The sequence below is a fragment of the Ruegeria sp. BHSC043 genome (genome assembly GCF_059612985.1).
Window position 1 is genome coordinate 167,780 of sequence record NZ_JBXWRS010000004.1, and the last position, 56,489, is coordinate 224,268.

Here is a 56,489-nt window from a genome sequence, read left to right on the forward strand (position 1 = left end):
TGGGCGCGGGTCCGGTCCGGACCTTCTTCAAGATTCAGATGCCGCTGATCCTGCCCGGTGTGATCTCGGGCGGGCTGTTCGCCTTCATCACCTCGTTCGATGAGGTGGTCGTGGTGCTGTTCGTCGGATCGGCCAGCCAGAAGACCCTGCCCTGGCAGATGTTCACCGGCCTGCGCGAGCAGATCAGCCCCACCATCCTGGCCGTGGCCACGATCCTCGTCGTCATCTCGATCGCGCTGCTGACCACGGTCGAGCTGCTGCGGCGGCGGTCAGAACGTCTGCGCGGGCTGACACCGGCTTGACCGGCGGCATTTGCTGATCTAACGATTTTTCTGTTCACCCTCTGCTGCGATGGCGTCGCAGCACCCAAAGGGGTGATCGGCTCTCGGACCCCGAGACCGCCTGTCCTGTACGCCGGGACATGTGGCCGGGCTTTGCACGTCCGGCAAAGAAACGAGAGAGCACATGACAGACCTTTCAAATCGCCCCGAATTCTTCACCTGCCACAACGGCGACAAGGCGCCCCTGCCCTTCAGCCGGGCCGAGTACGACCGCCGGCTGACCAAACTGCGCGCCATCATGGCGCAGCGGGACATCCCGGTCGTTTTGCTGACCTCGATGCAGAACATCGCCTATTACTCGGGCTTTCTGTACTGTGCCTTCGGCCGGCCCTATGGCTGTGTGGTGACGCAGGACAGCTGCACCACCGTGTCGGCGAATATCGACGCGGGCCAGCCCTGGCGCCGGTCGGTCGAGGACAACGTGATCTACACCGACTGGAAGCGCGACAACTACTGGCGCGCCGTAGCCAGCCTGATCGGGAATGCCCGCCGGATCGGCATCGAAAGCGACCACATGACGCTGGCCGCACGCGATACGGCCCTGGCCATGCTGAACCAGCCCGAGCTTGTGGACATCGCCCCCGACACGATGGCCGCGCGGATGGTCAAATCGGCCGAAGAGATCGAGTTGATCAAGGGCGGTGCACGCACGGCGGATGTGGGCGGCGCGGCCATCCATGCCGCGATCCGTGAAGGTGCCACCGAGATCGAGATTGCCATGGCCGGCCGCGACGCGATGGAGATCGAGATCGCCCGCGCCTATCCCGACGCCGAGTACCGCGACACCTGGGTCTGGTTCCAGTCAGGGCTGAACACCGACGGCGCGCACAACCCGGTCACAAAACGGGCGTTGCAGAAAGGCGATATTCTGTCACTCAACACCTTCCCGATGATCTCGGGTTATTACACAGCGCTGGAACGCACCCTGTTCCTGGGCGAGCCCGACGCAGACAGCCTGCGCCTTTGGCAGGCCAATGTCGCCGCCCACGAACTGGGGCTGAGCCTGATCAAACCCGGCGCCACCTGTTCCAGCATCACCGCCGAGATCAATCGGTTCTTCGCCGATCAGGGCCTGCTGCAATACCGCTCGTTCGGATATGGGCATTCCTTCGGCATCCTCAGCCACTATTACGGCCGCGAGGCCGGTCTTGAACTGCGCGAGGACATCGACACGGTGCTCGAGCCGGGCATGGTCGTGTCCATCGAGCCGATGCTGTGGATTCCCGAAGGTCAGCCCGGCGCGGGCGGCTATCGCGAGCATGACATCCTGGTGGTGCACGAGGATGGGGCCGAGAACATCACCGGCTTTCCTTACGGACCGGAACACAACATCATCGCAGCGTGACAGCCAAGATCGCCGGCGCGTGAGAAGCGCGCGCCGGCCAAGCCAGTCCGAGAGGGGCCTTTGTTCAGACCGGTTGCGGCGCGCAAGCGTACCCTGCCTGCCGCCCGCGTGCCACGGCGCTGATCCATGCCCGGATCAGTCGTCGCTGCGCACCCTCTGACGCTGATGCCCCAAACCGTCGATCCTCAGTTCCATCACGTCTCCATCCCTCAGGTAGACCGGCTGAGGCTTCATTCCCATCCCGACCCCCGGCGGCGTACCCGTCGAGATCACGTCGCCCGGATGCAGAGTGAACAGTTGGCTCAAATGCTCGATGATCTCGGCCACTGTAAAGATCATGGTCGCCGTGTTTCCGGTTTGCATGCGCTTGCCGTTGACTTCAAGCGCCATTCCCAAGGTCTGCGGGTCGGCGATTTCGTCACGCGTCACCAGCCAGGGGCCAGTCGGTCCGAATGTGTCGCAGGATTTTCCTTTGGTCCACTGCCCGGTCAACTGCATCTGGAAATGGCGCTCGGACACGTCATTGACGATGCAATATCCGGCGACGTGGTCCAGCGCGTTTGCACGGTCGACATATTTGGCCGTCTTGCCGATCACCACGCCCAGCTCGATTTCCCAATCGGTATGCGTCGACCCGCGCGGGATCACCACGTCGTCATAGGGACCGACGATGGCCGAATTTGCCTTGAGGAACAGAATGGGATGTTCGGGAATGGCTGCGCCGGTTTCGGCGGCATGGTCCGAGTAGTTCAGACCAATGCACAGGAATTTTCCGATATTCCCGACGCACGGGCCGATCCGCGGGTTGCCCTCGACCAAAGGAAGGGCCTCGGGGTCCAGGCGGCGCAACCGGGCCAGGCTGGCATCATCCAGAGTGTCCCCCGAGATGTCCGCAACATGCGCCGAAAGATCCCTCAATCTGCCTTCGCCGTCCAACAGCGCTGGTTTTTCTGCCCCGGCATCTCCGTAGCGTACAAGTTTCATGTGCCCGACCCTCCACCGTCGTTTTTTTTCTCCCCTCCGCCATATTGCCGAATGGGATGCGACGAAACCAAAATCACACCTCGAACATGGTGGTCAACCACTCGTCCGGATTGGATCTTCCAGAGCGGATTGAGCTATTCTCCGGCAAGACCCGGGTAGTGACGCATGCTGCAATTTGCAGCGTGCCGATTGTCAACGCGACGGGCAAGACCGCGCTAGGGTCAGGATGCATTGATTTTCAGTGCGCTGCGTGATTCACGGCCCGAAAAACGGAGCGGTGACATGAGCGACCTTTTCTGGCTGACCGACGAGCAGATGGCCAAACTTGCCCCTTTCTTCCCGAAGTCGCACGGCAAGCCGCGCGCCGATGACAGACGCGTGCTGAGCGGAATTATCTTCATAAATCGCAATGGGTTGCGCTGGCGCGACGCCCCCAAAAGAGTATGGGCCTCATAAGACGCTTTACAGCCGGTGGAAGCCTTGGAGCGAGAAAGGCATCTTCGCCAGGATGATGATTGGGTTGGCCGCCGAACACGGCGAGGAAAAGACCGTAATGATCGACGCGACCTATCTGAAGGCACATCGCACCGCGTCCAGCCTGGGCGCGAAAAAAGGGGGCGTGGTCGCCTGATTGGTCGCACTAAGGGCGGCATGAACACGAAACTGCATGCCATCTGCGACAGTCAGGGGCGCCCGATCAACTTCTTCGTCTCTGCGGGGCAGGTCAGCGATTACATCGGGGCGAGGGCGCTGCTCAGCAGCCTGCCGGATGTTGACTGGCTGCTCGGGAACCGGGGATACGACGCCGATTGGTTCCGAGAAGCGTTGCAAGACAAAGGGATACGCGCATGCATCCCCGGACGAAAACAACGCAAGATCCCCGTCAAATATGACAAGCGCCGCTACAAGCGGCGCAATCGGATCGAGATCATGTTCGGCAGGCTCAAGGACTGGAGGCGCGTGGCAACCCGATACGACAGATGCCCAAAAGTCTTCCTCTCGGCCGTCGCACTCGCGGCAATCGTCATCTTTTGGTTATGAATCCTGACCCTACGAAGACTGGATGGACTATTAATTTTGCGCACAAATCGTTTCAAACTTCGAGGGTTGGGCGCTGTGCATTTCCGAGGATGACCACGAAGGCATTCCCGAGTTCATTGTCGAGCGACTTGGTTTGCCTGCCGCTGTTCTGAGCGAAGTAATAGAGGAACCACACATCAGAAGTCGTCGCAAAAAAGTCGGACGCCCGTCGTTGGACAAAGCAAAGGCAGAGTTCGCAAAAATGAATTACGACAGGGGTAACATGTCGTGGGAACAACTGGCGCGCCACTTGGAACGCCGAACCGGTGAAAAACCATCACACAGAACCATGAGAACCTGGGCCGCGGAGGCTGTCTCGGTTTCGTCCCTTAGGGAATAAGGGGGCGAAACATAGGGGAAACCAGAACCAATTTCCCCTCGGTTTTCTACGTATCTCAATGCATTTAGCAATGCCCCATCGAACAGCGATGAGGCATCAAATGAAGTACCTAACCTTCCACGACCTTCAAGAAAAACTCGGTGGCCGAGGCCGCACCACCATCTACCGTGACGTGGAATTGGGCCGCTTGCCCAAGCCCGTGAAGATCGGTTCGCGCCTGTAATGGGCCGAGGCCGAGATCGACGCCGCCATTGCGGCACATGGGCAATAAGACCCACCCCACCCAGACCTGGCGTCTGGGCGTGGGGCGGGAATGTTCTTTGCGGGAACGTCGGCACCATACGCCCAGCGCCTTGTTTGCTCAACTATGAAAAGGAGCAAGGGCCATGAGCAATAATCAATGGTATTCAAGTCAGAGCCAAGTTTTCTGGACGTGCAAGGCGCTTCTGGACGGGCGCACAATCTCACACAGAACCGAAATCCGCGAAGTGCGCGGTTGGCGACTGGGTGCAATCGTCCATCGCCTGAAATCCGAATACGGCTGGCCGATTCAGGTCGAATACCGTGGGCCGGAGAACGTCGCCTACTACTCGATGCGACCGGGCTTTGACCGGACGGCCCTGCGCTTCCCCAGATCCGCGCGCAGTCTCAGCAATGGGGAGGCGACGTAATGGACCGCTTGCGCATTATTCATCATTCATCTTCGTCGGCGTTTTGGTCTGTCAGAAGCCCAGGCGCGCTTGGTCGCGGCTCTTGCCTATGGGGAGGCGCGGTGATGGCAGATGACTTCAAGCTGACCCGCAATGGCAAGACGTGGCAAATCATGGCCCGCGAGAGCGCAGGAGTCGCCATAGAGGGCGGTTGGCTGACGCTGGGCGGTTGCCCCGATCAGATTGTCGCTGTGCGCGTCTGGCTGGCGCTGGTAGCCCAAAGTGAGCACAAGTGATGGCGAAACCCTACAAGCGATACAAAAGGGGCGCTGGGCGGCATGTCCAGCTTCCTGAATGGCTGCAAGCGTCCGAGGCATGGGCAACCCTGCCACCTGGGCCAAGGGCGCTCTATATCGAAATCAAACGCCGCTATAACGGATCGAACAACGGCGATATCTATCTAAGCCATCGTGACGCCGCAGCGGCGTTGAACGTCCATCGCAATACGGTTGGCCCGTGGTTCCGGGAACTTCAGGAACGCGGCTTCATCACCATGACCCAAGCCCCGCACCTTGGCCCGTCTGGCATCGGCAAGGCATCCGTCTGGGCGCTGGGCGAACTGCCAACCCGTGATGGCAAACCCGCCGAAAAGCGGTTCATGTCTTGGCGGCAAAAACAGAAGCCCCGCACAAAAAACAGGACACCGCGTCACAATGATTGTGACGGTGGCGCGGTGATTGACCTTGGTTGAGCCAAACCCGTCCTGAATACTGTGACGCCAAACCGGAAATCAGCCCGAACGGCGTCACAGAAACCCGGACACATATACATCTAGCCATATGGCCGAACCCCGAATTTCCCGAAGGATCAAGACACTTGACTGCCATGACCCTGGTTGCCGCTCAATAGGATCGTGCTGTCTGTTTTTCAGAGGCAGAAGACGGCCCAATGGCGCCTCAAGTGCATGGGGGTTGGTTCTGTCCGCCGCAAGCGTTAGCACCAATTTGCGCACCAGCAGCGGCTCCTACCAGAGTTGCAGCTGTTCTCCCACTGCCGGACCCGATTTGGTTCCCCACCGCCGCGCCAACAAGTGCTCCGGAGGCCGCGTTCACGCCTTGATTATTTGTGCAAGCGGCAAGACTTGCTCCACAAAAAATCAACACCACAGTTGCCCTAACAATTCCGTTCATAGGATTCTCCGTTTGCTACATGTGTCCCAACCATTCGTGCGCTCGGACAAATGGTTCTATCCGACATTCCCCAAGTGGCGTGCCGTCTGACGTAAAGATCGCCTGGATCCGACCGCTGGACAAGCGTTTTTCGCCCTGAACGGCGCCTGCGGTCGCGCAGGCTGCTGGAACAGGGCGGATCAGACCGCGAATGCGCCGTGATCTGGCTCGGCGGTTGTGTTTTTCGGCGCAGCGGCCAGACCTGTCCTGCCGTATCCTGCCAACCGCCCGAACACCGATTGCCGGAACAACCCGTCGAGACGATGGACTGTGTTCTTGCCGCGTCGCGTTTCGCGCAGCGCCGCTGCCGCCAGATCGGACAACCCGAGCGCGTCATCCATCTCCCGCATCACCAGGAGGCCACCGTCGGAACTGAGCTGCGCACCTCGAAATTCCAGCCGCACGCGAGTGTCGAAATCCACCCGATCTGCCCGCTGCGGGCTCGCACCCTCTGGGTGATCCATGAAACGTGCCCCTCAAAGCCGACAACACCATGTTTTATATGCGAAATATCACCATCAGGACCGCGAAATCAGCGCGTTACTTGGGGAATATGGGCGAACGCTAGCATGGCTTGCTTCAGAGGGGGGGTATTGAATCTTTAAGTTGCACCAAACATACAACCGGCCAATCAGGCTTTGGTGCGTATCCTCAATTCAACATTTTCCAACACCAACAATTACCAACCTTACGATTCACTAATTTGTGTAACCCATAGCGCACATCAAAGGGTGGACTGGCAGGTGGATAGACTAGATAACTACCCCATTAAACCCTTTGAAAACATATGCTTAACTGGAGCTTATGGTGCCCCCACACGGACTCGAACCGCGGACCTACTGATTACAAATCTTATCACCCTTTTTTCGATAGCATTATAGCCAATTCGATTGGACAGCATATTCTCTTAAATAACAAAAGTTTTTGCGTGCAGAGGTTTCTATAAGACCCTTCCCAACTCTCCGCACTTTGCTTACCTTGTGCTTACCCAAGCCGTCCGAGACCAATATGCCCAACGTCAGATTAACAAAATCAACTGTCGATCGCCTTTCAGCAACAAACCGGGACACGATATATTGGGACGACGGTCTGCCGGGTTTTGGACTTCGCGTGAAAACGACCGGCGTCAAAAGCTTCTTAGTTCAATATCGCAACAAACAAACCGGTCGGTCGAAACGCAAGACACTTGGACGATATGGGCCGACCTTGTCTTTGGGCGCCGCCCGCGAAATAGCACGCGCGCTTCTTGCTGACGTGGTACGTGGCGCAGATCCTGTCGCCGATGCTCAAAGCCTAAGGCATTCACCAACGGTGAACTCACTTGCCACGCAATACATGACCGAACATGCGGAACCGAAGAAACGTCCCGGTAGCGTTCGGAATGATCGGTCAATGCTGGACAGATACATTCTCCCCAAGCTTGGGGATCTTAAAGTCATTGAAGTGACGCATCAGCATGTTCAGAAGCTTCACAATCAAATGCGTGATACGCCCTATCAAGCCAATCGCACTCTGGCGCTCATGTCGAAAATGTTTGAACTGTCTGTGCGCTGGGGTCAGCGTTCTGACAATCCGGCGCGCGGCATAGAAAAGTTCCCCGAGGAAAAGCGGGACCGCTGGTTGTCAGACGGTGAGCTGCAAAGACTTTTGGTGGCTCTGTCAGAGCATCCAAATCAGGTTGCAGCGAACGCTATTCGCCTGCAGCTCCTGACAGGCGCACGGATCGGCGAAGTGCTGAAGGCAAAATGGGAAGACTTCGATTTGGACCGCGGGGTCTGGACAAAGCCGTCGCACCACACAAAGCAAAAGCGACGAGAGCACCTGCCGCTTTCGTCAGCAACCTGTGATTTGCTTGCGGCAATGAAAGCAGGGGCATCTACTGAAAGTCGTTGGTTGTTTCCGGGACGCTCTCCGGACCAACCGTACAAAGATCTGAAGAAATTTTGGAGCTCGGTCACCACATCAGCAGGTCTTCAAGACTACCGTATCCACGACAATCGGCATACGCATGCGTCGCATCTCGTTTCCAGCGGTCTGAGTCTGCCTATAGTCGGTCGGTTACTTGGACACACGAACCCGTCTACCACGCAACGCTACGCGCACCTCGCAGATGACCCGTTGCGGCAGGCAGCGGATGTGATGGGTAAGAAGATCAGCGGTGGCAGTTCCTGAAACCTGAGAATTTCCTGTGCTGAAGACACGCGAGCGGCAATTAGACTGCAGCTGTCGGCACAGTGTCGATGTTTGGGACGGAAGGCAATGGACGGAGATCTAAGATGCCCAAATCTCTACTTCCCGTTGTCACAACGCGTCGTCCGCCTTGGAACAAAGGCAGACTAGTCGGACAGAAGCGGCCATTGCAGTCAAAGCAAGTCTGGGCCATTCGCGCTCGGCTCGAACTTGCAAACAAGCTGAGAGACCTGGCATTGTTCAATCTTGCCATCGATAGCAAGTTGCGCGGGTGCGATCTCGTCCGCCTGAGGGTTAACGATCTCGCCGTCGGCAATTCTGTTCGCGATCGGGTATCCGTTGTTCAAAGCAAAACTGCAAAACCGATGCAATTTGAAGTGACGGAGAATACACGTGAAGTCGTGTCGCAATGGGTCTCTTCTCAATACATGTATGGACAACGGTATCTGTTTCCAAGTCGTATGCATGCTTTGCCGCATCTTTCGACCCGGCAATACGCTAGGCTTGTCCGGGAATGGGTGTCAGCGATTGGTCTCGATCCGTCCAGCTACGGCACGCATTCACTTAGGCGCACCAAGGCGGCTTTGATATACAGAAAGACCGGAAACCTACGTGTCGTTCAACTTCTGCTCGGTCACAGCAAAGTGGTCAGTACGGTGCGTTACCTTGGCGTCGAGCTTGAAGACGCGCTTAGTATTGCCGAACGTATCGATCTTTAATGCTTTGGCGGGCGGGACCGTCCGCTCGCCGCTCCCAAGCAGACTTTCGGAATCCCCCGTTGGTCTTCCGCTTCGAGCCCAAAGTATAGAATGCTGCAGTGTGAACCGACGGCTGCGAAGCCGAGCAAAGCAGCCGTTCAAAGCGACAGGCGAGTTTGCCCCGTCATCAATGGACGCGATTTCGACGCTTTTTCAGCGACTTTAATCGGATCGTGTGCCGCTTGTGTTCATGTTTCAATCGCGCGTTTTCGTGATGTGTTGAATCTATTCGCAAGATCGCCCACTAAGCGTTTGCTTGAGAATTCTTGTGCACCCAACGCGGCTTGACTGAACTGGACTGACTTGTTTGGACCCGAACATTGTGCATTGAGCAAAACTGCCGATGAATTATCGACCTTAACTACACCGCCTCTCTTCTGGGCCGCGCGTCATCCTTGGTCTTGCGCGGATAATCCGGAGCGGGTGCGCAACGGGCGCTTCTGACTCGGGTCGCGTAGGGGCAGGTCTACCAGTCAGCGAGAATGCAGCCTGCAATCTTTGGCACGGGCAGCGAGTAATTTGGCTCTTTCGCCGGATGCATCGGCGATCGCGGACATTCTGAGAGGCCATGCGATGATGCGGGAGCAGGCACGACTGCATCAATAAAAGAGCAGGGAAAAAATCACTGATTTTGCCGATATTCGGTCGGTGTAACGCCGGTCCATCTCTTGAACGCTCTGGAAAAACTTGTTGCACCGGAGAAACCAAGCAACTCGGCGATCTCCTCGTTCGGTGCGGATCTATCGCTGTCAATGATTTCTAGGGCCCTCTCTCTACGCCCCTTGTCGCGGATCTCTTGGAACGAGGTGCCCAATTCAGACATCGTGCGCTGTAGGCTCTTTGGATGGACGCCGAGGTTACGCGCGAGTTCCTCGAGGCCGAAGGTTCGCTCACCAATCTTTTGGAAGCAGACCTTTTCGACCCATTTCAGGATCGCATCGCGCGGGGAAGTATCGCGGAACTCTCCACGCGAGGTGGGCGGGATTTTCCAGTTCAGGGCTAGTGGCCGTTGCAGCCACTCAGAGGGAAACCCGATCTGAACACTGTTGCACTTTCGTTTCAAGAAAGAAGACTTCGGAAGCAGATCCAGCGGAATACCTGCGTTTTCCTGCGCCGTAACTGTTATGCGAGACGGATTGAAATCGTCTTCGGTCACTAACCGCAGGAGGGTCAACCACAGGCTCGCAGTGGCGGCATCTGCCTGAACGACGGGTGCTGCCGGTAAGAAAGTCCTCTCAGCTCGGATCACGGTGACATTTGCATTGATTTGGAGGGAGTATCGAACGTTGTTGATCTGCCGGTCGAGTTCGAGAATAGCCAGCGGTAGGAACTCTGCGAGGGTGTGGGATATCGCATAGCTCTCCCGGACAAAGACGGGGCCCGCCTCGACGAATGTCTCAGCTGCGCGCGCCGAGAAATACGGGTCGTTGAGCACATCGGCCATTTTCTCGACGGCCTTGTAGAGTGCATTGCCGGTGATCATCGCAGCCGGGTCGGTGAGATCGACCTGGTCAAGCCCAGCCGCCTTGAGAACAGGGCCAGCCTTGCCGCCGCGCTTCTCGAACAGATCAAGGAAGGGGCGAAGCTGCAGAGCGCGGTTGAACGCGATTCGCTCAGAGACCATTTGTCTGTCGTCCGTTGTTAGTTCTACACGACGATGTACATGCCGTTCACTACGAATACTCCCAGAACGCACTTTCAAGGACAAGTTTCCACACTACCTGTCGCGTGAGGGCATACAGTTTTGTTTTGATTAGCGTTTAGTATCCTTTTTGCGAAAGACCACGATTCCAGAAGGTGGTCGAAGGTAAAGGTACATCGCCTATGAAACCAGAAAGAACTTTGTCCGCAATCGGCACCTTGGCGGTTTTGGTCGCGACCGCAACGACAGCGTTTGCCAACGATATCGTGATCTTAAATGGGCGCGTGATCGACCCGGAGACGGGCCTCGATGCGATCCGCAACGTTGGCGTGGAGGACGGCCGTATCTCGGCGATCAGCGAGTTCTCGCTTGAAGGTGACACGGTGATCGATGCTAAGGGGCACGTCGTCTCGCCGGGGTTCATCGACCTGCACGCTCACGGGCAGAGTATTGGTGACTATCGGATGCAGGCGATGCAGGGGGTGACAACGGCGCTAGAGCTAGAATCTGGCGTTTTGCCCATCGCCGACTGGTATGACAGTCAGGCTGCCAAGAACCTGCCAATCAATTACGGTGCGGCGGCGGGCTGGACCTATGGCCGGATCGCCACCTTCGACAACACCGATCCTTTGGCGACGGTCGAGTATTTCCAGGAGGCCCAGGCCGAGAACGACTGGAAGATGGAGATCGCCGATGCGGACGAAGCCGCACGCATCCTCGCCCTTGTGGAACAGGGGCTCAAGGAAGGCGGCCTCGGCATCGGCATCAATGCGGGCTATGCGCCGGGATACGGTCAGAAGGAGTATTTCGCGCTGGCGGAGCTCGCCAACGAATACGGCGTGGCCACCTATACCCATGTCCGCTACGCGAGCGTCATCGAGCCGCAAAGCTCCTTCGAGGCGCTCAAGGAACTGATCGCCAACGCCGCGATCACCGGTGCGCACATGCACATCTGCCACATCAACAGCACGTCGATGGCGGACATCGAGGCCACGCTGGCCCTCGTGGAGGAGGCGATGGTGCAGGGTATCAACATCACCGTGGAGGCTTATCCCTACGGCGCGGCGAGCACCGTTGTCGGCGCCGCCATGTTCACCGGGCCGGACTGGCGGGAGCGGATGCAATCGACCTCCGAAAATTTCCAGCTTGGCACCGACCGCATGACCGAGGACGAACTCGCCGATTACCAGGCCAACAAGCCCGGCACCTTCATCACGTGGCACTTCCTCGATGAGAGCAAGCCTGAGGACCTTGCCATGCTTGACATGTCGGTGACGCATCCTGCCACCTTGATCGCTTCGGACGCGACCTTCTGGTCCTATTTCGACGACGACGGAAACATCCAGACTTATACCGGTGATGACTGGCCGCTGCCGGACAACGTCTTCGCCCATCCGCGCTCAGCCGGGACATTCGCCAAGATCCTGCGCTCCTACGTGCGCGAGCGCGGCGTGCTTTCGATGAGCGATGCGATCCGCAAGATGTCGCTGATGCCTGCGCAGACACTGGAGGACTTCGTGCCACAGATGCGTCGCAAAGGCCGGCTACAGGTCGGCATGGACGCCGATATCGTGGTCTTCGACCCGGAGACGGTGGCGGATCGCGCGACCTTTGAGAACGCCAACCAGCCCGCCATAGGTGTGCAGACCGTGCTCGTGAACGGCGGTTTTGTCGTCCGCGACGGCAGCCTCATCCTCGACGCGCCGCACGGACAGCCTATCCGCAGGTCCCAGATGCAGTGAGCCCCACCCGCAAAGAACAAGGGAGAAAGTAATATGTCATTTAATCAGAGTTTTTCTTTTGCTGCTGCGTTTGCCTCCACGTTTCTGTTCGGCAGCATCGTTCAAGCCCAGGACTACGACCTCGTTATTTCGAACGGTCGCGTGATGGACCCAGAGACGCTTTATGACAGTATCGCGAACGTAGGAATTACCGATGGCCGTATAGTCGAGATCTCAAAGGATCCCCTGACTGGTACCGAGGAAATCGACGCCACCGGCCATATCGTGGCTCCTGGCTTCATCGACACCCATTTCCACTGGCAGCAACCGATGGGCTATTCGCTTGGGCTTCGCGACGGATTGACCAGCAGCATGGACATCGAAGAAGGCTGCGCCGGCACAATCATCGCCGAGTGGTACGAGGAACGCGCCGGTGTAACGCAGGCGAATTACGGATGTGCCTCCAGCCATGAGCAGGCCCGCGCCATGGTACTCGACGGGTTCGCCGACCAGGAAGTCCTGCTTCACGGTCCCGCCGCGGCGTTGGAGATTCGGAAGGGTTCGGGTTGGAGCCTGGCCGAGGCTGATTACGACACCGGCAACGAGATCCTGCGGATCATAGACAAGGGCTTGCAGGACGGCGCGCTCGGGATTGGCAGCACGCTCGGCTATATGCGGGATGGCGTGAGCTCGCGCGAAATGTTCGAGGTGCAAAAGGTTGCTGCGCGCTACGGTAGGCATACTGCCGTGCATACCCGGTTCACGCCCGACAACGCCACTTTCGAGAATGTCGGGCTTCAGGAAATCATTGCTAACGCGCTCGCTCTCGATGCGCCGGCAACGATCAATCACTACAACAACCCGGGTTGGCGCCTTGGCCACGAGATCATCCAGCGTCTGCAGGAACAGGGCTACAACGTCTGGGGCGAGATTTATCCCTATGCCGCCGGCTCAACTGCGTTGAATGCGGTGTTCCTGAAGCCAGAGAATTGGGTGGAACGGCTTGGCCACACCTATGAGGAGACGTTGCAAGACCCTGTGACCGGAGATTTCTACACGTTGGAAAGCTACACCAAAGGCGTGGAGGAAACCCCGACCAAGGAAATCGTACTTTTCAAGATGCCGCCCGAAGACTCGGTGAAATGGCTGACACTCAAAGGCACGACCATGGCCAGTGACGCAATGTTCGCCGAGCCTCTGATGGCACCTTGGAATACTCCCTTCGAGGAATTGGGCAACATGCACCCGCGGGGCGCGGGTGCGCGCGCTGCCACGCTCCGCCTCGGGCGCGAGAACGACATTCCGATGATGCAGCTTTTGTCGATCCTGAGCTACAACGCGGCGCATCATTTGGGCCGTACAGGCCTGAAGGCGATGCAGGAACGTGGCCGGATCCAGGAAGACATGATCGCCGATATCGTGGTGTTTGACCCCGAAACCGTTACCGACAACGCCACCTATGATCAGGGCTCGATTCCTTCGACCGGGTTCAAGGCCGTTATTGTCAATGGCCAGGTTACTGTGCGTGACGACGAACTGCTGGAAGTGTTTGCCGGCCAGCCGATCCGCTTCGAGCCCGAAGATAGGCCGAGGTTCGAGCCCGTGTCGGAAGAAGCGTGGAACCGGGAGTTCTCGACCGGCATGCCGGACGTAGCGCCTGGCATTCCTCCGCAGGGAGGGAATTGAGCCATGACGACATGGGCAGCCAAGCTACGGACACGAATGGGTGTTGGACTCGTCGCGGTACTGCTTGCCGCCGCGACTGTGCAGGCGGAACCGACCCGGATCGGTTTCCCCGACTTGCCAGACCCTGCCGCGCAGGAGTTCGACGACCCTTTTCGCGATATGGGTTTCGAGATGCTCGGGGAGTTGCGAACATTCGTCCGTCTCGAGCAGCGGCTTGCGAGCGGGGAGGTTCCGGAAGACGCACGATCACGGCTTGAGGCGCGGCTCGAGGCGGCGCGCGGCACGCTGACGCTTGCCGGCCATGACATCGAAGAGTTGCTGGCCCAGAGATGGGTCGTGGCCGAAGCGCGGAAGCATGCACTCCTTGCAACCAATCCCGAGCTCCATCGGACCGCGGTCACCATTACCGGCTTCCTTATTCCCGCGGGCATCGACGAAGACGGTCTCACCGTCGGATACCTTGTGCCGGAGGTGGGCATGTGTAGCCATACGCCCCCGCCGCCACCCAACCAGCTGATCCGCGTGACGGTAGAAGCTGGGTCTCCCGCCCGGTCGCTCTACACGCCGGTGACGGCGACAGGATTGCTTGCGCCGCAGGAAAGCAACGAAACTGTCTTCGTCCTCGACGGCGAGGTGCTGATGGCGAGCATGTGGACCCTCGATGCGACCGAAGTCACGCTGGCGGTGAACACGCCCCGATCCACGTCCCCTGACACGCTGCAAGTCGAGAGAGCCTCCTACCGCGGCCCAGCCTTGAAGCCCCAGCAATCGACAAGTGATTAAGGTTGCGGTCCGGTGATCTGGCACCCTGGACCGATCAAGACCTGCAGTCACGGCAATGGCGCGCCGGGCGGATCGCACAGCCTCGCGGGAAAGGACGCGCGCCCTCCAAATCCGCTCGTGATCAGCATTTTCTCCGTTGCCGTGATCTTTCTCCTGGCTGCGGCTGGTCCGACGGAGGCGCAAGCGCCGTCGGCCCCGGTCATCACATGGCGCGATCTGGCTCCGGGCCTCGAGAGCCAGAAGATCGTCGAGACGGCAGATGACGCGCACGCGGGCCAAACGTCCTCGAGCGGCCCTCAAGCGGACCTGCCGCTGGGCAATCCATTCGATCCGCTGGCGTCTGACGGCCTCGCGTTCGAAGACTGGGACGATGCGGCGTTCGAGGTCGCGTCGGACCGCCTGGAAGCTCGGGTCTCGATCGACGGCTATGTCCTTCCATTGCGCAGAGAGCACGGGCGCGTCATCGAGTTTCTTCTCGTGCCCTGGGTAGGCGCCTGCATACACACCCCAGCGCCTCCTCCCAACCAGATCATCCATGTCGATTATCCCGACGGTTTCGAAGCCGTCAGCATGTTCACGCCGGTGCGGCTTGCGGGGCGCCTGAGGCATTGGCCGGCAAGTCACACCCTGTTCCTGGTCGACGGTTCGCGCAGCATTCCCACATCCTACGCGATGGAGCAGGCGACAATCGCCGGGACGCCTGGGGAGATCGTTGCCGCGAACCCGGCAGTGGAGGATCTGTCGGGGCTGGCACGCGCGCAGGCCAGGATCACCGACATCTTCACCACGGCGATGACTGACATGGAGCAAGGCCGGTCCGCTGGCGGAGTCGGCCTCGCGCTGCTGATCGCGTTCGCGTACGGCGCGCTCCACACGCTTGGACCGGGACACGGAAAGGCCGTCGTCGTCTCCTACTTTATCGGAACCGGCGGCGGCCTGAGGCGCGGCTTCGTCATGGGGGCCCGGATCGCCATCATGCACGTGCTCTCTGCGGTAGTAGTCGTCTTCCTGCTCGATTTCGCCGTGCGACAGGCAACAGGAGCGGCCCCATCGGACTACAGGTTGATCCGGCTCGGGAGTTACACGCTGATCATGGCAATCGGTGCGGTGATGCTCTGGCATGCCCTCGCGAACATGCGGGCAAACGAGGCGGGCGGCCACGCTCACGACGATCACGATGACGCCCACGCGCATGCCGGATGCACGGCCTGCGCCGCTGCCCAGGCCAAACCGCAAGGCGGCGGCTGGGTCGCGGCTGCGGTGGGCATAGTGCCGTGCACCGGTGCGCTCATCGTCATGCTTTTCGGTCTCGCGAACGATCTGGTGATCCCAGCGATCATGATGGTGATCGCAATTTCGACAGGTATGGCGCTCGCCATGTCAGTCGTTGGCATTGCGGCGATCCTTGGTCGCAACTGGGCCGAGGCGCGTGTTGGGAGCACCCCGCAAGGACGTCTGCGATTTGAAGCCGTTGCACGGCTCGCAGGAGCCGTCTGTGTGCTGGCGATCGGGGGAACATTATTCGCCGTGACCTTCGCTCAACCGCCAGGACAGGATCGAGTGCAGCAAACATCTGTCGTCGGGACAAGCTACGCGAGGGCGCAATAGGTGGCCTGCGAGGCGGTTCACACGTCAAGAACTGGCAGTTGGAGTTGATGAACAATGTCACGGGCGCCAAAGGAACAGAGCAAGCAAGGAGCATTTGAGCCTCCTTGCATCTGTGTCGCCCCGCCCCACTGCCTTTGGTGCCTATGGGAGCGTTATGCGCTGGCGATCATCTGCGTGCTTCTGGCCACTTTGTCTCCAGTGCAAGTTCGCTCTGAAGGTCTCACCGGCGAGGCGTTCTCTCTTCTCCGAGAAGCGTTCCCGGAACGTTGACGGCCACGTCCGTGCGCCAGGACGGACGGGGGCTTTGGGAGTACCGGGACTGGAAGAATGGGCTCGAGGATCGGGTGGGCCTGACATTCGGTATCGACGAGATGGTTCAGTATCTCGGCACTAACTCGGACCTCTCGCCTTCTAACGCGGCAAGCAACGTGTTTCGGCTATATGGCACTTTGGCAGCCAGCCGACGCGCTGCCGAAAACGCTGGTAAGCTGGTCTTCAAGATCGAGAATCGGAGCGCCTTCGGAAGCCATCTCTCGCCCCAGGCGCTCGGGCCATCCCTAGGATATGCGGGGCTTTTTTCGTCGACCTTTAGCGATGCGGGGTGGTTGTTGACCAACCTCTACTGGCGTCAAGTGTTTGCCGATGGTCGGGGCAGCTTCGTCATCGGTCAGGTTGATGTCACCGACTACATTGACATCAACAACCTCGCCAACCCATGGACTGCCTTCACAAACCTCGCCTTTGAGCAACTACCAACTGTTCCAGCGCCCTCTCAGGGATTGGGAGCCGCGCTGCAGTGGAGACTAAGCGACAGTTGGGCGATCCTCGCTGGCTTTGCAGATGCCAACGCAGACCCGGCAGACCCGGTCGGTAGCGCCAGAACTCTTTTCGACACCGGCGAGACCTTCAAACACTTCGGCATAGGTTGGGCGCCTGATTGGGACAATCGATACGACCAGTCAGTTCAGCTGACTTTCTGGCAGATTGATCAGAGAATGCAGGCTGGTGTGCCCGGCGGTTACGGCGTTTCTTTTCTGGCGAGCGGTCGCCAGGACGCGTGGAGGCCGTTCTTCCGTGCAGGCTATGCCAAAGATGGCGGAACGCTTCTCGACCGATCGATCAGCGTTGGAACCGGGTACGACGCCCGCGACGGCAGGGATCTTGCTGGAGTCGGGGTGAACTGGGGACGGGCACCTGGTAACTCACGAAACCAGTTCACAATGGAGGCATTCTACCGGTGGGACGTGACGGATTTCTTCCAGATCACACCAAGTGTGCAGCTTGTTACCAACCCTGCGAACGCCCCCGCGACCGAAAGCATAGTGGTTATTGGATTGCGCATGCGTGCCCACTTCTAATTTGAGAAACGAGACAGGGACGCCATGCCCCAAACGAAAGGAGACAGATATATGGCTGCAACTGATTTCGGCGGCGCTGTCGGCGATCGTCGGCTTTCTCTTCCTGCGCAATCCTGCGGTCGCGGTCGGAACGCTTGTCATGCTGATGAGTGTCTTCTTCATGATAGAGGGAATTTCCAAAACCGTCTTCTCCTTGACCATTCGTCCATTGCCCAACTGGGGCTGGATTCTGGCAAGCGGTGTTCTCGGGATCCTGATCGCCACGTGGCTTCTCTCCAATCCCGGCATGAGCCTGTTGTTGCTCGGTGTCCTAATCGGGGTCCAACTGATCTCGGAAGGAACCGCCATCGCCACGATGGCTTGGATGGTGAGGAAGGAAACGAACTAACGCCGGCTGGCCGACCTGAGAGCGCGGGTCCGTATTGCGCTGGCGAAGATCCGCGGTGGCTTTGGCCGCTGATTTTGGTGCGATGCCCCACGCCACACGCCGGCGCCGTGCCGTGGCCCGTACCGCGACGACGTTGCAGGTGTCGTGGGTACACGAATGGTCGAGGGGAAGCGAAAACATGATATGGATCATCCTGCACTATGTCGCCGTGCTCGCCTGTGCAGTGCGAATCCTGCTGCGTTCGCACCGCGATCCAGCCGCGCGCGTCGCATGGCTTGCCGTGCTTTTCGCGCTTCCGGTTGTGGGGATCGTCGCCTATCTCCTTCTCGGGGAGACGAGCATCGGACGCCGACGCGTCGCACGACGCACGCGCATCCTTGCAGAGCTTCCTTCGCCGCAGGCAACCGAGGCGGCGAACGCAGAGGCCCATGCTCACCCCGTGCCTGACCGCTACGCATATCTCTTCAACGTGGGCCGCTCGATCAGCGGATACGATCCTGTCGGCGGAAACCGTGCCCGACTCATGAAGGACTCCGACGCGGCGATTGACGAGATGATCGCCGATATCGACAACGCAGAAGACCACGTCCATCTGATGTTCTATATCTGGCTGCCCGACGGCAACGGCGGCAAGATGGTCGAAGCGCTTAAGCGCGCGGCCGGTCGTGGTGTAGCCTGTCGCGCCATGGTCGACGATCTCGGCTCGCGCGATCTCATCAAAAGCCCGCATTGGAACGCCATGGCCGACGCAGGAGTGTTGCTTGCCCGCGCCCTCAAGATCGGCAATCCGCTCTTCCGCGTGTTTCAAGGTCGCGTCGACCTGCGTGACCATCGCAAGATCCTCGTGATCGACAACCGCGTCACATATTGCGGCAGCCAGAACTGCGCCGACCCCGCCTTCCTGCCAAAGGCCAAATTTGCACCATGGGTCGACGCTGTGATGCGGTTCGAGGGTCCAGTGGTAGGACAGAACCAGCATCTCTTCGTAAGTGACTGGATGGCCAACCACGACGAGGACATCAGCAATATCCTGCGCGCGCCGCAGGGTGTGTCTGGCTCAGGCTTCACCGCGCAAGTAGTCGCCAGCGGTCCAACGGTGCGTCATTCTGCGATGCCGGAGATCTTCGAAAGTGTCATGTTCGCTGCGCGACACGAGCTTGTAATCACAACGCCTTACTATGTGCCAACGGAGACAATCCAGACTGCGCTATGCGCAGCGGGCAACCGGGGCATCGACGTCACGGTTGTCTTTCCGGCACGGAACGATGACTTTGCCGTCGGCGCCACGAGCCGCTCCTACTACGAGGACCTTCTAATTGCAGGCGTGAAGATCTACGAGTACGTGCCTGGCCTGCTGCACACGAAATCCATGACAGTCGACGGCGAACTCACCCTGATCGGATCGGCGAACATGGATAGGCGCAGTTTTGACCTCAACTATGAGAACAACATCCTTCTGTACGATCGGACTCTGACCGCCGAAATGCGTGTCCGTCAGCAAGACTATGTCGCGAAAAGCAGACAAATTATGCTGGAGCAGGTACAGGCATGGCCCAAGCATAGGCGGCTATGGAACAACGCTTTGGCGACGCTCAGTCCCGTGCTTTGACAGGCAAGCAGGCCCTTTAATCGCCGCTTTTCGGACCAGTTGCAGCAGGTGAAGGAATGAACGTAATCAAGTAAATCAATGCATTGCGGGGTGGGAAAGGTTCGATCCCAGTCGTGTCCTCTACCGAAGTCGCCCATCAGTTGAGGTCTGGAACAGGGATGTTGTCCGGCGTCCGCAGCGTGGAAGCACCCATTCGGCATCAATTCTAATTTGGCGACTGGCCTACCAGTTTCCAGTCAGACTACAGGGATGATCCTCAACGTGTAAAGTGCTCCCGCTTTTAGCCAACTCCGCCCAAAATAGGCCTTCCACCTGTTGTAAAAGGTGCAGGGTGACGAAGTGGATACGTCTGCGCATATTTTGAACAACGGGTCTGTTCCGGTACGGGTGCACCCAAGGAGGCATGTTGATTTCCCTGAACACTGCCGCGCGTTTATACACCGCGCCCATGCAGGAGTGGACAGACTTTCTTGCTGGATCTTGGCCATACCCACCAGAGGCGTACAATTTGTGTGCAATTCAAAGTGAAGGTCCGTAAGGCGCCCGAAAGCCGCTTCTTGCGCAAACGCAGCGAATTAACCCTATGTCCGCTCTTGAGGCCTTGGCCACCATCCAGGCCGAGCACGTGCAGCGAATGTCCGGAATGGTGGACCGCATTTCGTGTTCTGAGATATGTGGTGTGGCGCAGGCGAGCGACTGTCAGAAACCGTCCGTCAACCCGCCATCGGTTAGTTGCGGCGCGCACGTCCAGATCCCGCCATTGCCACGGAATGTTTCAGTCCGCATGAACTGCGGCTTCCGGTCGTGAACGCGTCTTCCGTGAATTCTCGTCAGAATTTCACATGGTCGGCATTCTACTCGTCGATACTGAGCGTAGCTCCAACGACCGCTTTCGTTACTTCGCAACCGCAGCTAAAAGCACCACGGGCGGAAAGTGTGAATTCGCGGCCGTGCAGCGTGTAACAGATGAGATCGCAAAAGGGGACCTTCATTCCCGCGACCTGCGGCCCGTCCTGCCCAGAGATAGTGCGTACAAGGCACACCCAGAAAGGCCTTCTCGGCTTTCAATCCCTAAGCGCGGACAAAGTCTTTTCTTGTGGTTTCTCCACCGGGCCCGTCTGGGATGCGAGCGGTTGAACGGGCGCACTCCATGATGTGACGAACAATAGCACTCCGACCACGGTCACACAGGTCGCACCGGCGATTTGGGCAACGCTTTCAAAGCGTTGGTGGGTGGCTGCATTCGAACCGATCCGCTGCGCAACCTTTGCGCGCCCCCAGATGGCCGCTACGCCGATCAGAGACATGGAGATCGCCATGCCCAGCGAGATCGCGCTCACCATGGTGAGCGCAGGCCACACAAGGTCATTTGCAAATCCAACCAGCATTACGATCAGCGCGCCGGTACAGGGCACAATACCCACCGCTGTCGCAAGCCATCCGTCAGTTCCTCTGGACGATTTTTCGGCAGTTGCGCAGGCAGCGCAGCCGCTGTGGGTATTGTCGTCATTCGGGTGCCTGTGATGCGGCCCGTGTTCATGGGCTGTTGACGCCGTTCTTCGGAGGTCATGAATTGTCCGAAGGCTTTTCCAAAGCATCCAAAGGCCAACTGCAATGATCAGCGCATAGCTGCCCAGCCGGATGAGCCGGTAATCGGATGGTGCCCCGCCGGTGGTTTGCCGGATCGCAAGGTCGAGCAGGAAAACAGCCGCAACGGCCGAGAACACGTGTACGATGGCGATGCGAACCCCCATCCCGACACCGCGGCGCAGGCTACCCCCTTCACCGACGAAATAGGAAATCACGACGGCCTTGCCGTGCCCCGGCCCAAGCGTGTGCAGGACCCCATAAAGAAACGCGACAAGAAGAGCGAACGCTACCGTCGCCAGCGACTTGCCCTGATCCATCGACGTCATAGATGTCGTGAAGAGATTGCTGATCCATGCCTGGGTTCGGGCCACGATATTGCCCTGAACAGGCGCAGCGGCAGACGCCTTGATTTCCCCACGCACCCCCCAAACCTGTGCCTCTTTCAATGAGTAGGATGCTTCGACCATCCTCTGCCCGTCGACAAGGAACAGATTGCTGACAGACGGTTCATGTTCCAGAGTGCCGCGCAGCCGAATTGCGTGAAACGCTTCGTCTATTTCAATGCCTTCGGGTACATCGACACGAACCATCTGGTTGGGCGGCGGTGGCGGCGTGTGAATGCAGGCCCCCACCCACGGCACCAGCAGAAAACTGAATACGCGCCCGTTATCCCCGCGCAGCGGCAGGACGTATCCATCAAGCGAAACTTCGTGCCCGAGATACTGCCCGGTTACGCCGGTCGCCTCTTCGCGCCGTTTCTCCATCACCACAAGGCGCTGGGTCAAAAGCTCGTCCGCGTCATAGCCTTGGTCGCGCAGCCGCACACGGGCCTCCTGTGCCCGCTGGCTGAGTTCGGCATCATCCACGCGGCGCGCGGCATCCAGGATCGTTCGCAGGTCATCCTTCTGCTTGTAGGACATCTCGAGGAACGGATCCTCATAAGGCGCCGTTGACGGCGCCAGATCATGCCAATCTACATGCGGGGGCTCATTGGCCAGCGCGGTCGAAGGGTGCAGCCCCAGCGCAAGCAATAGCAAAAGCACCATATGCCCGAAAAAGGTGATGACTTGTTGCGCGTCCATAGCAGGCCTTTCCATGTCACACCGCGTTCTTGAAGTTGACGCTGTTCATCATGATCAAATCAATGTTTCCCCACGGGTTGGCGGCCAGTCTCAAATCCTCGAGAGGGTTGACGACAACCAGGATCAGGTCTCCGTCGGTTACGAGACTGGTGATGTCGATCATCTCCGCGGACAACCCGTCAAGGACATTTGCGTGTATTATGATGATTGGACCGGGGGGCGTCCCGCGCCCCCGCGACCGAAGCCGCAAGGACGAAAGGAAAGGTAGTCAGCGTTCGGCCACGCATGACCGGTCACTCCATGTCGAACTTGTAGATGGTGCCGTCCTTCATGATCATGCCGAAGTTCGCCTTGGCATCGCCGATCAACTGCAGATCCTCCAGAGGATTGCCGTTGACGAGGATCATGTCCGCATAGGCGCCTTCCTCGATCACGCCGAGCGGGCCCAGTGGGTACGGCGTCAGGTCGCCCGACATCTTCAGCAGTTCGGCGTTGTCACAGGTTGCCATTTTAAGCGTTTCATACGGCGTGAACCAACGTTCCAACTTGGCCAAGACGGCACCCTGACGTTCGGCAAGATCCGCGCTGAACAGCGTATCGGTTCCGAAGGCGATCTTCATGCCCAGTTCCTTGGCGGTCTTGTAGACGAAGTCGGTGCCGTCGGTGACAAACTTGTACTTGGCTTTCTGGAACTCGTTCAGAGCCGGCGCATCCTCGTCATCAAGGAAAGGCTGCATGCTGAGCCAGACGCCCTTGTCTTTCATCATCTGCAGGGTCTCACGGGTCGCCATGTGACCGTGTTCGACGCTGCGCGCGCCATTCTCGACAGAGTGCCGAACCGCTTCATCATTGATCGCATGGGTCGTCACATAGGTGCCCCAGGCTTCGGTGGCTTCGACAGCGGCCTGGAATTCCTCGTCCGTGAACTGGATCGTGTGGATCGGGTCATATGCTGAGGTCACACCGCCACCCGCCATCAGCTTGATGTGCGTCGCGCCCTGCATCAGGTTCTCGCGCACACGTTTCAGCACATCCGGAACGCCGTCGGTGATGTAGAACATGTTGTTCGTCTCGAACGAATGAAGATCGCCGATGGCCTGAGGCACTTCCCGCGTAATCCGGAAATCCTGGTGGCCGGCGGTGATTGACAAGGCTGGCCCGGATGGAAAGACCCGCGGCCCGTCGATCAGCCCCTCGTTCGTTGCGCGCGCGATGTCGAACATCGGTCCGGCCACGTCACGCACTGTTGTGAACCCGCGCGACAGCGCGTTGTTCTGGGCCTTGGCAGCCAGAAGGTTCCAGTAGCCCTCGCCCGTCAGGGCCAGTTGCGCGATCGTCGCTTCGGCAAAGACCCCATGCCAATGCGCGTCGATCAGGCCGGGGATGAGCGTGTAGCCCTCGGCATCGATCTCGAAAGCGCCTTCGGGTGCCTCAAGATCGGAACCAATGGCGGAGATCAACTGACCGGAAACCAGAACGTCAACATCCGCGAGTTCTTCGTCACACCCGTTGAAGACCTGTGCGCCCCTGATCAGGACATTGTCGAATTTCATCTTTACATTGGTGGTTTCAATTTCACCGACGACACCGGCCGGGACGACCTCATGATTGGCCTCATGCGCCAGAACGCTGACCGGAGTTGCGGCGAGCGTCGTGCAGAGCAGATAGGTGAGTGTTCTGTTGGTCATGATGTACATCCTCATTTTCAAGCGATGAATGAATTTGGTTTTGGTCGCGCAAAACTGTTTTTGGGTGCGCAGCCTGGGTTTTCAAAAAATAGCGGATCGCGGTGAGTGGACCCGCTGGGTTTTCTTGTGCTCCCGTGGCACTGAAATGTTCAGTCACATGAGGGCGTCAGCAGACCCAAGAAGTCAACAGTGACATCGCCCCGCATCAGAAGTTCAGCACCTTATATCCAACCTGGACAGACCACTCTGCCGGCCTGTCGCCGCCAAACAGAATGCCAGGCTTGATGAACACTTGACCGTCACCGCCAAATGCCTTGCCCGTCAGCATGCCCGCGGTCACCTGTAGGCTGCCGAACGTCGCGTCCGTTTCCCAATCGTGGATGATGGCCGGGTCGAAGGTCAGGTAGAAACGCGGATTTTTCAGCTTGGGAACATAGTAGAAGTCGATCGTGGTAGTGTTCACATTCTGACCTTGATCATTTCCGCCCTCCAGTCCGAATGTCTGAACCCAGGCCGGGGCGAAAATTGCTCCGTTGTTGAGAAACCACGCGTAGAAGGCCGAGGTTTCACCGGCAAATTGACCATAGCCGGCGGCTTCGGTTTCTGCTGTGTCCAGAAACAGTTCAAAAGTGAAAGCGGCCCCGTTTTTCTCGGTAAGGTAAAAAACGTCAATGTAGGTAACGCTGATGTCGCCCAGCGTGAATTCAACCCCTGGCTTTCCGCCGAAGATGGGGTTTGCGTTGAACGGGCTGTCCGATCCGGGCACGGTGATCCGGAAGGCCCGTTTCCCACCCTCACCAAAAGGCTGCGTATAGAAGGCCTCGAACAGACCGGTGTTCAGGTCGGAATTGATCTGGTTGAACTGATACTGAAGCCCAAACTGCGTCGTGAGCAGCGTTGGATTTGTTCCGTTGTTGATCTCGCTGAGGTCTTCCTGAGCTTTGGCAGGTGGTGCAATGGTGGCTGCAAAGAGAGCTACCATTGCAGGTAATCTGCGCAGCTTCGGTGCAAGCGATGTGCCCGAGGCTCGATACAAGGATTTGATTTCGACGGTGTCCACTCGGCTGTTCCCCATCTCGAGTTGGTTCTGATCTCGTCAGCCTTTCGACACGCGCTGACACTCTCGCATGAGACAAGCCCAGATCTCGAATTGCAACCTGCAAAAATTTTCATACACCATGAGGGATCATGAGGGATGATGTGCTACCCAACGCGTCCTCGACCGTTGTTAGATTTTCTGCCGATCTGGCCGGAGGTTTCTGTTCCATTGATCTATGCTGCCAGTTCGGCCACCATACTCAAGTCCGTTTCGACGACCTTGGCTGTGAGAATGGTCCTATTGATGGGTTTTAATTGGACACGGCTATCCAAAGCCGGCCTTCACCCATAGCCGGGCACCGGCGGTTCGGTCCGCACTGTGTAATTCGCCAATCCGCAGATTTAGCCGTTGCAGCGAATATCAGGTTCGGCGGGCCGCACCGCAGCATGCCGTGCTACGAGTGAACGGCAGGTCTGGGCCGTCCTTGCCATGATCAACGGCAGCAATGCGCGGTTCGCACCCGTTCTTATAGCGAGCGGCATCTGTCGAATTGGGCTCGAAGCCGTCTTCCGAGTTTACTTGATTAACGTCAGCTTTCGGGCCATTTGCAGACACTGATTCCTATGCGGTTTGGATCGTGAGGTCACGCATTTTGCGGAAATGTCACACCTTTTCGCCTCGGTGTGTTTAGAGTCAATAGCTTAGCCTTGGTACTTGTCACGCTTTCCGGGGCTGTGACCACATACTTCCAAACTCTGAACCGTCAGATTCTCAATTGTAGAAGCGGACCGAACTTCCTCGTGCCGCAGTGAGCAATTGAGGTTGGTATGACCAAGTTGACACAAGATCAGCTGGCGGAGCGGTGGCACATGTCGCCGCGGACGCTGGAGCAGTGGCGCTGGCTCGGAAAGGGCCCCAGGTTTTTGAAGATCGGCGCGCGCGTTTTATACGATGAAGACGTGATCGAAGCCTTTGAGGAGGCGCAGGTCTGCCAGAATACATGCGGACCGATTTCCGGGGAGGGTGACTGCCGCGTCCGCGCAATAGACAAGCGCGGCAATCTCCAGCAAATCGAGTGCACGATCCTGCAGGCCCTCGACCAATTGACGGTTCAATTGTCCAATCCGCAGCGTCATTGCGACTTCGCGGCCAGCAATGTCGAGACGCAGGACTTCATCACCGCCGCTTTTTGTCAGGGGCGGCAACCATCTGACTTCAACTTCAGACAACAGCGCGACGGCGCCCAAACTCCGAGCGCATCTTTTTGAACGCGTAAGCTGTGAACTTGTCTATTGAATCGCGATCAAGCGCCTGCTTCTGCCAGACGGTTTTGCCATACCAGCCGCCCGCATATTCTTCGACAATTCTAGACACTTCAAATGTGTGGTGGGCGAGGGCTTGTTGAAATGCCACTCGCTGTGCATCGGTGGAAAAGCGTCGATCCTCGCCAGTGTGATTGGCGAGTTCCCGGCTCAGATAGTAGTCTAGCGAACGGTATGTCAACCGGGCAAAGAAATCCCGCGAGAGTCTCGCAAATGCATCGCCCGAGGCGAAGCTCGCGAGTGCTTGGCGAATTTCTTGCGGTGTCGGTTCAAACAGGGATGGCAACCGGTCGTGCAGCTGAACGGAAAGGCTTTCCAAGAGCGCGACCTTCGCCAATTCTCCTGTATCTGAGGAACTTCGGAGATCGAAGCTGTTGCGATCAATGGCACGATCCAACCCGGCGAGCAGCCCTGTCACAGAGGCAAGCTCCGATCCGTCGACACCAAGATCAGCCAGAGCGTCTTCGAAGCCAGGAGCCCTCGCAAGCAAAGGCAACCTCACCAGCAAATAGCTTACAAACTGAAACCTAGGGTCACGACTCGCGCGCGAGAGATCTTTTTCGGATGCATCAGCCGCCGCCTCGGCGATCTCTTCTACCGACGCATCGGTTGCGATCAAATCAACGACCTCGCGCCACTTCCTGGACCGAGGCAAAGTGCCAAGCCTGATGTGTCCCATCAGTTCCTCCCTTGTCTGCAGAATCATGCAACCCTCGGGCGAATGTAAAGGGAAAAATCGGCATCTACGCTTACCCTACGCTTACCCGAAGCGAGTGCCAGGCATGAGATCGCCTCGTAAGCCTTTGAAAAAAGTGGTGCCCCCACACGGACTCGAACCGCGGACCTACTGATTACAAATCAGTTGCTCTACCAGCTGAGCTATAGGGGCTCCGAATGTCGGTTACCGCCTCGCGTTACAGACTGCAAGCCTGAATCTCCAACTTGTTTGCCGGATCGTATCCGGCAAGACGCGTGGCCGGTCTCGAATTGCCCTGTAGGTTTGACCTCATCCCAAACAGACTGTACCCGATGAACAAAGACCGGAAACCGCAGGACCGCATCAGCAATGCATCTAGCCATTCATTCTGGCGCAGATTTCACCGACGAGGGCCTTCTGCTTCATGCCCTGCGCGCGAATTCCGACCTTCTGACCGATGTCGGCGTCGTGCTGTATGGACCGCGACGCTGTCGTCAGATGTTCATGTCGCCCTTGCAAGACCTGACCAACGGCCAAGTGGAGCCGGAAACCGTCGATCGACTTCGCAGCTTGATACCGGACGACATCGAGTATCAAAGAACTGTTTTGACATCCCCGGACTTCATCGGAGAGACTCCCACGGCCTTGAGGGATGGGCAATTCTATCCCTTGGCCGGTCAACGCGTGGCATTTCTCGAGCAAACCTTTGCGCCGGCCGGGATTGAGCTTTTTGTCGGCGTGAGGAACCCCGGAAGCTTCATCCCCAAGGTCCTGATGGCCTTGCCGCCCGAGGATCGGGCCGAAACCTTGGCGAACACCGATGTCAGTTGCCTGAGTTGGCTGACGATGATCGAGGACATCCGCGACCTCGCGCCGAACGTGGCCATCACCCTTTGGGCCAACGAAGATCTGCCGGTGATTTTCGGAGATATCGTCTGTGCCATCTGTGGCCTGCCACGCGAAACGCCGATCGAGAACGAATTTGCGCTGCTGGCATCGCTGTTGGACGATGAAGGCCGCGACAGGCTGGAAGAACTGATCCGGCCGGAAAACGCGGGTGACCGACCGGCCCTGCTGGCCGATCTTTCCGCCTTGTTCGAAGATCACGCGCTGCCGGATGAGGTTGAGGAAGAACTGGACCTGCCCGGGTGGAATACGGACATCGTCGAGGCCTTTACGGAACTGTATGCACAGGACCTTGCGCGGCTTAAATCCATGCCGGGCATACGTGTTCTGGGCCTCTGAGGCCCGCACCCCCGGCATGGCACGCCGCGGCTACATGCCCAAAGCTTCCTTGTACATTTCCAACACCGCCTCTTCCTCGGCGATATCGTCCTTGTCGCGCTTGCGCAGCGCGATGACTTTACGCATGACCTTGGTGTCGTAACCGCGGGCCTTGGCCTCGGCCATCACTTCCTTTTGCTGATCCGCGATGTCTTTCTTTTCGGCCTCCAGACGCTCGAACCGCTCGATGAACTGGCGCAACTCGCCAGCGGTGACGCGATAGTTCGCTGCGGCCTGGTTTTCGGTCATGTCTTCCATTGGCGTCTCTCCCAAGTGGTGATTGGTGTTTCCGGCGTGACGGTCACCCTGCCGGATACATCGGGGCGGCAGCGGTCGCAAGAGACCAGCCAAGCCGTGACTTGTGCCGCCCCGGGCGATCCGGTATCCGCAACTGCACGGCATGAAACACGAGGCGAGCCATGTTCGACTTTTTCATCTGGGGCGGCGCAAGCCTGTCCGTCGCGGGGCTTACAGGCTTGGTCTGGTGCATCCTTCGCGTGATGAAGGCGCGCAGGTCAAACCTGTCGGATGACGAACTGCGCGCAACGGTCCGAGGCGTTCTCCCCTGGAACTTGGGCGCGCTGTTTCTATCCGTCATCGGGCTGATGCTGGTGATTCTGGGGATTTCCCTGGGCTGAAGGCCCTCTCAGATCGGCAGATTGTCGAATTTCGCCTCAAGGGCGTCCTCAGCCAAGGCGGCATCCAACAGGCGCAGCCGAGTCGGGACGGGCACGCCTTCCGCGCGCATGCGATCAATGACCTTGCTTACCGACGGCTGAAGGGCCAGGCGTGTTTCCAGGTTTGCCCCACGCAATTTTCTTTCCAACCTCGCGATCTCGGCAGAGAAATCATGTGCAGTCATCGGCATCCTCCCGCATGTTGCCAGCATCCCTGATATGGGGAGGGGCTTTGCGAACCGCCATCCAAGCCTCGGCCCTCTGGCAGGTTTTTGCGCATCGCGAGCCCCTCACCAAGAAATGATACCATGGATACTACACCATCATGACGCAACGGCCCTTGACGGACATCAAAAACGGTCTGACCCTAACCGACCCGTGAAAACTGGACAGAACCGGAAACGCAGCCTAAAGCTTCGGCATGGAAATTCGCCAAATCACGCCCCGCTATTCAGTTTCACCGCAGATCACGGTCGAGGACATCCCTGCGATCAAGGCTGCGGGTTTTGCAAAGGTCATCTGCAACAGGCCCAATGCCGAAGTGCCGCCGCACATGCAGTCCGACGTGATCGGACGCGCCATACGCGAGGCCGGACTGGAGTTCGAGGTGCTGGAACTGACTCATCAGACGATGACTCCGGTCAACGTCTCATACCAAAAAACGCTGATCGAAAGCGGCCCCGGTCCGGTTCTGGCCTATTGCGCATCAGGTACGCGGTGCTCGGTTGTCTGGGCACTTGGGCAGACGGACAGCCTGCCGGTGGACGAGATTCTCGAAGCCACCCGCAAGGCCGGGTATGAACTTGAACAGCTCCGCCCGGCCTTGGAACAGATGCGCCCGACCGCCTGATCGCCGGACTTTCCCGTCAAGAAGACGAACGGGTCACGGGCAAGCCCGACAATTCCGAGATCTTCTCGGCCAGCTGATCCGTTCCAATCGCATCCAGGTCGTCGCGGTCCAGATTGGACACAGACGTTTCCGAGACCAGAACGTCATGTCCCGACTCGGATTCGTCCACCTGCAGGGGCTCTGATTTGTCAGGGCCGAACCTGTTCCCCGCATGCTCGACAAATGCCCCGGCATTTTTGGCCGAAACGGACGGGCTCACCGTTTTGCCAGTCAGACGCAGCGCGCGCATGCCGCCGCATTGGCCCAATCGGCCAGTGCCCACACGCGCCCGATCGATGGACAATACATCGATTTGCCCCAGCCTAGCCCCCGTCAGCGGCAGCACATCTCCGGCGCTCAACCCGGAGAGTTCCGCCAAGGGCAATTGCAACCGGGTGATCACGGCGTTCAGTTCCGCCCGCATGATGCCCGCGGCCTCGGCCAGAAGCTTCTTGGCGGGGTTGCTGCGTGAATCGTCAGGGCCCGGACCCTCCGACGGATCGGGCAACAGCATGACGGCCATCCCCTGCCGGGCACCTCGGCCCAGTTCGACGGTCAGCTCATATCGGCCGTATGCCTCCTGGACCAAGGCCAGGGAAACCGCCCTCAGATCCGCCGCGCGTGAGACGTATTCATACCCCGACAGCAGCGCGACATCCTGCGGATCCTCAAGCAATTCCGTCGCGCGGGCGAACATGCCGTCGATCAGCGGCGCGACGATTGCGGCATCGGTATCGGTGAAGGGGCGCGGCTCGGGCGGATCGGGCAAGACCTCGCCAATCGTCTGTTGCTGGATCACAGCCGACACCAAACCCGGATCGAGTGCAACAGCTGCAAGGCGCTCCTCACCGGCAGCGACCAGCAGAAACAGCCAGCTTTCATCCAGCCCTTCGGTCAGGTTTTCGGCCTTACGGCCAGCCTGCTTTGCACCGATCACCGAAATCGCAAGGCGAAAACCCTCGACGGCGGACCGCGCCAGCGCCAAACGCAGAGCCCGCAGAACGGCCCGGGACGCCGCCATCGTACCACGCTGAGTCGCAGACAATTTGCGCGCCAGCACAGAGCTGACCGATTTCGACATCACATCGTTCCATCGTTTTGAAACACTTCGCCCTCAGGTCTACACCCCGGAACGTTACCAATGTCTTTAGACTGACGTCATTGCGCCGCCTGCCGATGTGCCAGCGGCAAGCTGACCCGAAACGCCGCTCCGCCCTGGCCCGGCAGATAGACGATCTCGCCCCCCAGCCGCTGCATGATCTCGCGGCAGATCGCCAGGCCCAGCCCGGCGCCTCCGGCCTTGTCGAATCCCACACGCGCGAACTTCTCAAACACCATGGACTGCGCATCAGCCGGCACGCCGCTGCCATTGTCGACAAAATCGATCACGAGCTGCCCGCCCACATCATGGGCGGAAATGGTCAGCGTCGGCTCGGCGGCGTCGCAGTATTTCTGCGCATTCGAGATCAGGTTGATGAATACCTGCCCCAGCCGGTCCAGGTCAGTGTGCAGTGCAACGCGTTCGGAAGGCAGTGACCGACGCACTTTCAACCGCCGTTCGGCCCCAGCCAAAGCAGTGGACACCGCGCGGTCCAAAACCGTCCGCAGGCTGGCGTCGCCCATGTTCAGATTTACCTGCCCGTTTTCCAGCACGCTGAGATCCAGCAGATCATCCAGCAGGCGGGTCAGGCGCAGCGCCTCGTCATGGATGATGGTGGCGTAGTGGCGGGTTTCATCCGCACTCAGACCGTCGGTATCGCGCATGATCTCGGAAAACGCCCGGATCGAAGTCATGGGCGTGCGCAGTTCGTGGCTGACCTGCCCCAGAAAGGCATCCTTCTGCATTGAAATCTGAGTCAGCTTCTCATTCGCTTCCCGCAGCTTGCGGGCGGTCCGGGTGAGCTCGGCCGATTTCGCCTCGAGCTGGCTGGAGTATTCCAGAAGCTGAGCCGATTCGTCGGCCACCGCCAGAAGGTCCTCGACCGACACCGAAGACCCGCCCACGATCTGCCCGATCATCGCGTGGGCCGTCGCCGCGCCGACCGACCCGCTCAGCTCGCGCTCGAGCCGTTCGAGGAAGCCGGGCGTAGGCTCGGGCAGGCGGCCGCGAACGCCCTGGCGTTCGGCTTCGGCCTGAAAGAACTCCTGCGCGGGGGCTGCGCCAAGTATCCGCTGGGTCATGATCATCAGGTCTTCGCTCTGCGCCACCGATCCGGTCCAACCGCCGGGCGCCACCGAGTGGTCGAACACGTTGACGAACTGCGCGCCCTGAAGGCGTTCCAAAGGGCTGGGAAAGCTGAGCAGTGAAGCCACGCAGAAGGCCAGCGCGTTCAGCGACAGCGACCACAGAACCGTATGGGTCATCGGGTCCAGACCCTCCAACCCGAACAGGGCCTGCGGCCGCAGCCAACCCATGCCGAACGGGCCGTTTTCGATAACGGACGCGGACATGATGCCCCCGCCCATTCCCGGCAGCAGCAGCGTGTAGACCCACAGGCAGAACCCCACGCTCAGCCCGACCAACGCGCCGGTCCGGGTGGCGCCGCGCCAGAACAGCCCGCCGACCAGCGCGGGCAGGATCTGCGAGATCCCGGCAAAGGCCACCAATCCGATCGAGGCCAGCGCCGCCCCGCCGCCGGACAGACGATAGTAGAAAAAGCCCAACGCCATGATCGCGGCGATCGAAATCCGGCGCGCCATCAGAACCACGTTGCGCACATCACCGGAAATCGAGCTTCGCCGCTCGCGCGTGTTCAGCCAGATCGGCATGACCACATGGTTCGACACCATCGTCGACAACGCCATGGCGGTGACGATCACCATTGACGTGGCCGAGGAAAACCCGCCGATGAAGGACAGCATCGCAAGCCAGTCATTGCCCTGCGACAGGGGTACGGTCAGCACGAACAGATCGGGGTTTGACCCGGCCGGCAGCAGATCCAGCCCGACAACGGCGATGGGAACCACGAACAGGCTCATCAACAGCAGGTACAACGGAAAGGCCCAGGCGGCCGTACGCAGATGCGCCTCGTCGTCGTTTTCGACAACCATCACCTGGAACATACGCGGCAGGCAGACGAAGGCCGCAGCCGACAGGAAGGTGATCGTCATCCACCGCCCCGCATCCACATTCCAGCGCCCGATCTCCGACGCGTCGATCCGCTCCATCATCGGAGTCACTCCGCCGGCAATGCCCCAGACGACGAAGATGCCCACCGCCAGCAGCGCAAACAGTTTGACCACCGATTCCAACGCAATGGCCGTGACCACGCCGTGATGTCGTTCGTTCGCATCGAGGTTGCGGGTGCCGAACAAAATTGCAAACACCGCCAGCCCGGCCGCCACCCAGAACACGCTGGCCCCTTCGCGGTATAGGCCCGACGGGTCAGCCTCGGCGAAGATCGAGAAGGACAACGTGATCGACTGCAACTGAAGCGCGATATACGGGGTGCCCCCCAGCACGGCTAGGATCGTGACGCAGATCGCCAGCGTGTTCGACTTGCCGTAGCGCGACGAGATCAGGTCGGCGATCGAGGTCACCCGCTGACTGCGCCCCACCCGCACAAGTTTGCGCAGGCCCCACCACCAGCTGATCATCACCAGGGTCGGACCAAGATAGATCGTAACGAATTCCAAACCCGACCGGGCCGCGCTGCCCACGGCGCCATAGAACGTCCAAGCCGTGCAGTAGATCGACAGCGACAGGGTGTAGATCAAGGGCGAGCGCAGCCAGCGGCCGCGTCCGGCCGCGGCCATCCGGTCGGCTGCGAAGGCGACGCCGAATAGCAGCACCACATAGCCCAGACAGACCAGGATCAGAATGTTCATGGTCGCCATGGGGCACCCTCAGAACTGGCGTCTTCACGCGCAGCCATGCGCCGCGCCGCCAGACCGAACAGGAAACTGACCGCGATCATCCCGGCCCAGCTGATGAAGATGTACAGCATGGCGGACGACAGGGGCATCCCCTGCCCCTCGACATCGGCGCGCGGCCACAACAACGGGATCACGACCAGAGCAGCGCCCAGAAAAGGCAGCATTCGCGCCGCATCCGCCAACCGGCGGCGGCGATAGCTTTGGCGCTCCAAAAAGACCGACGGGCGCGGCCCCTCTGCTGTCGGTCGCTCGGGGCCGGGCGCGCTCATGACCGCGACGCCTGTGCGTACAGGTCTCGTACGGCGGTCAGCACTTCGACATTCGAAAACGGTTTGGTCATGAACCGGCTGACCCCGGCCTTCTCGGCCATCTCGCGGTCGCGCGATTGTCCGCGGGCGGTCAGCATCAGGACCGGCAGCGCCTTCATGTCGGCGTGCTCGCGCAGTTCGCGCAGCACGTCCATGCCGCTTTTGCCGGGCAGCATCACGTCCAATATGACCAGATCGGGCCGCGCAGCCAGAATCGTCTCGACCGCGTTCCCACCTTCGGCATGGGTTTCCACCACCCACCCTTCGCGGGTCAGCAGAAACCGGATGGCCTCGGTGATGTTCGGCTCATCCTCGATCAAAAGAACCCTGCGGCTCATGTTGGTATTCCCTCCCCAAGACCAGCCGCGACGTTTGGCGGACGGTCGCATGCAGATTAAGCGGTGCGTCGCGAAACTGTCAAAAACCTTCACTCAGAATCGACGGCTCTCGCCGGGCGGCGCAGTCCGTCTTGGGGCAGATCCGGCAGCTTGCCCCGACCTGCACCTCGGCCCCTGACTGGGTCTTGTCGTCGCCCGGCGGCACCACCAGCATCACCGAGCGATAGACCGGCTCGCGTCCGAACCCCGACACCGGCTGCGGCCAGGCGATGGCGAAACACTCGAACTCGGCGGCGCTGCGGCCCAGAAGGGTGACACGGCTGTGAACCGGCACCAAGGGCCGGTTCAACGCAGAGAACACGGGCCATAAAGGGCAGGCATCGCCGTGCCGGGGCATGGCGAAACCGGGGACATGCTTGAGCAGGATGATGCTGCCGGACGAATCGCACACCGCCAATCCCGCCGGTCGCGGCAACACATCCTCGGGCAGGAAGGCCAGCCGCCGCAGCACCGTGGCCAGATCCACCGAAAACCGCGCGGCAAGTGTCAGCGGATCCAGCCCGTCCGCTTGCAGGGCCTCGCGCAGCCGGCCCAAAGGCATGGCCCGCGCGTCCTGCGCATATTGCTTCAGCACCTGCCGGACCAGCGACTTGGCCGCCGCCGACCGCAGACCATGCTGCACCATGTCATCGCCGTATTCACCACCCTCCAGCTCTGGCAGGTGAAATCCGCGCTGGTCCAAAAAGGCCTCGACCTCCTCCATGGGCAATCCGCGCCGGTCGCCGGGACTTTCGCTTTGATCCAGATAGGCGACCAGGGCCTTCGAGCTTTCCGCCAGGCGCTCGGCATCTTGGTGCAGGTTGCGATGGAACCGGTCGCGCCACTCGGCATCCAGTTCGCCGGGTTCGGCCAGAATCGCGGCAGTCGAGCGGATCGCAGCTGCCGTCGACAGGACCTCGTGCATCGAGCCCGCCAGATGCGGGTCGTGGGTCAGCCGGTCCGACAGGGTCTCGACCGTACGTTCAAGCGACACCACACGACGGTGCATCTGGGCCAGCACACCGGCCCAGCCCGGAAACCGTCCGGCAAATTCGTCAAGCGAATCGATCTCGGCGCGTTGCCCCACCGCGTCGGCAGCGGCTTCGCGCAGGGCCGCGATCAGCGTGGCCTCGACCCCCTGCGTCAGCACCGACGGCTCGACCGACAGTGCCGCCGCGATGTCGACCAGAAGCTTACCGCCGATTCTGCGCCGGTTGTGTTCGATCAGGTTTAGATAGGATGCCGAAATTCCCACCTGGCGCGCCAGCTGTGCCTGCTTCAGCCCGGAAATCTGGCGCCTCTCGCGGATACGACTTCCGGTCAACATATCTCTCACAATGATCTTCCTCCTCAGCTGATGCCTGGCAAGCACACAGCTCCAAGACAGGTTTTGCTGATACCCGCCTTGATTTAAAGGGGTTACGCGAGTGTTTTCAAACCTGATTTACAGGATTTACTCAATTCCTGCCGAAGTCTTGCGACGCGTGGGCAACTCTCCCCTTCAATTCGGCCGAAAATCCCGCCACCATACCGGTATGAGCGATCCCGCATTCGAATATGCGCCCATCGGCCTGGTCGAACTTGAGAACCGGATCATCCGGCGCTGCAACCTGCAATTCGCCCGCACCTTCGGCGGCGAGGAGACCGACTATCGGAACATGCCGTTGCTGCATCTCTACCCTTCGGTCGCCGATTGGGAGAGGATCGGCGCCCGCAGCCTGCAGGTGATGCGCGACACGGGATATTACTCCGATGAGCGGGTGATGCGTCGCCGCAATGGCGACCTGTTCTGGTGCCGGGCACGCGGGCGCTCGCTGACGCCCGACGACCCGTTTCGCCATGGAATCTGGAGCTTTTCCGACATTTCCGAAGAGCGCCCGCTGGTCGAGCTGACCAAGCGCGAACGCGAGGTTGCCATCCTGTCGTGCCGCGGCCTGTCGGCCAAGGAGATCGGCGCCGAACTTGGGCTCAGCTACCGCACCATCGAGGCCTATCGCGCTCGGCTTCTGGAAAAGTTCGGGGCCCGCAAGCTGCCTGAATTGGTGGCCAAGCTATCGGGCACCCCACTTTAGCCGACGCTGTGCTGGCGTTTCATGGCCGAACCCAGCCCAGACTGCGCTTTTCATGGCCGTCGCGTTGCCCTATAACGCAGCGTAATTGAGCAAAGCCCGCGCAGACAGACGGGCCATAGGGGAACCTTCGAGGACACTCATGACAGATACCAGACACGAAGCGGATGTGGCGTTCATCAAGGCATTGGCTGAATTGCTGCGCGAAAACGATCTGACGGAACTGCAGGTCAAACGGGAATATGGCGAGGAAGACAGCCTGAACGTGCGCGTCAGCCGTGTCGCTCCGGCGCCCGCGGCACCGGTTCAGGTGGCGGTACCGGCCGCTGCCCCGGCGGCGCCCGCTGCTCCGGCGGCACCGGCCGCCGCCCCGGCCGAGGCCGCCGCTCCGGCCGACGATCCGGCCAGCCACCCCGGTGCCGTCACCTCGCCCATGGTCGGCACCGTCTACATGCAGCCCGAACCGGGCGCGGCCCCGTTCGTGACCGTGGGCGCATCGGTTTCCGAAGGCGACACGCTGCTGATCGTCGAGGCGATGAAGACTATGAACCACATCCACGCCCCCAAGTCGGGCACCGTCAAACGCATTTTGGTCGCCGACGGCGACGCGGTGGAGTTCGGCACACCTCTGGTCATCATCGAGTAAGGCGGGCCCATGTTCGACAAGATCCTGATTGCCAACCGAGGCGAGATCGCCCTGCGTGTGATCCGTGCCGCGCGCGAGATGGGGATTGCGACGGTCGCGGTGCATTCGACCGCCGACAGCGACGCCATGCATGTGCGCATGGCCGACGAATCCGTCTGCATCGGCCCGGCACCCAGCCCGCAAAGCTATCTATCCATTCCCGCCATCATCTCGGCTTGCGAGATCACCGGCGCGCAGGCGATCCATCCCGGCTATGGCTTCCTGTCTGAAAACGCCGATTTCGTGCAGATCGTCGAAGACCACGGCATCACCTTCATTGGCCCCACTGCGGAACACATCCGCATCATGGGCGACAAGATCACCGCCAAGGATACGATGAAGGAACTGGGCGTGCCCTGCGTGCCCGGCTCGGACGGAGGTGTGCCCGATCTGGCCACGGCCAAGCGGATCGGTGAAGAAATCGGCTATCCGGTCATCATCAAGGCCACCGCCGGCGGCGGCGGGCGCGGCATGAAGGTTGCCCAGACCGCCGACGAGATGGAAAGCGCCTTCATGACCGCACGGGCCGAGGGCAAGGCTGCCTTCGGCAATGACGAGGTCTATATCGAGAAATACCTGACGACGCCCCGCCACATCGAGATCCAGGTCTTTGGCGATGGCAAGGGCAACGCGGTCCATCTGGGCGAGCGCGACTGCTCGCTGCAGCGGCGCCACCAGAAGGTGTTCGAAGAGGCCCCAGGCCCCTGCATCACCCCCGAGGAGCGCGCGCGCATCGGCAAGATCTGCGCCGAGGCGGTTGCCAAGATCAACTATATCGGCGCCGGTACGATCGAGTTCCTCTATGAGAACGGCGAGTTCTATTTCATCGAGATGAACACCCGCCTGCAGGTGGAACACCCCGTGACCGAGGCCATCTTCGGCGTCGATCTGGTGCGCGAGCAAATCCTTGTAGCCGCGGGCGAGCCCATGTCCTTCGGTCAGGACGACCTCAAGATCAATGGCCATGCAATCGAGGTGCGGATCAACGCGGAAAAACTGCCCAACTTCTCGCCTTGCCCGGGCAAGATCACGGCCTACCACGCGCCGGGCGGCTTGGGTGTGCGGATGGATTCAGCCCTGTATGACGGGTACTCGATCCCGCCCTACTACGACTCTCTGATCGGCAAGCTGATCGTGCACGGCCGCGACCGCCCCGAAGCCCTGGCGCGCCTGAACCGGGCCCTGGGCGAACTGATCGTGGACGGCATCGACACCACCATTCCGCTGTTCCGCGCCCTGCTGCAAGAGCCCGACATCCACAGCGGCGACTACAACATCCACTGGCTGGAGCACTGGCTTGCGGAGAACATGTCCCAGTAATTCAGGCCGCCCGGAGAAATGCTCTCCGGGCGCCTTTCGCTTGGGCACCGCATGAGCCTGACGCCCGACCTTCTGCTGCATGGCTATTCCGTCGGCATCTTCCCGATGGCCGAGCATCGAAACGATCCGGAGCTTTTCTGGGTCGATCCTCGGCTGCGCGGCGTGTTCCCTCTGGACGGGTTCCATATTTCGCGCAGCCTGCGTCGACGCATCCGCAACTGTGGGTTCTCCGTCACCGTCAACCGCGATTTCCAGGCCGTCGTGGACGGCTGCGCCGACCGGGCCGACACCTGGATCAACGGCCAACTCCGCCGCCTGTATGCGCAGCTGCACGAGACGGGCCACGCCCATTCACTGGAATTGTGGGAGGGCGACACTTTGGTCGGCGGTGTTTTCGGTGTGACGCTGGGGGCGGCCTTCTTCGGGGAAAGCATGTTCTCACGCCGCAGGGACGCATCAAAAATCACACTGGCCTATCTGGTCGACCGACTGCGCCAGACAGGGTTTCAGCTGTTCGACACGCAATTCCTGACCGCGCACCTGGCGTCATTGGGGGCGATTGAGGTTCCCCGGCACGAATATCGCAGGCTTCTGGATCAGGCCACCGCCGGCAGCGCTGATTTCACCGCACCGCTGTCACAAACGCCTCAGGGCGTGATACAGCGGATCACCCAGACGTCGTAACGGGAATGGTCCAAGGCGTTCAGCGCGGGCGACGTCGCGATCATCCAGCCATCGAACAGCTGTTCGGCCTCGCCCTTTTCCCAGATCGTCAGAAAGGCAAAGGCGTCGCCGGTCGGGTTCTCGGTCGGATACCGGCAATCCCCCAGCGCCACGTCCAGCCCGAAGATTGAGGCCGTCTCGCCGGGTTTCATCTGCACGTCGACAGTCTGGCCATTGACCTTGTCCAGCCCGCGCAGCAGCGCCCCGGCCCCCGAGGTGACCTTCTGCTGTGCCTGGGCCGCGCCGGCCGCCAGCAGCACAAACAGGGCCGCACGCATCATCATTCGGCGCTGTCCCCGGCCACGAACTTGACCAGCAACGAGATCAGACTGACCGCGCCCTGCGTGTCCTCGATCTGATCGCCGGGCTCGAAATAGAACGGCGAACCACCGGGCATGACTTCGACGAAGTTGCCACCCAGAAGGCCCTCGGACGAGATCACGATGGCGCTGTCATCGGGGATCTGAATGTCATCAGCCACCGAGATGGTGGTATCGGCGCGGTAGGTTTCCGGGTTCAGCTTGACGTTCGTGACCGTACCGATCTTGACCCCGGCCAGCCGTACATCGGTGCCCACGCCAACCCCTTCTAGCGACCGGAACGAGGCGCCCAGTTCATAGCCAGAGGTATCCTGAGACCAGCCGGTCGACTGGCTGGCATAAACGCCAAAGCCGATGGCGAAGGCCAGCACGACGCCGCCGACCAGAACTTCGGTCATGTTGTGGGTCGACATCTATGCCTCGCTTATTCCGGGCGCCATGCCTCGTAATCCTTGCGCTCCACCGGTTCGGGGCGGCGCAGGGATCCGGCCGGCACATAGGCCATCGGCGTGCCTGTCAGGTTTTCCTGATGCGGTTTCTCCCACGACTTGTGGCGTAGCGGTTTTTCGGTGGGCGGCTCGTCCCATGTCCGGTGCAGCCAGCCATGCCATTCTGGATCGATTCGGCTGGCTTCGGCCTCGCCGTTGAAGATCACCCAGCGCTGGCTGTCATCGGCATTGCGATAGAACACGTTGCCCTGATCGTCCTCGCCCACCTTGATCCCCTTGCGCGCGGTGTAGATCTGGGTGTTCAGGGTTGCTCCGTTCCACCAGGTCACGGCCCGCAATAGAGTGTTCAGGATTCCCATCGGCTGCCTCCGGCATTTCTGTCCCCGCAGATATGGACCAAACCCACGCAGAGGTCCAGTGCCACAAAGACCGCACCCATCATGTCGGCAGCAAGGCCGTCACCTCGATTTCGATCCGGTATTTCGGGTCGATCAGGCCACATTCGATCATTGTGGCCGCCGGCGGGTTTGGCCCGAAGGTATCGGCAAGAATGGGCCAGCAGGGCGCGAACTCGGTGCGGTCGGGCAGCATGTAGGTCACGCGGACCGCATCGGCAAATGATGCCCCGGCCTCGGACAGCGCGTTGCCAATGATCTCCAAGGCCGAGCGGCATTGATCGACAACGTCATCGCCCTGCCCCACGGTACCCGCCACATGCACCCAGCCGCCGGCGACCACGGCCCGGCAATAGCCGACCTTCGCCTCAAACTCGCCCCCCGAGGAAATTCGCCGAATCGTCATTTTGCCCTCATACGAAAACGGCGCGGACAATGCCGCGCCGCAGGTTTTCCAATTTCACGTGGATCAGCCTGCCGATACCGTTTCCGGCTCGGCGTCGGCATAGATGATCAGCGGCTGCGCGTCCGAGGTCACCGCCTCTTCGTTCACGACCACCTTGGTCACGTTCTTCATGCCCGGCAGTTCGAACATCGTGTCCAGCAGGATGTCTTCCAGAATCGAGCGCAAACCGCGCGCACCCGTCTTGCGCTCGATCGCCTTCTTGGCGATTGCCTTCAGCGCGTCCTCGGTAAAGTCCAGCTCGACGTTTTCCAACTCGAACAGGCGCTGATACTGCTTGACCAGCGCGTTCTTGGGCTTGGTCAGGATAGTGACCAGAGCGTCCTCATCCAGATCCTCGAGCGTGGCCAGAACCGGCAAACGGCCGACGAATTCCGGGATCAGACCGAATTTCAGCAGATCCTCGGGTTCCAGATCTTGGAAGATCTCGCCCACGCCGCGTTCGTCATTGTCGCGCACATCGGCGCCAAAGCCCATGGCCGAACCCTTGCCACGCTGCGCGATGATCTTGTCGAGGCCCGCGAATGCGCCGCCGCAGATGAACAGGATGTTGGTGGTGTCCACCTGCAGGAATTCCTGCTGCGGGTGCTTGCGGCCGCCCTGCGGCGGCACGCTGGCCACGGTGCCTTCCATCAGTTTCAGCAGCGCCTGCTGCACGCCCTCGCCCGAAACGTCTCGGGTGATCGAGGGGTTTTCCGACTTGCGGGTGATCTTGTCGACCTCGTCGATATAGACGATGCCGCGCTGCGCGCGTTCGACATTGTATTCGCTGGCTTGCAGCAGTTTGAGGATGATGTTCTCGACATCCTCGCCCACGTAACCGGCCTCGGTCAGCGTGGTCGCGTCGGCCATGGTAAACGGAACGTCCAGAATCCGCGCCAGAGTCTGCGCCAGAAGGGTCTTACCGCAGCCCGTCGGGCCGATCAGCAGGATGTTCGACTTGGCCAGTTCGATGTCACTGCCGGCCTTCTGCGCGTGGTTCAGGCGTTTGTAGTGGTTGTGCACCGCTACCGACAGCACGCGCTTAGCCCGCGCCTGGCCGATGACATAATCGTCCAGAACCTCGCAGATATCTTTGGGCGTCGGAACGCCGTCGGTGGATTTCAGCCCGCTGGCCTTGGTTTCCTCGCGGATGATGTCCATGCACAGTTCGACGCATTCATCGCAGATGAATACGGTCGGACCAGCAATCAGCTTGCGCACCTCGTGCTGGCTCTTGCCGCAGAAGCTGCAATAGAGCGTGTTCTTGCTGTCACCGCCTGAATTCGTCGCCATGGTCTACCTTTCGGGCTTCATCCCTGCGGCCCCGTGCGGACCGCGCTTGCCACCTTGGTCCAAGCTTAGGCCAGCGCCAAGGCAGCTACAATCTCAAAATCGTACCCCGCACCTGTGGGTGCGGGGTTTCCGCATCACGCTTCGTCGGGCTCGGCCTTCGTCCGGCTTTCGACGATTTCGTCGATGTGGCCCCATTCTTTGGCCTCTTCCGGGCTCATGAAGTTGTCACGATCCAGCGCCTTTTCAATGGTCTTTTTCGACTGTCCGGTATGCTTGGCATAGATATCGTAAAGGCGATCCTTCAGCTTTTGCGTCTCGGCCGCGTGAATCATGATGTCGCTGGCCTGACCCTGATAGCCGCCGCTGGGCTGGTGCACCATGATGCGGCTGTTGGGCAGCGCAAAACGCATCCCCTTCTCGCCCCCGGCCAGCAGAACCGACCCCATCGAGGCTGCCTGGCCGATCACCAAGGTCGAACATTTCGGCTTGATGTACTGCATTGTGTCGTAGATGGCCAACCCGCTGGTCACCACGCCACCGGGCGAGTTGATGTAGATCGAGATTTCCTTGTTCGGATTCTCGGCCTCGAGGTGCAGCAGCTGCGCGACGATCAGATGACTCATCCCGTCGTGGATCGGGCCGTTTATGAACACGATCCGCTCCTTCAGAAGGCGCGAGAAGATGTCATAGGCGCGCTCTCCGCGGCTGGTCTGCTCGACGACCATCGGGACGAGCGTGTTCATGTAAGTGTCAACTGGATCGAACATTCGGAACCTGCCTGATTTGCTATGGACCGGGACCATACCCGGAAAGACGTTACACGAGTCTTAGTGTCGGCGCCGAGGGGCTGCAAGGGGTCAGCCGCGCCAGAGTTTGCGATGCGGACATGACCGCCAATCTACGTTGCCCGTATGCCATCCTCTGCAATCGGCGCAACAGGGCGAACTGCCCAGGCTGCTTGCGCTCGCATTACAAGATTGCGAAGCGTTCTTATGGAAATTCCCGATTACTAAGTGTAAACGACCGCCAGCAATACCCATGGAGCCTTGGGCACGCCGCCCTCGTCGAGTTACAGTCAAAAAGGTCAAACAGGATGACGCTTCCCAAGCTTTCTTCGGACATGTCCAACGAAGAAATGGACCGCATGGCAGAAAACGCGGCCCGTGCGGCGAGTTTTCTGAAAGCCATAAGCCACGAAGGGCGGCTGATGATCCTGTGCCATTTGGCCTCGGGCGAGAAATCCGTGACCGAACTCGAAGAACTGCTGTCCGCACGACAAGCCGCCGTGTCCCAGCAATTGGCGCGTCTGCGCTTCGAGGGGCTGGTGGTTCCCCGCCGCGAGGGGAAAGCCATTTACTATAGCCTGGCCGACGACCGTCCGCGCAAGATGATCGAAACGGTGTACGAGTTGTTCTGCTCGGACCAATGATTGATGCCGAAACCGGCATTCGATCAGGATCCCCGCCGCGAAAGATGCTTGTGCAGAGAGGTGGTTCGGTTTGTTTGAACCGTTTCGTAGGTTGGTTTTCCGCTCGGTTATGCCGCCGCGATTGGTGACGACGGGTTGAGATATGCCTGATCGGGTGTCTGCATTTCCAACGATGAATGCGGTCTCCGCGTGTTGTAAAATATCAGGTACCGGTGCCCCTACCCCAAAGAAGAGATCCGCCGTTATGTTTAGGAAAACGGAGAATCGGAAAGGCAACGGGGAGACACAAGCCGGAAGAAATTGTCACGGTGTGAGGGGACCGTGGCCCGAGTGGGGCCGCGCAAGCCCCAATCACACGGCAGGTTGAGGTGCTTGTCGGCCATTCTCAAGCAACCGAGATGGCGGGTTCAAGAAAATTCAGGATTATGACCACACACACATTGGCACCCGGGCCTGAAACTGAAAAATGGATACCAAATGCTAGGAAGAAGGTCATTTAGACGCGCCAAATGGCCAAAAATTTCTGGTTATTTCACCTCAACTCCGGCCTTCCCCCATCAACCACATTTTGAATGACCGCAGCTTGCGCAGGTCATGCAGCCTTCGATCATGCGCATCTCATACTGACCGCAGGACGGGCAGGCCTTGCCGCGGGGAGCGTCCATATTGACCACCTGCGCCTGCGGGTCGGATTTCAGTCCCATCCCTTCCCCCTCAAGGAACCCGATCGCAATCATGTGCTGCTCGATCACGCCACCGATCGCCGCTAGGATCGAGGGGATGTACTTGCCCTGCACCCAGGCCCCGCCGCGCGGGTCGAACACGGCCTTCAGTTCTTCGACCACAAAGGACACGTCGCCACCGCGCCGGAACACGGCCGAGATCATCCGGGTCAGGGCCAGCGTCCAGGCGTAATGCTCCATGTTCTTAGAGTTGATGAACACCTCGAACGGACGCCGCCGGCCACCGATGACGATGTCGTTGATCGTCAGATAGATCGCGTGCTCGCTATCGGGCCATTTCAGCTTGTAGGTCGACCCCTCCAGCGACTGCGGCCGGTCCAGCGGTTCGGACATGTAGATGACATCGCCGCCATCCACCTCGTGCGGCGCATCCGCGCTTTCACCTGGCACCTTGTCGTCGCTTTCCGAAACCGTCAGCACCGAACCTGTCACGTCGTTCGGGCGATAGGTCGTGCAGCCTTTGCAGCCCTGATCCCAGGCCTGCATGTACACGTCCTTGAAAGCATCGAACGCGATGTCCTCGGGGCAGTTGATCGTCTTCGAGATCGAGCTGTCGATCCATTTCTGCGCGGCAGCCTGCATCTTGACATGCTCGGCCGGGGTCAGGGTCTGGGCGTTCACGAAATAGTCGGGCAGTTCGACGTCGCCGAACTTGTCGCGCCACATCTGAACGGCATAGTCCACCACCTCTTCCTCGGTGCGCGAGCCGTCCTTCTGCAGCACCTTGCGGGTGTAGGCATAGGCAAAGACCGGCTCGATCCCCGACGACACGTTGCCCGCATACAGAGAGATCGTCCCCGTGGGCGCGATCGAGGTCAGCAAAGCGTTGCGGATGCCGTGTTCGCGGATTGCCTCGCGGACATCGTCATCCATCTGCTGCATGGTGCCGCTGGCCAGGTATTTCTCGGCATCGAACAGGGGAAAGGCCCCTTTTTCCTTGGCCAAGTCCACCGACGCCAGATACGCGGCGCGAGCGATCGCGTGCAACCAGCGCTCGGTCTGACGCGCCGCCTCGTCCGAGCCATAGCGCAGACCCAGCATCAACAGCGCATCCGCAAGCCCGGTCACGCCCAGACCGATACGACGCTTGGCCTGCGCCTCGGCGGCCTGCTGCGGCAGCGGGAATTTCGAGGCATCCACCACGTTGTCCATCATGCGAACGGCCGTGGCGACAAGCTCCTGCAATGCCGCCTCGTCCAGACAGGCGGCGTCTTCGAACGGCGCCGACACCAGCCGCGCCAGGTTGATCGAACCCAACAGACAGGCGCCATAAGGCGGCAGTGGCTGCTCTCCGCACGGGTTGGTGGCGGCGATGGTCTCGCAATAGCTCAGGTTGTTGGCCTGGTTGATCCGGTCGATGAAGATCACGCCCGGCTCGGCATAGTCATAGGTGGCCTGCATGATCTTGTTCCACAGGTCGCGGGCCTGAACCGTGTGATAGACCTTGCCGTCAAAGACCAGCTCCCACGATGCATCGGCCTTGACCGCGTCCATGAAGGCATCCGTCACCAGAACCGACATGTTGAACATACGAAGGCGGGCCGGGTCGGATTTGGCGGTGATGAACTGTTCGATATCCGGATGGTCGCAGCGCATGGTCGCCATCATCGCGCCCCGGCGCGAGCCCGCCGACATGATCGTGCGGCACATGGCGTCCCACACATCCATGAACGACAGCGGCCCCGAGGCATCGGCGGCCACCCCATGCACATCCGCGCCGCGCGGCCGGATGGTCGAGAAATCATAGCCGATCCCCCCGCCCTGCTGCATGGTCAGCGCAGCCTCTTTCAGCATGTCGAAAATACCGCCCATGCTGTCGGGGATCGTGCCCATGACGAAACAATTGAACAGGGTCACCTGCCGCGCGGTACCTGCTCCGGCCGTGATGCGCCCAGCGGGCAGGTATTTGAAGTCCTCAAGCGCCTCGTAGAACTTCTGTTCCCAATGCACGGGGTCCTTTTCCACCCGTGCCAGATCGCGCGCAATCCGCCGCCATGTATCCTCGACCGACTTGTCGATCGGCGTGCCATCCGCTTTTTTGAAGCGGTATTTCATGTCCCAGATCTGCTCGGCGATGGGGGCGGCAAAGCGGCTCATTGGTGATTCCCTGTCTTGAAAGAGACGGTCATATTAAACCCATTGCGCCCGCCGCCACAACAGCTTGATGAAAGGCGCCAGAGAACTACAATATCAAGGTGACCCTTGGGACGACTCTGTGGGGGAGTTGTGGATAACTACGTGAACCTGATCAAACTTTCGGTCGGCTCGGAAAGCGTCGCCAGCCTGGCCGCGTGGCAGGACAGCTACCGGCTGCGCTTTGACGACCACCTGCCCCGTCACATCACCCGCATGTGGCCCAAGCGCGAGGCCGAAATCCTGAACGGAGGGTCGATCTACTGGGTCATCAAGGGCGTGGTGCAGTGCCGCCAGCGCATCCTGCGTCTGGACGAGGTGATCGGGCAGGACGGCATCCGCCGCTGCGCCATCGTGCTGGACCCGCAAGTCCATCGCACACAGGGCGCGCAGAAACGGCCCTTTCAAGGCTGGCGCTATCTGAAACCCGAGGACAGCCCCGCAGACTTGCCCGAAAGCCGCGCGCAGGACGACGCCCTGCCCGAGGATCTGAACCGCGCGCTGGCTGAAATCGGAGTGCTCTAGCCTCAGCCCAAACGGCGCATTACTTCTGCCAGAGCAGCCTTTTCGCCCCCCCCGTACTCCGCAACCCGGCTGCGCCACAAAGTGGCCTGCGATTGCAGGATCAACCCATCTGACAGGATCTTGAGGTGGTTGGCACGCAGGGTCTCGCCGGTCGAGGTGATGTCGGCAATCGCCTCGGCGGTTTCGTTCATCACCGTTCCCTCGGTCGCCCCCTGGCTGTCGACCAGCGTATAATCGGCAACCCCAGAATCGGTCAGGAACTCTCGCACCAGACGGTGGTACTTGGTGGCGATCCGCAGGCGGTGCCCATGCGTGGCCCGAAAGGCGGCGGCGGCGGCGTCCAGATCATCCAGCGTTTCGACATCGACCCAGCAGGCCGGAACCGCGATCACCAGATCGGCCTGGCCGAAGCCCAGCGGTGCGATTTCTTCGACCTGCTGTTCCCAGCGTGGCAATTTTTCGTGCACCAGGTCGGTGCCTGTCACGCCCAAGTGAATCCGCCCGGCAGCCAGCTCGCGCGGAATCTCTCCGGCCGACAGCAGGATCAGCGAGACATCCTCGATCCCGTCCACCTTGCCAGCGTATTCCCGGTCGGACCCGGCGCGCGACAGCTCGATCCCGTGGCGGGCGAACCAGGCAAAGGTTTTCTCCATCAGCCGCCCCTTGGACGGCACGCCCAGCTTCAGGGTCATTGGCCCGCCTCCTCGATTTCCAGCATCAGGTCGGGGCGCAGCACGCCACCCACCGCCGGGATCTCGGCCCCGTTGCCCAGCCGCCGCGTCAGCGCATCATAGCGCCCACCGGTAGCGATAGGCGGCAGATCGGGGCGGCGCTCGGCGTAGAAGCCGAAAACGAACCCGTCGTAATATTCCATCGAGGTGCGCCCATACGAGGCCTCGAAATCCAGCTTGCCGACATCAACGCCACGCGCCTGCAGGGCGGCGATCCGCGCCTCGAGCCGGTCCAGCGCGGGGGTGATCTGGGGCAGATCGACGGCGATGTCGCGCAGATGCTCCAGCGCATAGGGCATGGTCTCGCGCACGCCCAGCAACGAGTCCAGCCCGGCCATTTCCGTGTCGGAAATCGGCGGTGTGTCGCGGTCGGCGCGCAGGGCGTCGATACGGGCAGCGATCTCGGCCGGTCGGCGCTTGCCGATCATCGGCGCGTCACAGGCCATCGGGTCGGCCGCCGCGAGCAACGCGGCGCGGTGGTCCGGCTCGGGCTTGCGGCCCGCGAACCGGTCCAGCAGAGCCCGGAACCGACGCGGTCGCCACAGATGGCGCATCAGCGCAGCCTTGCGTTGGTCGGAGGTGCGCAGGCCTTGTACTGCAGCGGTCAGAATGCCGATGTCACCGGTCGCCGCGCGCAGCGGCAGGCCCCGCAATTGCAGGGCAAACAGCGAGAACACCTCAGCATCGGCGCCTGCCGGATCGTCGCGGTCAAAGATCTCATAGCCAACCTGGATGTATTCATTGGCGCGGTCGGGGTCGTGTTCCTGACGGCGGAACACCTCGCCCGAATAGGTATACCGCGCCGGTTCGGCCCCGTCGCGCATGTGCATCTGCACCACCGGCAGGGTGAAATCCGGGCGCAGCATCTGTTCGCCACGCAGCGCGTCCGAGGTGACATAGGCGCGCGCGCGGATATCCTCGCCATAAAGGTCCAGCAGCGTCTCGGCCGATTGCAGCAGCGGCGTGTCGACGAACTGCGCCCCGGCGGCCTCGAAACGCACGCGCATCATCGCGGCCCGGGCCTGGATCTGGGATCGGTTGGGCATGGCTCAGTCCTGACTGTCCAGCATCTCGCGCACCTTGGCGACCAGATCGCCGCGGGGTACCTCGAACTGGCTGGGGCGCTCCTTCCATTCCTCAAGCGTGGCGCTCTCGGCGATCTTGGCGCCCAGGATTAGGTCCTTGATCTGAACAACGCCGCGGTCCTTCTCGTCCCCGCCCTCGATCACCGCGACGGGCGAGTTGCGCTTGTCCGCGTATTTCAGTTGATTGCCGAAATTCTTGGGGTTGCCCAGATAGACCTCGGCGCGGATGCCGGCATTGCGCAGTTCGGCCACCATCGCCTGATAGTCGGCCATACGGTCCCGGTCCATCACGGTCACGACGACCGGCCCGGTGTCATGTGACTTGATCCGCCCTTTCTCGCGCAGCGCGGCCAGCAACCGGTCGACCCCGATCGAGACACCGGTCGCGGGCACTTCCTGCCCGGTGAAGCGCTTGACCAGATCATCATAGCGCCCGCCGCCTGCGACGGAACCAAATTGCCGCTTGCGACCCTTTTCATCGAAGATCTCGAAGGTCAGCTCGGCCTCGTAGACAGGACCGGTGTAGTATCCCAGCCCTCGCACGACCGAGGGGTCGATCTGGATGCGATCGGCGCCATAGCCTCCCGCAGCCAGCAATTCGCCGATCTGCTCCAGCTCGGAGATGCCTTCAGCGCCGATCTTGCTGTCACCCACGGCCGCGCTCAGGTTGGCCAGCGTTCCGGCGGCGTCATCGGCTTTCGAGGTCAGGAAGGCGATCACCGGCTCGGCCTGATCGTCGGACAGACCCACGCCCTCGATAAACGCGCCCGAGGCGTCCAGCCGACCCTTGGTCAGCAACTCGCGCACGCCCTGCTCGCCCACCTTGTCGAACTTGTCGATGGTGCGCAGAACGTCATCGCGCGCCGCCGCGTCCGCGCCCAGGCCCATGGCCTCGAGCACGCCGTTGAGGACCTTGCGGTTGTTGACCCGCACCAGATAGTCGCCGCGCGGGATGCCCACGGTCTCCAGCGTGTCAGAGAGCATGGCGCAGATCTCGGCATCCGCGGCCATGCTGGCCGTACCGACCGTATCCGCATCGCATTGATAGAACTGGCGATACCGCCCCGGACCCGGCTTTTCGTTGCGCCAGACCGGACCCATCGCATAGCGGCGATAGGGCGTGGGCAGGTCGTTGCGATGTTGGGCATAGACCCGAGCCAGCGGCGCGGTCAGGTCATAGCGCAGCGCCATCCAGTCGCCGTTGCCGCCCTCGTCAAACTCCTGCCAGGCGAACACGCCTTCGTTGGGGCGATCGACATCGGGCAGGAACTTGCCCAGCGCTTCGACCGTTTCCACGGCGCTGCTTTCCAGCGCATCAAACCCATAGCGATGATAGACGTCCGCAATCGTCCGCAGCATCTCGGTGCGCTGCGTGACTTCCTGGCCGAAATAGTCGCGGAACCCTTTCGGCGTGACGGCCTTGGGGCGGGGCTGTTTCTTGGGCTTGGCCATGTGGGGCGTCCTTGGGATTTCATCACTTGCGCGCGCGGTCTATCCCATGGTCTGGGTCGGGGCAAGCCAGCGCTGGCATTGCGTGCGCCACAGCGGTATGACCGCACCAGATCACAGGAGCCCCAGCGATGCAGCATCTGGAAGAGAAAATCGCCCACCTGACCCGCACCGTGGATGACCTGAGCATGGTCGTCGCCAAGCAGCAGGACGAGATCGATCGCCTGACCCGCCATGTCGCGATGCTGATGCAGCGCGAGGCCGAACGCGCGCAGGAGGGGTCCGGCGGGGTCATCCTGGGCGACGAACGCCCGCCGCATTATTGAAGGGGCGTCAGACCTCCTGCACGTCCATCACGCCATCGAGCGATTTGATCGCACCCTTGATCTGCGGGTTGATGGGGAAATCCTGCCCCAGATCCATCTCGACTTCGCCCGGCAGGCCCGGGTCCATCAGGCACAGGTGAACCGGCCCCTTCGCGGCATTTCGGGCCGCCCCCGCCGCGTCCTGCAAAACCCGTGCCACGGTGGACACCACCTGCGGCTGATCGACGAAGATGCGCAGACCCGTTGCCCCGGCCTCGGCCACCACCGAATCCGCCGGACCGACCGAGCGCGCCAGCAGCTTCAGCTGGTCGGCCTCCATCGTGGCTTCGGCCGTCAGCACGACCTGCGCACCGGTTTCCAGATACTCGCGTGATTTCTCCAAGGTTTCCGAGAACAGCGTCACCTCGTATGCCCCCGTAGGGTCGGACAGCTGGGCAAAGGCGAACCGGTTGCCCTTGGCCGATTTCCGTTCCTGTCGCCCGGCGACCACACCGGCCATCTTGGCGATCAACGGACCCGAGCGTGCCTTTTCGGTAACCTCGTCCAGCGTCATCACCTGCTTGCGTTTCAGGGCGGGCATGTAGTCGTCCAGCGGGTGGCCGGAGAGGTAGAAGCCGATGGCCTTGAACTCCTCGCTCAGGCGTTCGGCGGGCAGCCAGTCTGGCGATTTCGACAGGCGCGGTTCGGGCAGATCGTCGCCCGCCTCGCCGAACAGCGACACCTGGTTCGAATTCTTCTGCTCGTGGATCGCCGCCGAATACTGCACCAGCTGTTCGAGGCTTTCGAACACCCGGCGGCGGTTCTTGTCCAGCTCGTCGAAGGCCCCCGCGCGGGCCAGCATCTCCAGCGGCCGTTTGCCGACCTTTTTCAGATCGACCCGGCGGGCGAAGTCAAAGAGGTTGACGAAAGGCTTGTCGCCCCGCCCCTGCACCACGAGGTTCATCGCCTCGACGCCCACGTTTTTCAGCGCGCCCAGAGCATAGACCAGCTGGCCATCCACCACGTCGAAGGTCGCCAGCGAGCGGTTCACGCAGGGCGGCACGTAAGGCAGGCCCAGCCCCTTGCGGACCTCTTCGAAATACACCGCCAGCTTGTCGGTCAGGTGGATATCGCAGTTCATGACGCCGGCCATGAACTCGACCGGGTGGTTCGCCTTGAGCCAGCCGGTCTGGTAGCTGACCACCGCATAGGCCGCCGCGTGGGATTTGTTGAAGCCGTAGTTGGCGAATTTTTCCAGCAGGTCGAACACCTCGGAGGCCTTCTTGGCATCCACGCCGTTCTTGGCCGCGCCAGCCTCGAATTTCGGGCGTTCGGCGTCCATCGCCTCTTTGATCTTCTTGCCCATCGCGCGGCGCAGCAGGTCGGCGCCGCCAAGGCTGTAGCCCGCCATGACCTGCGCGATCTGCATCACCTGTTCCTGGTAGACGATGATGCCTTGGGTTTCTTCCAGGATGTGGTCGATCAGCGGGTGAACGGATTGGATCTGGCGCTGGCCGTTCTTGACCTCGCAATAGGTGGGGATGTTCTCCATCGGGCCGGGGCGGTAGAGCGCCACGAGCGCCACGATGTCCTCGATGCAGGTGGGTTTCATGCGCTTGAGCGCGTCCATCATGCCCGAGCTTTCAACCTGGAACACCGCCACGGTCTTGGCCGCGGAATAGAGCTTGTAGGTGGCCGGATCGTCCAGCGGGATCGCGTTGATCTCGTTCACCGCGCCTTCGGGCGGGTCATAGAGCTGCCGCCCGTCGGCGGCAATGTGCAGGTCGCGGCCCGACTTGCGGATCAGGTCCACCGCGTTCTGGATCACGGTCAGGGTCTTTAGGCCCAGGAAGTCGAACTTCACCAGACCGGCCTGTTCCACCCATTTCATGTTGAACTGGGTCGCGGGCATGTCCGAGCGCGGGTCCTGGTAGAGCGGCACCAGCTCGTCCAGCGGCCGGTCGCCGATCACCACGCCGGCGGCGTGGGTCGAGGCGTTGCGCAACAGCCCCTCGACCTGCTGGCCGTAAGTCAGAAGGCGGTCCACCACCTCTTCGTTGCGGGCCTCTTCGCGCAGGCGGGGTTCGTCCTTGAGCGCCTTTTCGATCGACACCGGCTTGACCCCTTCGACCGGGATCATCTTGGACAGGCGGTCCACCTGGCCGTAGGGCATCTGCAGCACCCGCCCGATGTCGCGCACCGCGGCCTTGGACAAGAGCGCGCCGAAGGTGATGATCTGGCCTACCTTGTCGCGGCCGTATTTCTGCTGAACGTAGCGGATCACCTCTTCGCGGCGGTCCATGCAGAAGTCGATGTCGAAGTCGGGCATCGAGACCCGCTCGGGGTTCAGGAAGCGTTCGAACAGCAGGCTGTAGCGCAGCGGGTCAAGGTCGGTGATCGTCAGCGCATAGGCCACCAGCGAGCCCGCCCCCGAGCCCCGCCCCGGACCGACCGGAATGTTGTGCTCCTTGGCCCATTTGATGAAGTCGGCAACGATCAGGAAGTAGCCGGGGAACCCCATGCTTTCGATGATGCCCAGTTCGAAATCCAGACGCTTCTGGTATTCCTCGGGCGGGACGGCGTGGGGGATCACCGCCAGACGTTTCTGCAGCCCCTCGTTGGCCTGACGCCGCAGTTCCTCGACCTCGTCATCGGCGAATTTCGGCAGGATCGGGTTGCGCTTGTAGGCCATGAAGGCGCAGCGCTTGGCGATCTCGACGGTGTTCTCGATCGCCTCGGGCAGGTCGGCGAAGAGCGTGGCCATTTCCTGCGGTGACTTGAAATAGTGCTGCGCGGTCAGGCGGCGGCGGCCCTCCTGCTGGTCGACATAGGCGCCCTCGGCGATGCAGATCAGGGCATCGTGCGCCTCATACATGTCCGAGGTTGGGAAATAGACGTCATTGGTGGCCACCAGCGGCAGGTTCTTGGCATAGGCCATTTCCACGTGGCCGCGCTCGGTCAGGCGCTCGGCCTCCGGCTGGCCATCCTCGCCGGGGTGGCGTTGCAGTTCGATATACAGGCGATCGGGGAACATCGCGGCCAGCCGGTCCACCAGCGCCTCGGCCGCCGGGCGCTGGCCCTGCTGCAACAGGCGGCCCACGGGGCCGTCCGGGCCGCCGGTCAGGCAGATCAGGCCCTCCGAATGGCGCTGAAGTTCATCCAGAGTAACCTGCGGCAGCTGCCCGCCCTTGTCCACATAGAGGCACGAGCTGAGCTTCATCAGGTTCTCATACCCGGTCTCGGACTGGGCCAGCAGCACCACGGGCGCAGGCTGCGTCGGCTTGTCGCCCGGCTGTGCGGTCACATAACCGAGGTCCACCTGGCAGCCGATGATCGGCTGGATTCCCGCGCCGCTGGCGGTGACGGAAAACTCCAGCGCGCAGAACATGTTGTTGGTATCGGTGACCGCAACGGCGGGCATGTCCATCTGCTCGCACAGACCGGGCAGCTTTTTCAGCCGCACAGCGCCTTCCAGCAGGGAATATTCGGTATGAACGCGGAGGTGGATGAATCGCGGAGAACTGCTCATTAGCGCAGGCTATCCCACTCGGCGCGCGGGCAAAAGACAGAAGGATACCGGCGGGTTGCTCAAACAATAATCAGCGATTATTCGGGTTTTTCAGAAGGTGCTTCACTTGAGATCGGGGAGTAATGGCAAAAAGGTGTTTTGTTTCAAAGTCGTGCCCGGATCAGGCGGTCGATACACCTGTCACGACGAATAGGAATGGTGCATTCCAGGGGCGGTTTTTCTTGCCAGCCGTCCGGCGCTGTTTCTAACATCTTTCGGCAAGCTACAAGCCCGCTTCTTTCTCTACGTCGCATCGAGAGAGGGCACCCATGGGCGCAACGGGGTAACGCGACGGGTTTCTAGAATGAACATCACGTTTCTTCTGAACGGAGAGACTGTGGAGCTGGCGGATGTCGATCCGACGGCCACATTGCTGGATTGGCTGCGCGAGGACCGCGGCCTGACAGGCACGAAGGAAGGCTGCAACGAGGGCGACTGCGGCGCCTGCACCGTGATGGTGACGGATGAGGGCGGCGCCAAGGCGCTGAATGCCTGCATCCTGTTTCTACCGCAGCTGCATGGCAAGGCGGTGCGCACTGTCGAAGGCACGAGCGGGCCGGATGGCCAGATGCACCCGGTTCAGCAGGCGATGGTCGAGCATCACGGCTCGCAATGCGGGTTCTGCACGCCGGGTTTCGTGATGTCTATGGTGGCCAGCCATGCGAATGGCGCGACCGATCACGACACGCAACTGGCCGGCAACCTGTGCCGCTGCACCGGCTATGCCCCGATCATCCGCGCGGCAAAGGCCGTCGAAGACCAGCCGGTGCCGGTCTGGATCAGGGACACGCCGGTGGCGGTCGAACCCGCCTCGCCGATGATGCCGCGCTCGTCCGACGAGCTGGCCGAGGTCTATGCCAGCCATCCCGAGGCGACTCTGGTGGCCGGCGCCACTGATGTGGGCCTGTGGGTGACCAAGCAGTTGCGCGATCTGGACCCGGTGATCTTTCTGGGCGGTTGCGACGATCTGAAGGAGATCTCGATCACCGAAGACGAGGTCCGCATCGGTGCGATGGTGGACATGAACCGCATGGGCGCGGCGATGGCCGATCTGCACCCCTCCTATGCCGAGATGATCCGGCGCTATGCCAGCGTGCAGGTGCGCCATGCGGCCACCGTGGGGGGCAACATCGCCAACGGCTCGCCCATCGGGGACAACCCGCCCGCGCTGATCGCGCTGGGGGCGACGCTGCATCTGCGCAAAGGGGACGCGCGGCGGTCGATCCCGCTGGAGGATTTCTTTGTCGATTACGGCCAGCAGGACCGCGCGCCCGGCGAGTTCGTCGAGGCGGTCAGCTTTGCCCGTCAATCGGACCGGCTGAAATGCTACAAGCTGAGCAAGCGGTTCGATCAGGATATCTCGGCCGTGTGTGGCTGTTTCAATGTCACCGTTTCGGATGGCGTCGTGGCGCAGGCGCGCATCGCCTTCGGTGGCATGGCGGGCATTCCGAAGCGGGCCGCGGCGGTCGAGGCCGCCTTGGTCGGCAAGGCGTGGACGCATGAGACCGTTCAGGCCGCGCTGCCGGCGTTTGACGGGGATTTCACCCCGCTGACCGACATGCGCGCCTCGGCCGAATACCGGCTGGAGACGGCCAGGGCGATGCTGGAGCGGTATTTCGCAGAGGATCAGGGCGAGTTGACCAACGTGCTTGAGGTGTCGGCATGAGCGTGACCAAGCCCCTGCCCCATGACGCAGCACATCTGCATGTGTCGGGAACCGCGCGTTACGTGGATGACATTCCGACGCCCAAAGGCACGCTGCACCTGGCCTTTGGGTTCAGCCCGATCGCCAAGGGCCGGATCACGGCGATGGACCTGTCGGCGGTGAAGGCCGCCGAGGGCGTCGTGATGGTGATGACGGCTGAGGACCTCCCCTTTGCCAATGACGTCTCGCCCTCGGTCCATGACGAGCCGCTGCTAGCGGACGGGACGGTGAACTATGTGGGCCAGCCCGTGTTTCTGGTCGTCGCCACCAGCCATCTGGCGGCGCGCAAGGCGGCGCGGCTGGGCAGGATCGACTATGCCGAGGAAACGCCGATCCTGACCATCGAGGAGGCCTTGGCCGCGGACAGCCGGTTCGAGGACGGCCCGCGGATCTACGCCAAGGGCGACGCCGACGCCGCCATCGCGCAGGCGTCGCATGTGATCGAAGGCACGTTCGAGATCGGCGGGCAAGAGCATTTCTACCTGGAAGGTCAGGCCGCGCTGGCGGTGCCGAACGAGGGCGGGGACATGCTGGTGCATTCCTCGACCCAGCACCCGACCGAGATCCAGCACAAGG

General features: G+C 60.7%; 54 protein-coding genes, 1 tRNA gene and 2 pseudogenes (2 of these 57 running past the window's edge). 29 read left to right on the plus strand and 28 right to left on the minus strand.

Annotation, left to right across the window (positions count from 1 at the left end):
- Both AC2FMM_RS09335 and AC2FMM_RS09340 read left to right on the plus strand, forming a co-directional pair.
- On the plus strand, positions 1-302 hold the 3' portion of the coding sequence (locus AC2FMM_RS09335) for an ABC transporter permease (protein WP_496678452.1). Its footprint begins 910 nt before the window's first position; only the last 302 of its 1,212 coding nucleotides appear in the window; its start codon lies off the left edge, out of view; its stop codon occupies positions 300-302.
- Positions 303-465: 163 nt separating this feature from the next.
- Positions 466-1,686 (plus strand): aminopeptidase P family protein, encoded by a 1,221-nt coding sequence (locus tag AC2FMM_RS09340; protein WP_496796402.1) that lies wholly within the window; start codon positions 466-468, stop codon positions 1,684-1,686.
- A 135-nt stretch (positions 1,687-1,821) separates the two neighbouring features.
- Here the strand turns inward: AC2FMM_RS09340 and AC2FMM_RS09345 are convergent, their stop codons facing one another.
- Positions 1,822-2,670 (minus strand): fumarylacetoacetate hydrolase family protein, encoded by an 849-nt coding sequence (locus tag AC2FMM_RS09345; RefSeq protein WP_496678455.1) that lies wholly within the window; start codon positions 2,668-2,670, stop codon positions 1,822-1,824.
- A gap of 282 nt (positions 2,671-2,952) precedes the next feature.
- On the opposite strand from AC2FMM_RS09345, the pseudogene AC2FMM_RS09350 reads away from it, so the two are divergent.
- The 5 genes and pseudogenes from AC2FMM_RS09350 to AC2FMM_RS09370 all read left to right on the plus strand — a co-directional run bounded on the left by AC2FMM_RS09350 (position 2,953) and on the right by AC2FMM_RS09370 (position 5,491).
- Positions 2,953-3,711 (plus strand): annotated as a pseudogene (locus tag AC2FMM_RS09350) (IS5 family transposase).
- 479 nt (positions 3,712-4,190) lie between these two features.
- Entirely contained in the window at positions 4,191-4,313 is a 123-nt protein-coding gene (locus tag AC2FMM_RS09355) for a helix-turn-helix transcriptional regulator (protein ID WP_496796403.1), read from the plus strand.
- Between the two features lie 163 nt (positions 4,314-4,476).
- Entirely contained in the window at positions 4,477-4,761 is a 285-nt protein-coding gene (locus tag AC2FMM_RS09360) for a hypothetical protein (protein ID WP_496796404.1), read from the plus strand.
- Between the two features lie 104 nt (positions 4,762-4,865).
- The gene (locus AC2FMM_RS09365) at positions 4,866-5,036 is read left to right on the plus strand and encodes a hypothetical protein (RefSeq protein ID WP_496796405.1); all 171 of its coding nucleotides are present in this window, start codon (positions 4,866-4,868) and stop codon (positions 5,034-5,036) included.
- On the plus strand, positions 5,036-5,491 hold the full coding sequence (locus tag AC2FMM_RS09370; RefSeq protein WP_496796406.1) for a helix-turn-helix domain-containing protein: 456 nt from the start codon (positions 5,036-5,038) through the stop codon (positions 5,489-5,491). The genes AC2FMM_RS09365 and AC2FMM_RS09370 overlap by 1 nt, the downstream gene beginning before the upstream one ends.
- 205 nt (positions 5,492-5,696) lie before the next feature.
- Here the strand turns inward: AC2FMM_RS09370 and AC2FMM_RS09375 are convergent, their stop codons facing one another.
- Together AC2FMM_RS09375 and AC2FMM_RS09380 are read right to left on the minus strand one after the other, a co-directional pair.
- Complete coding sequence (locus AC2FMM_RS09375) at positions 5,697-5,930, minus strand: glycine zipper 2TM domain-containing protein (RefSeq protein ID WP_496712542.1); 234 nt, start codon at positions 5,928-5,930, stop codon at positions 5,697-5,699.
- A gap of 251 nt (positions 5,931-6,181) precedes the next feature.
- A pseudogene (locus AC2FMM_RS09380) lies at positions 6,182-6,433 on the minus strand (transposase); the annotation flags it as partial.
- Between the two features lie 544 nt (positions 6,434-6,977).
- Here AC2FMM_RS09380 and AC2FMM_RS09385 point away from each other — a divergent pair.
- Positions 6,978-8,141: a tyrosine-type recombinase/integrase gene (locus AC2FMM_RS09385; protein WP_496794718.1), complete on the plus strand. Its 1,164-nt coding sequence runs from the start codon at positions 6,978-6,980 to the stop codon at positions 8,139-8,141.
- Between the two features lie 104 nt (positions 8,142-8,245).
- Entirely contained in the window at positions 8,246-8,878 is a 633-nt protein-coding gene (locus AC2FMM_RS09390) for a tyrosine-type recombinase/integrase (protein WP_496796407.1), read from the plus strand.
- Positions 8,879-9,539: 661 nt separating this feature from the next.
- Here the strand turns inward: AC2FMM_RS09390 and AC2FMM_RS09395 are convergent.
- On the minus strand, positions 9,540-10,541 hold the full coding sequence (locus tag AC2FMM_RS09395) for an AraC family transcriptional regulator (RefSeq protein WP_496796408.1): 1,002 nt from the start codon (positions 10,539-10,541) through the stop codon (positions 9,540-9,542).
- Positions 10,542-10,741: 200 nt separating this feature from the next.
- Here AC2FMM_RS09395 and AC2FMM_RS09400 point away from each other — a divergent pair, with 200 nt between their 5' ends.
- The 7 genes from AC2FMM_RS09400 to cls all read left to right on the plus strand — a co-directional run bounded on the left by AC2FMM_RS09400 (position 10,742) and on the right by cls (position 19,712).
- A complete protein-coding gene (locus tag AC2FMM_RS09400; RefSeq protein ID WP_496796409.1) occupies positions 10,742-12,301 on the plus strand; it encodes an amidohydrolase family protein in 1,560 nt (519 codons plus the stop codon).
- Positions 12,302-12,334: 33 nt separating this feature from the next.
- Positions 12,335-13,966, plus strand: a complete 1,632-nt coding sequence (locus AC2FMM_RS09405; protein WP_496796410.1) for an amidohydrolase family protein — start codon at positions 12,335-12,337, stop codon at positions 13,964-13,966.
- Positions 13,967-13,969: 3 nt separating this feature from the next.
- On the plus strand, positions 13,970-14,749 hold the full coding sequence (locus tag AC2FMM_RS09410; RefSeq protein ID WP_496796411.1) for a DUF3299 domain-containing protein: 780 nt from the start codon (positions 13,970-13,972) through the stop codon (positions 14,747-14,749).
- Positions 14,750-14,761: 12 nt separating this feature from the next.
- Complete coding sequence (locus AC2FMM_RS09415) at positions 14,762-16,357, plus strand: HoxN/HupN/NixA family nickel/cobalt transporter (RefSeq protein WP_496796412.1); 1,596 nt, start codon at positions 14,762-14,764, stop codon at positions 16,355-16,357.
- Positions 16,358-16,638: 281 nt separating this feature from the next.
- Entirely contained in the window at positions 16,639-17,715 is a 1,077-nt protein-coding gene (locus AC2FMM_RS09420; RefSeq protein ID WP_496796413.1) for a carbohydrate porin, read from the plus strand.
- 1 nt (position 17,716) lies between these two features.
- Entirely contained in the window at positions 17,717-18,103 is a 387-nt protein-coding gene (locus tag AC2FMM_RS09425) for an HdeD family acid-resistance protein (RefSeq protein ID WP_496796414.1), read from the plus strand.
- A gap of 178 nt (positions 18,104-18,281) precedes the next feature.
- Positions 18,282-19,712: a cardiolipin synthase gene (gene cls, locus AC2FMM_RS09430; protein WP_496796415.1), complete on the plus strand. Its 1,431-nt coding sequence runs from the start codon at positions 18,282-18,284 to the stop codon at positions 19,710-19,712.
- Between the two features lie 1,064 nt (positions 19,713-20,776).
- On the opposite strand, the gene AC2FMM_RS09435 is transcribed toward cls, so the two are convergent.
- The 4 genes from AC2FMM_RS09435 to AC2FMM_RS09450 form a co-directional block, all read right to left on the minus strand.
- The gene (locus AC2FMM_RS09435; RefSeq protein ID WP_496796416.1) at positions 20,777-22,384 is read right to left on the minus strand and encodes a HoxN/HupN/NixA family nickel/cobalt transporter; all 1,608 of its coding nucleotides are present in this window, start codon (positions 22,382-22,384) and stop codon (positions 20,777-20,779) included.
- A gap of 16 nt (positions 22,385-22,400) precedes the next feature.
- Positions 22,401-22,547 (minus strand): hypothetical protein, encoded by a 147-nt coding sequence (locus AC2FMM_RS09440; RefSeq protein WP_496796417.1) that lies wholly within the window; start codon positions 22,545-22,547, stop codon positions 22,401-22,403.
- 130 nt (positions 22,548-22,677) lie between these two features.
- Positions 22,678-24,072: a metal-dependent hydrolase family protein gene (locus tag AC2FMM_RS09445; RefSeq protein ID WP_496796418.1), complete on the minus strand. Its 1,395-nt coding sequence runs from the start codon at positions 24,070-24,072 to the stop codon at positions 22,678-22,680.
- Positions 24,073-24,277: 205 nt separating this feature from the next.
- Positions 24,278-25,132, minus strand: a complete 855-nt coding sequence (locus AC2FMM_RS09450) for a hypothetical protein (protein ID WP_170369649.1) — start codon at positions 25,130-25,132, stop codon at positions 24,278-24,280.
- 806 nt (positions 25,133-25,938) lie between these two features.
- Between AC2FMM_RS09450 and AC2FMM_RS09455 the strand changes: the two genes are divergently transcribed.
- Positions 25,939-26,379 carry a hypothetical protein gene (locus tag AC2FMM_RS09455; protein WP_496796419.1) on the plus strand — a complete coding sequence of 147 codons (441 nt, stop codon included), beginning with the start codon at positions 25,939-25,941 and terminating at the stop codon, positions 26,377-26,379.
- Here AC2FMM_RS09455 and AC2FMM_RS09460 read toward each other — a convergent pair.
- The gene (locus AC2FMM_RS09460) at positions 26,333-27,112 is read right to left on the minus strand and encodes a hypothetical protein (protein ID WP_496796420.1); all 780 of its coding nucleotides are present in this window, start codon (positions 27,110-27,112) and stop codon (positions 26,333-26,335) included. The genes AC2FMM_RS09455 and AC2FMM_RS09460 overlap by 47 nt on opposite strands.
- A gap of 134 nt (positions 27,113-27,246) precedes the next feature.
- Positions 27,247-27,322, minus strand: a tRNA-Thr gene (locus tag AC2FMM_RS09465).
- Between the two features lie 177 nt (positions 27,323-27,499).
- On the opposite strand from AC2FMM_RS09465, the gene AC2FMM_RS09470 reads away from it, so the two are divergent.
- Complete coding sequence (locus AC2FMM_RS09470) at positions 27,500-28,375, plus strand: hypothetical protein (protein ID WP_496796421.1); 876 nt, start codon at positions 27,500-27,502, stop codon at positions 28,373-28,375.
- 30 nt (positions 28,376-28,405) lie between these two features.
- On the opposite strand, the gene AC2FMM_RS09475 is transcribed toward AC2FMM_RS09470, so the two are convergent.
- Positions 28,406-28,672 carry a DUF2312 domain-containing protein gene (locus AC2FMM_RS09475; protein WP_149777019.1) on the minus strand — a complete coding sequence of 89 codons (267 nt, stop codon included), beginning with the start codon at positions 28,670-28,672 and terminating at the stop codon, positions 28,406-28,408.
- Positions 28,673-28,833: 161 nt separating this feature from the next.
- Here AC2FMM_RS09475 and AC2FMM_RS09480 point away from each other — a divergent pair, with 161 nt between their 5' ends.
- A complete protein-coding gene (locus AC2FMM_RS09480; RefSeq protein WP_496796422.1) occupies positions 28,834-29,052 on the plus strand; it encodes a hypothetical protein in 219 nt (72 codons plus the stop codon).
- Between the two features lie 8 nt (positions 29,053-29,060).
- Here AC2FMM_RS09480 and AC2FMM_RS09485 read toward each other — a convergent pair whose 3' ends face one another.
- Positions 29,061-29,276 carry a hypothetical protein gene (locus AC2FMM_RS09485; RefSeq protein WP_496678461.1) on the minus strand — a complete coding sequence of 72 codons (216 nt, stop codon included), beginning with the start codon at positions 29,274-29,276 and terminating at the stop codon, positions 29,061-29,063.
- 236 nt (positions 29,277-29,512) lie between these two features.
- Here AC2FMM_RS09485 and AC2FMM_RS09490 point away from each other — a divergent pair, with 236 nt between their 5' ends.
- A complete protein-coding gene (locus AC2FMM_RS09490) occupies positions 29,513-29,941 on the plus strand; it encodes a protein tyrosine phosphatase family protein (protein ID WP_496796423.1) in 429 nt (142 codons plus the stop codon).
- Positions 29,942-29,957: 16 nt separating this feature from the next.
- Here AC2FMM_RS09490 and AC2FMM_RS09495 read toward each other — a convergent pair whose 3' ends face one another.
- The 5 genes from AC2FMM_RS09495 to AC2FMM_RS09515 all read right to left on the minus strand — a co-directional run bounded on the left by AC2FMM_RS09495 (position 29,958) and on the right by AC2FMM_RS09515 (position 35,880).
- Positions 29,958-31,061 carry a flagellar motor switch protein FliM gene (locus tag AC2FMM_RS09495; protein WP_496796424.1) on the minus strand — a complete coding sequence of 368 codons (1,104 nt, stop codon included), beginning with the start codon at positions 31,059-31,061 and terminating at the stop codon, positions 29,958-29,960.
- 77 nt (positions 31,062-31,138) lie between these two features.
- Positions 31,139-33,817, minus strand: a complete 2,679-nt coding sequence (locus AC2FMM_RS09500) for an ATP-binding protein (protein ID WP_496678466.1) — start codon at positions 33,815-33,817, stop codon at positions 31,139-31,141.
- Positions 33,805-34,125, minus strand: a complete 321-nt coding sequence (locus AC2FMM_RS09505; protein ID WP_496678468.1) for a hypothetical protein — start codon at positions 34,123-34,125, stop codon at positions 33,805-33,807. The genes AC2FMM_RS09500 and AC2FMM_RS09505 overlap by 13 nt, the downstream gene beginning before the upstream one ends.
- Positions 34,122-34,502: a response regulator transcription factor gene (locus AC2FMM_RS09510; RefSeq protein WP_496678470.1), complete on the minus strand. Its 381-nt coding sequence runs from the start codon at positions 34,500-34,502 to the stop codon at positions 34,122-34,124. Before AC2FMM_RS09510 ends, AC2FMM_RS09505 begins: the two co-directional genes overlap by 4 nt.
- A gap of 79 nt (positions 34,503-34,581) precedes the next feature.
- The gene (locus AC2FMM_RS09515) at positions 34,582-35,880 is read right to left on the minus strand and encodes a short-chain fatty acyl-CoA regulator family protein (RefSeq protein ID WP_496687415.1); all 1,299 of its coding nucleotides are present in this window, start codon (positions 35,878-35,880) and stop codon (positions 34,582-34,584) included.
- Between the two features lie 196 nt (positions 35,881-36,076).
- On the opposite strand from AC2FMM_RS09515, the gene AC2FMM_RS09520 reads away from it, so the two are divergent.
- The 4 genes from AC2FMM_RS09520 (at position 36,077) to aat (ending at position 39,299) form a co-directional block, all read left to right on the plus strand.
- The gene (locus AC2FMM_RS09520; protein ID WP_149777010.1) at positions 36,077-36,613 is read left to right on the plus strand and encodes a LuxR C-terminal-related transcriptional regulator; all 537 of its coding nucleotides are present in this window, start codon (positions 36,077-36,079) and stop codon (positions 36,611-36,613) included.
- Positions 36,614-36,752: 139 nt separating this feature from the next.
- A complete protein-coding gene (gene accB / locus AC2FMM_RS09525; protein WP_490361562.1) occupies positions 36,753-37,256 on the plus strand; it encodes an acetyl-CoA carboxylase biotin carboxyl carrier protein in 504 nt (167 codons plus the stop codon).
- Between the two features lie 9 nt (positions 37,257-37,265).
- Positions 37,266-38,615, plus strand: a complete 1,350-nt coding sequence (gene accC, locus AC2FMM_RS09530; RefSeq protein ID WP_496678473.1) for an acetyl-CoA carboxylase biotin carboxylase subunit — start codon at positions 37,266-37,268, stop codon at positions 38,613-38,615.
- Between the two features lie 51 nt (positions 38,616-38,666).
- Positions 38,667-39,299, plus strand: a complete 633-nt coding sequence (gene aat / locus AC2FMM_RS09535) for a leucyl/phenylalanyl-tRNA--protein transferase (protein WP_496796425.1) — start codon at positions 38,667-38,669, stop codon at positions 39,297-39,299.
- Here aat and AC2FMM_RS09540 read toward each other — a convergent pair.
- The 6 genes from AC2FMM_RS09540 to AC2FMM_RS09565 form a co-directional block, all read right to left on the minus strand.
- Complete coding sequence (locus AC2FMM_RS09540; RefSeq protein WP_149777006.1) at positions 39,263-39,622, minus strand: DUF2155 domain-containing protein; 360 nt, start codon at positions 39,620-39,622, stop codon at positions 39,263-39,265. The two genes, aat and AC2FMM_RS09540, sit on opposite strands and share 37 nt — an antisense overlap.
- Positions 39,619-40,071 (minus strand): outer membrane lipid asymmetry maintenance protein MlaD, encoded by a 453-nt coding sequence (gene mlaD / locus AC2FMM_RS09545; protein WP_496713320.1) that lies wholly within the window; start codon positions 40,069-40,071, stop codon positions 39,619-39,621. Before mlaD ends, AC2FMM_RS09540 begins: the two co-directional genes overlap by 4 nt.
- A gap of 11 nt (positions 40,072-40,082) precedes the next feature.
- Positions 40,083-40,466, minus strand: a complete 384-nt coding sequence (locus AC2FMM_RS09550; RefSeq protein WP_496678479.1) for an NADH:ubiquinone oxidoreductase subunit NDUFA12 — start codon at positions 40,464-40,466, stop codon at positions 40,083-40,085.
- A gap of 79 nt (positions 40,467-40,545) precedes the next feature.
- Positions 40,546-40,908, minus strand: coding sequence for a RidA family protein (locus AC2FMM_RS09555; RefSeq protein WP_496678481.1), 363 nt, complete (start codon positions 40,906-40,908; stop codon positions 40,546-40,548).
- 63 nt (positions 40,909-40,971) lie between these two features.
- On the minus strand, positions 40,972-42,240 hold the full coding sequence (gene clpX, locus AC2FMM_RS09560) for an ATP-dependent Clp protease ATP-binding subunit ClpX (RefSeq protein WP_496678483.1): 1,269 nt from the start codon (positions 42,238-42,240) through the stop codon (positions 40,972-40,974).
- A 134-nt stretch (positions 42,241-42,374) separates the two neighbouring features.
- Positions 42,375-43,007, minus strand: a complete 633-nt coding sequence (locus AC2FMM_RS09565; protein ID WP_149777001.1) for an ATP-dependent Clp protease proteolytic subunit — start codon at positions 43,005-43,007, stop codon at positions 42,375-42,377.
- Between the two features lie 326 nt (positions 43,008-43,333).
- Between AC2FMM_RS09565 and AC2FMM_RS09570 the strand changes: the two genes are divergently transcribed.
- Positions 43,334-43,669: an ArsR/SmtB family transcription factor gene (locus tag AC2FMM_RS09570; RefSeq protein WP_496678485.1), complete on the plus strand. Its 336-nt coding sequence runs from the start codon at positions 43,334-43,336 to the stop codon at positions 43,667-43,669.
- A 557-nt stretch (positions 43,670-44,226) separates the two neighbouring features.
- On the opposite strand, the gene AC2FMM_RS09575 is transcribed toward AC2FMM_RS09570, so the two are convergent.
- Positions 44,227-46,509 (minus strand): adenosylcobalamin-dependent ribonucleoside-diphosphate reductase, encoded by a 2,283-nt coding sequence (locus tag AC2FMM_RS09575; RefSeq protein ID WP_496796426.1) that lies wholly within the window; start codon positions 46,507-46,509, stop codon positions 44,227-44,229.
- Positions 46,510-46,638: 129 nt separating this feature from the next.
- Between AC2FMM_RS09575 and AC2FMM_RS09580 the strand changes: the two genes are divergently transcribed.
- A complete protein-coding gene (locus tag AC2FMM_RS09580; protein ID WP_496796427.1) occupies positions 46,639-47,070 on the plus strand; it encodes a DUF1489 family protein in 432 nt (143 codons plus the stop codon).
- Between the two features lie 2 nt (positions 47,071-47,072).
- Here the strand turns inward: AC2FMM_RS09580 and hisG are convergent, their stop codons facing one another.
- The 3 genes from hisG to hisS are packed head-to-tail and all read right to left on the minus strand — an operon-like array spanning position 47,073 to position 50,338.
- On the minus strand, positions 47,073-47,762 hold the full coding sequence (gene hisG, locus AC2FMM_RS09585) for an ATP phosphoribosyltransferase (protein ID WP_260064940.1): 690 nt from the start codon (positions 47,760-47,762) through the stop codon (positions 47,073-47,075).
- Positions 47,759-48,847 carry an ATP phosphoribosyltransferase regulatory subunit gene (locus tag AC2FMM_RS09590; RefSeq protein WP_496796428.1) on the minus strand — a complete coding sequence of 363 codons (1,089 nt, stop codon included), beginning with the start codon at positions 48,845-48,847 and terminating at the stop codon, positions 47,759-47,761. Before AC2FMM_RS09590 ends, hisG begins: the two co-directional genes overlap by 4 nt.
- A gap of 3 nt (positions 48,848-48,850) precedes the next feature.
- A complete protein-coding gene (gene hisS / locus AC2FMM_RS09595; protein WP_496796429.1) occupies positions 48,851-50,338 on the minus strand; it encodes a histidine--tRNA ligase in 1,488 nt (495 codons plus the stop codon).
- Positions 50,339-50,466: 128 nt separating this feature from the next.
- Here hisS and AC2FMM_RS09600 point away from each other — a divergent pair, with 128 nt between their 5' ends.
- Positions 50,467-50,661 (plus strand): SlyX family protein, encoded by a 195-nt coding sequence (locus tag AC2FMM_RS09600; protein ID WP_093964614.1) that lies wholly within the window; start codon positions 50,467-50,469, stop codon positions 50,659-50,661.
- Positions 50,662-50,668: 7 nt separating this feature from the next.
- Here AC2FMM_RS09600 and dnaE read toward each other — a convergent pair whose 3' ends face one another.
- Entirely contained in the window at positions 50,669-54,169 is a 3,501-nt protein-coding gene (gene dnaE / locus AC2FMM_RS09605; protein WP_496796430.1) for a DNA polymerase III subunit alpha, read from the minus strand.
- 343 nt (positions 54,170-54,512) lie between these two features.
- Here dnaE and xdhA point away from each other — a divergent pair, with 343 nt between their 5' ends.
- Entirely contained in the window at positions 54,513-55,874 is a 1,362-nt protein-coding gene (gene xdhA, locus AC2FMM_RS09610) for a xanthine dehydrogenase small subunit (RefSeq protein ID WP_496796431.1), read from the plus strand.
- Positions 55,871-56,489, plus strand: the start of a protein-coding gene (xdhB, locus tag AC2FMM_RS09615; protein ID WP_496796432.1) for a xanthine dehydrogenase molybdopterin binding subunit. It continues 1,724 nt past the right edge of the window; the window shows 619 of its 2,343 coding nt (coding positions 1-619); the start codon lies at positions 55,871-55,873; the stop codon falls past the right edge of the window. Before xdhA ends, xdhB begins: the two co-directional genes overlap by 4 nt.

Coding starts and splice junctions, on each gene's coding strand:
- AC2FMM_RS09565 (WP_149777001.1), bottom strand. CDS start 43,007: ATGTTCGATCCAGTTGACACTTACATGAACACGCTCGTCCCGATGGTC.
- accB (WP_490361562.1), top strand. CDS start 36,753: ATGACAGATACCAGACACGAAGCGGATGTGGCGTTCATCAAGGCATTG.
- cls (WP_496796415.1), top strand. CDS start 18,282: ATGATATGGATCATCCTGCACTATGTCGCCGTGCTCGCCTGTGCAGTG.
- AC2FMM_RS09440 (WP_496796417.1), bottom strand. CDS start 22,547: ATGATCGACATCACCAGTCTCGTAACCGACGGAGACCTGATCCTGGTT.
- AC2FMM_RS09575 (WP_496796426.1), bottom strand. CDS start 46,509: ATGAGCCGCTTTGCCGCCCCCATCGCCGAGCAGATCTGGGACATGAAA.
- hisG (WP_260064940.1), bottom strand. CDS start 47,762: ATGACCCTGAAGCTGGGCGTGCCGTCCAAGGGGCGGCTGATGGAGAAA.
- AC2FMM_RS09570 (WP_496678485.1), top strand. CDS start 43,334: ATGACGCTTCCCAAGCTTTCTTCGGACATGTCCAACGAAGAAATGGAC.
- clpX (WP_496678483.1), bottom strand. CDS start 42,240: ATGGCGACGAATTCAGGCGGTGACAGCAAGAACACGCTCTATTGCAGC.
- AC2FMM_RS09500 (WP_496678466.1), bottom strand. CDS start 33,817: ATGGCGACCATGAACATTCTGATCCTGGTCTGTCTGGGCTATGTGGTG.
- mlaD (WP_496713320.1), bottom strand. CDS start 40,071: ATGTCGACCCACAACATGACCGAAGTTCTGGTCGGCGGCGTCGTGCTG.
- AC2FMM_RS09550 (WP_496678479.1), bottom strand. CDS start 40,466: ATGGGAATCCTGAACACTCTATTGCGGGCCGTGACCTGGTGGAACGGA.
- AC2FMM_RS09485 (WP_496678461.1), bottom strand. CDS start 29,276: ATGACTGCACATGATTTCTCTGCCGAGATCGCGAGGTTGGAAAGAAAA.
- AC2FMM_RS09475 (WP_149777019.1), bottom strand. CDS start 28,672: ATGGAAGACATGACCGAAAACCAGGCCGCAGCGAACTATCGCGTCACC.
- AC2FMM_RS09370 (WP_496796406.1), top strand. CDS start 5,036: ATGGCGAAACCCTACAAGCGATACAAAAGGGGCGCTGGGCGGCATGTC.
- AC2FMM_RS09495 (WP_496796424.1), bottom strand. CDS start 31,061: ATGTCGAAATCGGTCAGCTCTGTGCTGGCGCGCAAATTGTCTGCGACT.
- AC2FMM_RS09355 (WP_496796403.1), top strand. CDS start 4,191: ATGAAGTACCTAACCTTCCACGACCTTCAAGAAAAACTCGGTGGCCGA.
- AC2FMM_RS09390 (WP_496796407.1), top strand. CDS start 8,246: ATGCCCAAATCTCTACTTCCCGTTGTCACAACGCGTCGTCCGCCTTGG.
- accC (WP_496678473.1), top strand. CDS start 37,266: ATGTTCGACAAGATCCTGATTGCCAACCGAGGCGAGATCGCCCTGCGT.
- AC2FMM_RS09360 (WP_496796404.1), top strand. CDS start 4,477: ATGAGCAATAATCAATGGTATTCAAGTCAGAGCCAAGTTTTCTGGACG.
- AC2FMM_RS09480 (WP_496796422.1), top strand. CDS start 28,834: ATGTTCGACTTTTTCATCTGGGGCGGCGCAAGCCTGTCCGTCGCGGGG.
- AC2FMM_RS09510 (WP_496678470.1), bottom strand. CDS start 34,502: ATGAGCCGCAGGGTTCTTTTGATCGAGGATGAGCCGAACATCACCGAG.
- AC2FMM_RS09590 (WP_496796428.1), bottom strand. CDS start 48,847: ATGCCCAACCGATCCCAGATCCAGGCCCGGGCCGCGATGATGCGCGTG.
- AC2FMM_RS09365 (WP_496796405.1), top strand. CDS start 4,866: ATGGCAGATGACTTCAAGCTGACCCGCAATGGCAAGACGTGGCAAATC.
- AC2FMM_RS09455 (WP_496796419.1), top strand. CDS start 25,939: ATGACCAAGTTGACACAAGATCAGCTGGCGGAGCGGTGGCACATGTCG.
- aat (WP_496796425.1), top strand. CDS start 38,667: ATGAGCCTGACGCCCGACCTTCTGCTGCATGGCTATTCCGTCGGCATC.
- hisS (WP_496796429.1), bottom strand. CDS start 50,338: ATGGCCAAGCCCAAGAAACAGCCCCGCCCCAAGGCCGTCACGCCGAAA.
- AC2FMM_RS09375 (WP_496712542.1), bottom strand. CDS start 5,930: ATGAACGGAATTGTTAGGGCAACTGTGGTGTTGATTTTTTGTGGAGCA.
- AC2FMM_RS09520 (WP_149777010.1), top strand. CDS start 36,077: ATGAGCGATCCCGCATTCGAATATGCGCCCATCGGCCTGGTCGAACTT.
- AC2FMM_RS09405 (WP_496796410.1), top strand. CDS start 12,335: ATGTCATTTAATCAGAGTTTTTCTTTTGCTGCTGCGTTTGCCTCCACG.
- AC2FMM_RS09445 (WP_496796418.1), bottom strand. CDS start 24,072: ATGACCAACAGAACACTCACCTATCTGCTCTGCACGACGCTCGCCGCA.
- AC2FMM_RS09600 (WP_093964614.1), top strand. CDS start 50,467: ATGCAGCATCTGGAAGAGAAAATCGCCCACCTGACCCGCACCGTGGAT.
- dnaE (WP_496796430.1), bottom strand. CDS start 54,169: ATGAGCAGTTCTCCGCGATTCATCCACCTCCGCGTTCATACCGAATAT.
- xdhA (WP_496796431.1), top strand. CDS start 54,513: ATGAACATCACGTTTCTTCTGAACGGAGAGACTGTGGAGCTGGCGGAT.
- AC2FMM_RS09435 (WP_496796416.1), bottom strand. CDS start 22,384: ATGGACGCGCAACAAGTCATCACCTTTTTCGGGCATATGGTGCTTTTG.
- AC2FMM_RS09340 (WP_496796402.1), top strand. CDS start 466: ATGACAGACCTTTCAAATCGCCCCGAATTCTTCACCTGCCACAACGGC.
- AC2FMM_RS09555 (WP_496678481.1), bottom strand. CDS start 40,908: ATGACGATTCGGCGAATTTCCTCGGGGGGCGAGTTTGAGGCGAAGGTC.
- AC2FMM_RS09410 (WP_496796411.1), top strand. CDS start 13,970: ATGACGACATGGGCAGCCAAGCTACGGACACGAATGGGTGTTGGACTC.
- AC2FMM_RS09460 (WP_496796420.1), bottom strand. CDS start 27,112: ATGGGACACATCAGGCTTGGCACTTTGCCTCGGTCCAGGAAGTGGCGC.
- AC2FMM_RS09345 (WP_496678455.1), bottom strand. CDS start 2,670: ATGAAACTTGTACGCTACGGAGATGCCGGGGCAGAAAAACCAGCGCTG.
- AC2FMM_RS09470 (WP_496796421.1), top strand. CDS start 27,500: ATGCATCTAGCCATTCATTCTGGCGCAGATTTCACCGACGAGGGCCTT.
- AC2FMM_RS09505 (WP_496678468.1), bottom strand. CDS start 34,125: ATGAGCGCGCCCGGCCCCGAGCGACCGACAGCAGAGGGGCCGCGCCCG.
- AC2FMM_RS09385 (WP_496794718.1), top strand. CDS start 6,978: ATGCCCAACGTCAGATTAACAAAATCAACTGTCGATCGCCTTTCAGCA.
- AC2FMM_RS09400 (WP_496796409.1), top strand. CDS start 10,742: ATGAAACCAGAAAGAACTTTGTCCGCAATCGGCACCTTGGCGGTTTTG.
- AC2FMM_RS09395 (WP_496796408.1), bottom strand. CDS start 10,541: ATGGTCTCTGAGCGAATCGCGTTCAACCGCGCTCTGCAGCTTCGCCCC.
- AC2FMM_RS09490 (WP_496796423.1), top strand. CDS start 29,513: ATGGAAATTCGCCAAATCACGCCCCGCTATTCAGTTTCACCGCAGATC.
- AC2FMM_RS09540 (WP_149777006.1), bottom strand. CDS start 39,622: ATGATGATGCGTGCGGCCCTGTTTGTGCTGCTGGCGGCCGGCGCGGCC.